This is a genomic window from Lelliottia wanjuensis (assembly GCF_030238365.1).
GTDB classification, from domain to species: domain Bacteria; phylum Pseudomonadota; class Gammaproteobacteria; order Enterobacterales; family Enterobacteriaceae; genus Enterobacter; species Enterobacter wanjuensis.
On the sequence record NZ_JASSOT010000048.1, the window covers coordinates 1 to 57,671 of the forward strand.

Annotated in this window: 40 protein-coding genes and 1 rRNA gene (1 of these 41 running past the window's edge); 28 read left to right on the forward strand and 13 right to left on the reverse strand. The window is 57.7% G+C overall.

Annotated elements, in window-relative coordinates; translation table 11 throughout:
- From rrf to QQF33_RS04275, 10 genes are all read left to right on the forward strand, one after another.
- Nucleotides 1-102, forward strand: a 5S ribosomal RNA gene (gene rrf / locus QQF33_RS04230); the annotation flags it as partial.
- 146 nt (nt 103-248) lie between these two features.
- The gene (gene murB / locus QQF33_RS04235; RefSeq protein WP_285157423.1) at nt 249-1,277 is read left to right on the forward strand and encodes a UDP-N-acetylmuramate dehydrogenase; all 1,029 of its coding nucleotides are present in this window, start codon (nt 249-251) and stop codon (nt 1,275-1,277) included.
- Nucleotides 1,274-2,236, forward strand: a complete 963-nt coding sequence (birA, locus tag QQF33_RS04240) for a bifunctional biotin--[acetyl-CoA-carboxylase] ligase/biotin operon repressor BirA (RefSeq protein WP_282492830.1) — start codon at nt 1,274-1,276, stop codon at nt 2,234-2,236. Before murB ends, birA begins: the two co-directional genes overlap by 4 nt.
- A gap of 529 nt (nt 2,237-2,765) precedes the next feature.
- Nucleotides 2,766-3,269 carry a cellulose biosynthesis protein BcsO gene (gene bcsO, locus QQF33_RS04245; protein WP_285157424.1) on the forward strand — a complete coding sequence of 168 codons (504 nt, stop codon included), beginning with the start codon at nt 2,766-2,768 and terminating at the stop codon, nt 3,267-3,269.
- Nucleotides 3,260-4,063 carry a cellulose biosynthesis protein BcsQ gene (bcsQ, locus tag QQF33_RS04250; RefSeq protein WP_285157425.1) on the forward strand — a complete coding sequence of 268 codons (804 nt, stop codon included), beginning with the start codon at nt 3,260-3,262 and terminating at the stop codon, nt 4,061-4,063. The genes bcsO and bcsQ (QQF33_RS04250) overlap by 10 nt, the downstream gene beginning before the upstream one ends.
- 18 nt (nt 4,064-4,081) lie before the next feature.
- A complete protein-coding gene (bcsA, locus tag QQF33_RS04255; protein WP_285150161.1) occupies nt 4,082-6,181 on the forward strand; it encodes a UDP-forming cellulose synthase catalytic subunit in 2,100 nt (699 codons plus the stop codon).
- Complete coding sequence (bcsB, locus tag QQF33_RS04260) at nt 6,178-8,460, forward strand: cellulose biosynthesis cyclic di-GMP-binding regulatory protein BcsB (protein WP_285157426.1); 2,283 nt, start codon at nt 6,178-6,180, stop codon at nt 8,458-8,460. The genes bcsA (QQF33_RS04255) and bcsB (QQF33_RS04260) overlap by 4 nt, the downstream gene beginning before the upstream one ends.
- A complete protein-coding gene (locus QQF33_RS04265) occupies nt 8,457-12,482 on the forward strand; it encodes a cellulose biosynthesis protein BcsC (RefSeq protein WP_285157427.1) in 4,026 nt (1,341 codons plus the stop codon). Before bcsB (QQF33_RS04260) ends, QQF33_RS04265 begins: the two co-directional genes overlap by 4 nt.
- Entirely contained in the window at nt 12,482-12,961 is a 480-nt protein-coding gene (gene bcsD / locus QQF33_RS04270) for a cellulose biosynthesis protein BcsD (RefSeq protein WP_285146069.1), read from the forward strand. Before QQF33_RS04265 ends, bcsD begins: the two co-directional genes overlap by 1 nt.
- A gap of 7 nt (nt 12,962-12,968) precedes the next feature.
- Nucleotides 12,969-13,961 carry a glycosyl hydrolase family 8 gene (locus tag QQF33_RS04275; RefSeq protein ID WP_285157428.1) on the forward strand — a complete coding sequence of 331 codons (993 nt, stop codon included), beginning with the start codon at nt 12,969-12,971 and terminating at the stop codon, nt 13,959-13,961.
- Nucleotides 13,962-14,073: 112 nt separating this feature from the next.
- On the opposite strand, the gene bcsG is transcribed toward QQF33_RS04275, so the two are convergent.
- Genes bcsG through bcsE form a run of 3 tightly spaced genes read right to left on the reverse strand, consistent with a single transcriptional unit; the run spans nt 14,074 to nt 17,499 of the window.
- Entirely contained in the window at nt 14,074-15,753 is a 1,680-nt protein-coding gene (bcsG, locus tag QQF33_RS04280; RefSeq protein WP_285157429.1) for a cellulose biosynthesis protein BcsG, read from the reverse strand.
- Nucleotides 15,746-15,940, reverse strand: a complete 195-nt coding sequence (bcsF, locus tag QQF33_RS04285; protein ID WP_282492839.1) for a cellulose biosynthesis protein BcsF — start codon at nt 15,938-15,940, stop codon at nt 15,746-15,748. Before bcsF ends, bcsG begins: the two co-directional genes overlap by 8 nt.
- On the reverse strand, nt 15,937-17,499 hold the full coding sequence (gene bcsE / locus QQF33_RS04290) for a cellulose biosynthesis c-di-GMP-binding protein BcsE (protein WP_285157430.1): 1,563 nt from the start codon (nt 17,497-17,499) through the stop codon (nt 15,937-15,939). Before bcsE ends, bcsF begins: the two co-directional genes overlap by 4 nt.
- Nucleotides 17,500-17,674: 175 nt before the next feature.
- On the opposite strand from bcsE, the gene bcsR reads away from it, so the two are divergent.
- From bcsR to QQF33_RS04335, 9 genes are all read left to right on the forward strand, one after another.
- Nucleotides 17,675-17,863 carry a cellulose biosynthesis protein BcsR gene (gene bcsR / locus QQF33_RS04295; RefSeq protein ID WP_282492841.1) on the forward strand — a complete coding sequence of 63 codons (189 nt, stop codon included), beginning with the start codon at nt 17,675-17,677 and terminating at the stop codon, nt 17,861-17,863.
- Nucleotides 17,864-17,874: 11 nt separating this feature from the next.
- Nucleotides 17,875-18,627 carry a cellulose biosynthesis protein BcsQ gene (gene bcsQ / locus QQF33_RS04300; RefSeq protein WP_282492842.1) on the forward strand — a complete coding sequence of 251 codons (753 nt, stop codon included), beginning with the start codon at nt 17,875-17,877 and terminating at the stop codon, nt 18,625-18,627.
- Nucleotides 18,624-21,242 (forward strand): UDP-forming cellulose synthase catalytic subunit, encoded by a 2,619-nt coding sequence (bcsA, locus tag QQF33_RS04305; RefSeq protein ID WP_285154084.1) that lies wholly within the window; start codon nt 18,624-18,626, stop codon nt 21,240-21,242. Before bcsQ (QQF33_RS04300) ends, bcsA (QQF33_RS04305) begins: the two co-directional genes overlap by 4 nt.
- 10 nt (nt 21,243-21,252) lie before the next feature.
- The gene (bcsB, locus tag QQF33_RS04310) at nt 21,253-23,664 is read left to right on the forward strand and encodes a cellulose biosynthesis cyclic di-GMP-binding regulatory protein BcsB (protein WP_285157431.1); all 2,412 of its coding nucleotides are present in this window, start codon (nt 21,253-21,255) and stop codon (nt 23,662-23,664) included.
- Nucleotides 23,665-23,670: 6 nt separating this feature from the next.
- Complete coding sequence (gene bcsZ / locus QQF33_RS04315) at nt 23,671-24,777, forward strand: cellulose synthase complex periplasmic endoglucanase BcsZ (protein ID WP_285157467.1); 1,107 nt, start codon at nt 23,671-23,673, stop codon at nt 24,775-24,777.
- A complete protein-coding gene (bcsC, locus tag QQF33_RS04320) occupies nt 24,759-28,247 on the forward strand; it encodes a cellulose synthase complex outer membrane protein BcsC (RefSeq protein WP_285157432.1) in 3,489 nt (1,162 codons plus the stop codon). The genes bcsZ and bcsC overlap by 19 nt, the downstream gene beginning before the upstream one ends.
- Nucleotides 28,248-28,366: 119 nt before the next feature.
- Nucleotides 28,367-30,373 (forward strand): biofilm formation regulator HmsP, encoded by a 2,007-nt coding sequence (gene hmsP, locus QQF33_RS04325; RefSeq protein WP_285157433.1) that lies wholly within the window; start codon nt 28,367-28,369, stop codon nt 30,371-30,373.
- A 159-nt stretch (nt 30,374-30,532) separates the two neighbouring features.
- Nucleotides 30,533-31,819, forward strand: coding sequence for a C4-dicarboxylate transporter DctC (gene dctA / locus QQF33_RS04330; protein ID WP_282492847.1), 1,287 nt, complete (start codon nt 30,533-30,535; stop codon nt 31,817-31,819).
- A gap of 224 nt (nt 31,820-32,043) precedes the next feature.
- Complete coding sequence (locus tag QQF33_RS04335; RefSeq protein WP_285146079.1) at nt 32,044-33,534, forward strand: M16 family metallopeptidase; 1,491 nt, start codon at nt 32,044-32,046, stop codon at nt 33,532-33,534.
- 768 nt (nt 33,535-34,302) lie between these two features.
- On the opposite strand, the gene kdgK is transcribed toward QQF33_RS04335, so the two are convergent.
- A complete protein-coding gene (kdgK, locus tag QQF33_RS04340; RefSeq protein WP_285157434.1) occupies nt 34,303-35,232 on the reverse strand; it encodes a 2-dehydro-3-deoxygluconokinase in 930 nt (309 codons plus the stop codon).
- Nucleotides 35,233-35,464: 232 nt separating this feature from the next.
- Between kdgK and pdeH the strand changes: the two genes are divergently transcribed.
- Entirely contained in the window at nt 35,465-36,238 is a 774-nt protein-coding gene (gene pdeH, locus QQF33_RS04345) for a cyclic-guanylate-specific phosphodiesterase (protein WP_285157435.1), read from the forward strand.
- A gap of 66 nt (nt 36,239-36,304) precedes the next feature.
- Nucleotides 36,305-38,368, forward strand: coding sequence for an AsmA family protein (locus QQF33_RS04350; RefSeq protein WP_285157436.1), 2,064 nt, complete (start codon nt 36,305-36,307; stop codon nt 38,366-38,368).
- Between the two features lie 98 nt (nt 38,369-38,466).
- Here QQF33_RS04350 and QQF33_RS04355 read toward each other — a convergent pair whose 3' ends face one another.
- From QQF33_RS04355 to QQF33_RS04365, 3 genes are all read right to left on the reverse strand, one after another.
- Nucleotides 38,467-39,789 (reverse strand): MFS transporter, encoded by a 1,323-nt coding sequence (locus tag QQF33_RS04355; protein ID WP_285146083.1) that lies wholly within the window; start codon nt 39,787-39,789, stop codon nt 38,467-38,469.
- 274 nt (nt 39,790-40,063) lie between these two features.
- Nucleotides 40,064-41,089: an inner membrane protein YhjD gene (yhjD, locus tag QQF33_RS04360; RefSeq protein ID WP_282492853.1), complete on the reverse strand. Its 1,026-nt coding sequence runs from the start codon at nt 41,087-41,089 to the stop codon at nt 40,064-40,066.
- A gap of 52 nt (nt 41,090-41,141) precedes the next feature.
- Nucleotides 41,142-42,041, reverse strand: a complete 900-nt coding sequence (locus QQF33_RS04365) for a LysR family transcriptional regulator (protein ID WP_285157437.1) — start codon at nt 42,039-42,041, stop codon at nt 41,142-41,144.
- A 119-nt stretch (nt 42,042-42,160) separates the two neighbouring features.
- On the opposite strand from QQF33_RS04365, the gene QQF33_RS04370 reads away from it, so the two are divergent.
- Entirely contained in the window at nt 42,161-42,919 is a 759-nt protein-coding gene (locus QQF33_RS04370; protein ID WP_285146085.1) for an SDR family NAD(P)-dependent oxidoreductase, read from the forward strand.
- Nucleotides 42,920-42,923: 4 nt separating this feature from the next.
- On the opposite strand, the gene QQF33_RS04375 is transcribed toward QQF33_RS04370, so the two are convergent.
- The gene (locus tag QQF33_RS04375) at nt 42,924-43,463 is read right to left on the reverse strand and encodes a GNAT family N-acetyltransferase (RefSeq protein ID WP_285157438.1); all 540 of its coding nucleotides are present in this window, start codon (nt 43,461-43,463) and stop codon (nt 42,924-42,926) included.
- A 147-nt stretch (nt 43,464-43,610) separates the two neighbouring features.
- Here QQF33_RS04375 and QQF33_RS04380 point away from each other — a divergent pair, with 147 nt between their 5' ends.
- Entirely contained in the window at nt 43,611-45,206 is a 1,596-nt protein-coding gene (locus QQF33_RS04380; RefSeq protein ID WP_285157439.1) for an STY4199 family HEPN domain-containing protein, read from the forward strand.
- Nucleotides 45,207-45,385: 179 nt separating this feature from the next.
- Here the strand turns inward: QQF33_RS04380 and QQF33_RS04385 are convergent, their stop codons facing one another.
- The 3 genes from QQF33_RS04385 to QQF33_RS04395 all read right to left on the reverse strand — a co-directional run bounded on the left by QQF33_RS04385 (nt 45,386) and on the right by QQF33_RS04395 (nt 49,579).
- Complete coding sequence (locus QQF33_RS04385) at nt 45,386-47,035, reverse strand: alpha,alpha-trehalase (protein ID WP_282492858.1); 1,650 nt, start codon at nt 47,033-47,035, stop codon at nt 45,386-45,388.
- Between the two features lie 278 nt (nt 47,036-47,313).
- Complete coding sequence (gene gorA / locus QQF33_RS04390; RefSeq protein WP_282492860.1) at nt 47,314-48,666, reverse strand: glutathione-disulfide reductase; 1,353 nt, start codon at nt 48,664-48,666, stop codon at nt 47,314-47,316.
- A gap of 70 nt (nt 48,667-48,736) precedes the next feature.
- The gene (locus QQF33_RS04395) at nt 48,737-49,579 is read right to left on the reverse strand and encodes a 23S rRNA (adenine(2030)-N(6))-methyltransferase RlmJ (protein WP_202675053.1); all 843 of its coding nucleotides are present in this window, start codon (nt 49,577-49,579) and stop codon (nt 48,737-48,739) included.
- A gap of 214 nt (nt 49,580-49,793) precedes the next feature.
- On the opposite strand from QQF33_RS04395, the gene prlC reads away from it, so the two are divergent.
- Entirely contained in the window at nt 49,794-51,836 is a 2,043-nt protein-coding gene (gene prlC / locus QQF33_RS04400; protein WP_285157440.1) for an oligopeptidase A, read from the forward strand.
- Between the two features lie 8 nt (nt 51,837-51,844).
- Nucleotides 51,845-52,597: a 16S rRNA (guanine(1516)-N(2))-methyltransferase RsmJ gene (gene rsmJ / locus QQF33_RS04405; RefSeq protein WP_285149912.1), complete on the forward strand. Its 753-nt coding sequence runs from the start codon at nt 51,845-51,847 to the stop codon at nt 52,595-52,597.
- Nucleotides 52,598-52,683: 86 nt separating this feature from the next.
- Here the strand turns inward: rsmJ and uspA are convergent, their stop codons facing one another.
- The gene (uspA, locus tag QQF33_RS04410; protein ID WP_003861223.1) at nt 52,684-53,121 is read right to left on the reverse strand and encodes a universal stress protein UspA; all 438 of its coding nucleotides are present in this window, start codon (nt 53,119-53,121) and stop codon (nt 52,684-52,686) included.
- A 282-nt stretch (nt 53,122-53,403) separates the two neighbouring features.
- Between uspA and uspB the strand changes: the two genes are divergently transcribed.
- Nucleotides 53,404-53,739, forward strand: a complete 336-nt coding sequence (uspB, locus tag QQF33_RS04415) for a universal stress protein UspB (protein ID WP_282492864.1) — start codon at nt 53,404-53,406, stop codon at nt 53,737-53,739.
- Nucleotides 53,740-53,793: 54 nt separating this feature from the next.
- Here the strand turns inward: uspB and pitA are convergent, their stop codons facing one another.
- Complete coding sequence (pitA, locus tag QQF33_RS04420) at nt 53,794-55,293, reverse strand: inorganic phosphate transporter PitA (RefSeq protein ID WP_282492865.1); 1,500 nt, start codon at nt 55,291-55,293, stop codon at nt 53,794-53,796.
- Between the two features lie 230 nt (nt 55,294-55,523).
- Here pitA and QQF33_RS04425 point away from each other — a divergent pair, with 230 nt between their 5' ends.
- Both QQF33_RS04425 and QQF33_RS04430 read left to right on the forward strand, forming a co-directional pair.
- Nucleotides 55,524-56,717 (forward strand): BaiN/RdsA family NAD(P)/FAD-dependent oxidoreductase, encoded by a 1,194-nt coding sequence (locus tag QQF33_RS04425; protein WP_285146092.1) that lies wholly within the window; start codon nt 55,524-55,526, stop codon nt 56,715-56,717.
- Between the two features lie 391 nt (nt 56,718-57,108).
- Nucleotides 57,109-57,671, forward strand: the 5' portion of a protein-coding gene (locus QQF33_RS04430; protein ID WP_285157441.1) for a fimbrial biogenesis chaperone. The gene runs 145 nt beyond the window's last position; only the first 563 of its 708 coding nucleotides appear in the window; the start codon lies at nt 57,109-57,111; the stop codon falls past the right edge of the window.

Sequence of the window (57,671 nt, forward strand, 5' to 3'; positions counted from 1 at the left end):
CGCGGTGGTCCCACCTGACCCCATGCCGAACTCAGAAGTGAAACGCCGTAGCGCCGATGGTAGTGTGGGGTCTCCCCATGTGAGAGTAGGGAACTGCCAGGCATCAATTAAGTGAAGAGGCCATCCGAAAGGATGGCCTTTTTGCGTTTTTATCGAACATCAGATCCCCTTCACGACGCAGCAAACTAATCCCCCATCCCCGCACATATACGGTAAACTATCCCTGATTTTGCATCAGGATAGCATCTATGAATCACTCCCTTAAGCCCTGGAATACCTTTGGCATTCAACGTAATGCCAACAATATCGTGCGCGCCGAAAACGCTCAGCAACTGCTCGACGCGTGGAAAACCGCCACTGAAAATCACCAACCTGTCCTGATCCTCGGCGAGGGGAGTAACGTTCTCTTTCTTGATGATTTCGCCGGTACGGTCATTGTGAACCGCATTTCAGGTATTGATGTCACCGAGACAGAAGACAGCTGGCATTTGCACATCGGGGCAGGTGAAAACTGGCACAAGCTGGTGCAATTCACCCTCGAGCATGGGATGGCTGGCCTGGAAAATCTGGCGCTCATTCCCGGATGTGCAGGATCGTCCCCCATTCAAAATATCGGTGCCTACGGCATCGAGCTGAAACATGTTTGCGAGTATGTCGACTGCATCGAGCTGGCAACGGGCAAAGCCAGCCGACTGACGGCCGAGCAATGCCGTTTTGGCTACCGCGACAGCATCTTCAAACATGAATACCAGGATCGCTATGTCATTGTTTCTGTTGGCCTGCGTCTGGCAAAACAGTGGCAGCCGGTCTTAACCTACGGTGATTTGACGCGCCTTGATCCGCAAACCGTAACGCCTCGCGATGTGTTTGATGCCGTCTGCCACATGCGCATGACCAAACTGCCCGACCCGAAGGTGAATGGTAACGCCGGTAGCTTCTTCAAAAACCCGGTGATCGGTAGCGAAACGGCACAAGCCCTGCTCGCACAATGGCCCAATGCGCCACATTATCCGCAGGCAGATGGCAGCGTAAAACTGGCCGCGGGCTGGCTAATCGATCAATGTCAGCTCAAAGGCGCGGTCGAGGGTGGCGCAGCGGTGCATCGCCAGCAGGCACTGGTGCTCATCAATGAGAATAACGCGACCAGTGAAGATGTCGTGCGCCTGGCCCATCACGTTCGCCAGTGCGTGGGCGATAAATTCAACGTCTGGCTTGAGCCGGAAGTCCGCTTTATTGGTCGTACTGGTGAAGTGAACGCCGTGGAGACAATTGCGTGAAAGATAACACCGTCCCGTTAACACTGATTAGCATCCTGGCTGACGGTGAGTTTCACTCTGGCGAGCAGCTGGGTGAACGCCTCGGCATGAGCCGCGCGGCAATCAACAAGCACATTCAAACCCTGCGCGACTGGGGCGTGGATGTCTTCACCGTTCCGGGAAAAGGCTACAGCCTGCCCGAACCCATCCAGTTACTGGATGAAGAGGTGATTTGTCGTCAGCTTGACCAGGGGAAAGTGACGGTCTTACCGGTTATCGATTCAACCAACCAGTATTTACTCGACCGCATCAGCAGCCTCAACTCGGGTGACTGCTGCGTTGCCGAATATCAGCAGGCTGGTCGCGGTCGCCGCGGCCGCAAGTGGTTCTCGCCTTTTGGCGCCAACCTCTATCTGTCGATGTTCTGGCGTCTTGAGCAAGGTCCCGCCGCCGCCATTGGCTTAAGTCTGGTGATTGGCATCGTGATGGCCGAAGTGCTGCACGATCTGGGCGCAGACAAAGTCCGCGTAAAATGGCCAAACGATCTCTATCTGAACGATCGTAAACTGGCCGGTATTTTAGTCGAACTGACAGGCAAAACCGGAGATGCCGCGCAGATCGTGATCGGCGCGGGTCTTAACATGGTGATGCGCCAGGTGCAGTCTGACATCGTCAATCAGGGCTGGATCACGCTGCAGGAAGCGGGCATCACCATCGACCGCAACACCCTCGCCGTTCGTCTGATTAAAGATCTGCGCGACGCGTTGACGCTCTTTGAGCAGGACGGGCTGGCACCGTTCCTCTCCCGCTGGGAGAAGCTCGACAACTTTATTCATCGCCCGGTGAAGCTGATCATTGGCGACAAAGAGATCTTCGGTGTTTCCCGCGGTATCGATGCCCAGGGGGCGCTCTTGCTTGAGCAAGATGGTGTTCTTAAGCCGTGGGTTGGCGGTGAAATCTCACTAAGAAGTGCGGAATAACCTGAGGGAGCCTGTGGCTCCCTTTTTTATCACTTTCTTCGCCTCCCCCCTAAAATGGTAGGGATATAAATAATATTAACCAGAATAAGGGGTTAACGATTTCCATAAAATAATAACGGCGAAAATGTATTTCAAAATATTTCACAGAGTAACGTTTTATTAAAGTAAGAATCATCCTGGTCAGTCTTTAGTTCTTTGTAATTCAATTTTATCCATACAGAGCACTGCTTTTAAAGTCAAAACTGAATGTTAATCCCCTTAGTTCCGCTTAACTAAAACCAAAAACACTTCGGTATTTTTCTGGGTTAAAAACAGTTAGCATGTGTCGAGTAGATGATTATGCATATGCTGTAAATAAGTCTTTCAGTAATAAAACCATAATTTAAACATGCCAAAAATAAGCGTACGGGTAAAACCGTAACGTGACTGTACACCTACACCTGAATAAAACACGTCTGTTGATCGTCAATGGCCACTAATGACAAACCGTGGTGTGTACATTATTTATTTGTAAATCATGAGTATAACTATGAATCATTATGATGATTTGCAGCGATTTAAGGATAAAACGCGCAATCAAGCGCTCGATTTCAAAGACTTTTCTGTTCAAAACCAGGCGAGCGATCAGGGGAGTTGGGCCATTCTCAACCAGCTGACGCCTCAGACGGAAACCCAGGCGTTTGCGCAAGGCGGGCACGTTTCCGTCGCCGCACCGCAGCCCGTGAGCGCCGAAACTTTCACGCTGGCCGAAGCCGCCCCAGTGGCAGAAATCGTCACTGCCGACGTGGTTCCCGCTCATGCCCCGTCGATTTTCCAGGGCGTCGCTGAACAGCTGGCTACCCAACCAGAGACTCCATCCGCACCCATACCAGCACCGGCCCCGATCCGCGCCGCTGCGCCAGTACCGGTTCAGGCTCCGACGGATGTGAATTTCTCACGCCTGTTTGCGCCCGTCGCAAGCACGCCAAAACCCGCCGCTGAAAAGAATCAGCCCCTGAATTCCCTGCTGGAAAGGATCGCCACATGCCGTTAATTTGCGTTTGCTCGCCAAAAGGCGGCGTGGGGAAAACGACCATGACCGCCAACCTGGCTTACGCCCTGGCGCGCTCGGGAAGCAAAGTGCTGGCGCTGGATTTCGATGTGCAAAACGCGCTGCGTCTGCACTTCGGCGTTCCCCTTTCCGACAGCCGCGGATACGTGGCCAAAGTCGCGGAATCCTCCGACTGGAGCCAGTTTGTCCTCACCGCCGGCGGAAACCTGTTCGTGCTGCCGTACGGCGATGCCAGCGAAGAGCAGCGCATGGCGTTTGAGGAGCGACTCACCAATGATGAGCACTTTCTCACGCGCGGGCTGAGCACGCTGCTCAACTATCCGGGCCTGATTATCGTCGCCGATTTTCCTCCTGGCCCATCACCGGCGTTAAAAGCCATGTCGCGCCTGGCCGATCTGCATTTGATTACTCTCCTTGCCGACACCGCGTCCCTCTCTCTGCTGCCGCAAATTGAGAATCAGCGCCTGACGGGCGGGGTGCTCAACCACAAAGCCGGGCACTATTTCGTTCTCAACCAAAGCGACAACCGCCGTCAGATCAGCCGGGATGTCACCACCTTCGTCGAGAATAAACTCGGCGATAAGCTACTGGGTGTGGTTCACCGCGACGAAAGTGTCGGGGAAGCCAACGCCTCTCAACAGTCCGTCTTCGACTTTAGCCCAGCCTCAGCCGCAGCCTTCGACATTGAGCTTATCGCCAAAAAAGTCGCCGGCATTCTGGGCGTCAAAGTGGGTGACGGCACTGTTCACACCCTTCCGCGTAAGTCAGGGTTCTAAATTCACCCAGGGCGACCTATGAAAAAGTTTCTTTTTATTTTGCTGACGTTAGCAATGATCCCCATTGCGCTGCTGATCGTCATTACGCCGATGGACAGCCAGAAACAATATATCTTTGGCTTTATCAGCATTGGCCTGCTGTTTTTAATGGGCTTCAGCAAAAGACGCAGTATTTCCGTGATTATGGTGGTGATGTCATTATTGATGTCGACCCGCTATATGTATTTCCGCCTGACGCAAACCCTGCATTTTAATTCCGAGATTGAGACGATTCTCGGGATGGGTTTATTCCTCGCCGAGGTCTACGTCTGGGTCCTGCTCCTGCTGAACTACCTGCAAACCATCTGGCCGCTCAAGCGCGAGATTGTTCCGCTGCCGGACGACATGTCGCTCTGGCCGACGGTCGACGTCTATATCCCGACCTATAACGAATCGCTGGACGTGGTACGCGACACGGTGCTGGCCGCACAGTGCATCGACTACCCGCGCGACAAAATGAAAATCTACCTGCTCGATGACGGTAAGCGCCGCGAGTTCGCCGTCTTTGCGGCGGACGTCGGCGTGGGATACATCACGCGCAACGACAACTCCCACGCGAAAGCGGGCAACCTCAACCACGCGATGAAACTCACCCAGGGCGAGCTGATCACCGTCTTCGACTGCGACCACGTCGCCACGCGTATTTTCCTGCAGGCGACGGTGGGCGGGTTCCTGAAAGATCCGAAACTGGCGCTGGTGCAAACGCCGCACTACTTCTACTCGCCCGACCCGTTCGAGCGTAACCTCTCCGTCGGGCGCAATATCCCGAACGAAGGAACACTGTTCTACGGCCCGATTCAGCAGGGCAACGATAACTGGAACGCGACCTTCTTTTGCGGCTCCTGTGCGGTGATCCGCCGCAGCGCGCTGGAAGAGATCGGTGGCTTCGCCGTGGAAACGGTGACGGAAGATGCCCACACCGCGCTGAAGATGCAGCGCCTCGGCTGGAAATCCGCGTTCCTCGATATTCCGCTAGCAGCCGGTCTTGCCACCGAGCGTCTGGTCCTGCACGTGATTCAGCGTACCCGCTGGGCGCGCGGGATGACGCAGATTTTCCGTCTGGATAACCCGCTCTTTGGCCGCGGCCTGACCATTCAGCAGCGCCTGTGCTACCTCAGCGCCATGCTCTATTACCAGTTTGCTCTGCCGCGCATCGCCTTCCTGACCGCGCCGCTGGCCTATCTGCTGTTTAACCTCAACATCATCCACTCGTCGGCGGGCCTGGTCTTTGCCTACGCGTTGCCGCATCTGTTCCTGGCGATTTACCTGAACTCGCGCATGAACGGCCGCTATCGCTACAGCTTCTGGGGTGAAATTTACGACTTAGTGCTGGCGTTCCACCTGGTGCTGCCGACCGTCGTCACCATGGTGTTCCCGAAACGCGGCAAGTTCAACGTGACGGACAAAGGGGCGCTGCTCAACGTCGGTTACTTCGATTTCCGCGTCGTGCGCCCGCATCTGGTGATTGCGATCCTGTTAGGTATTGGCGTCATCGCCGGCATTGTCCGCGCCTGCGCCCATGACTACTACGGCGTGGACCCGAGCGTGATCGCCCTGAACGTTGGCTGGGGACTCTACAGCCTGATCTTCCTGCTGGCGGCGATCGCCGTCGCCCGTGAAACGCGCCAGACGCGCAAAACCATCCGCATCGACGTCAAAATCCCGGTGCTGATCCACTACGCCAGCGGTATCTCTTCCCGCAGCCAGACCGCCGATCTGTCGATGGGCGGCTGCCGCGTGGAGCTCCCGGACGAGCGCCATCTGACGGACGACATCGAAGAGGTCGAGCTATTACTTCAATCCGGCGCGATCAGCATTCCGGTCAAAGTGGTCGCCACGGACGAACAGTTTATTCGCCTGATGTTTGAAGATATCCCCCTGGCGCGCCGCCGTGAGCTGGTGCGCGTGGTGCTGGCCCGTGCCGATGCGTGGATCCAGCCGCCAAAACCGCAGGACAACCCGTTCCGTTCGCTGCTGACCATCGTGCGCTGCGTGTTTGATCTCTTCTGGCTGACGTGGAAAACGCGCCGGGAGAACCGCCGCGCGCAGGCGCAGGTCCAGGAGGACGGCAACGCATGAAACAGCTGACAAAACTCACTTTGCTTGCGGCATCGCTGTTTGCGCTGCCGCTGCACAGCGAAGAAACCACCGTCGAATCGCTGCTGCCGGTCGACATGCCCGCGCCCGCCCCGGCGGCGCTCCCGACCTTTGTCCCTTCTACGGTGAACAGCATCAGCGTGGCGCAGATGGGCCAGCCGCAGGGGCTGGTGCTGAGCGGCGGCCAGCTGCAGGGCGGGATGAACTTCACCCTGCCGGTCGACCAGGTGATCACCAACGCCCAGCTTTCGCTGAATGTGAAAGTCTCGCCCGCGATGGCGACGCGCAACGCCACTATGCAGCTGATGCTCAACGGCCAGCCGCTGGGCACCGTGCCGCTGGGCGCGGCGGACAGCGACATCTCCCGCTTCCAGCTGGATATCCCGGCGGCGCTGCTGGTCTCCAGCAACAATCTGAGCCTGAAAATCAACGACGGGGACGCGATGCAATGCCAGCGCGATCTGTCGGATAAATATCGCGTCACCATCCTGCCGGATTCGCGTTTCGAGCTGGAAGGGCAGCAGCTGGATATCGGCTCCGACCTGAGCCATTTCCCGCGCCCGTTCTTCGACAGTATGCAGATGACCCCTGCGGCGATCGCCTTTGCTTTTGGCCCGACGCTCAGCAGCGATGCCCTCAGCGCCGCGGCGTTGATCTCCTCCTGGCTCGGTATTCAGGCCGATTATCGCGGCGTCTCCTTCGCGGCGCTGCACGACCGGCTGCCGGAGAAAAACGGCATTCTGATCGGCCATCCGGGCGATAAAATCGGCGGCCTGACGCTGCCGCAATCCACCCAGCCGATGCTACAGGTGATCGATAACCCGGCGAACCCGGTGTACAAACTGCTGCTGGTTGTCGGGAACGACGAAGCGGCGCTGCGCACGGCGGCATGGCGACTGACGCGCGGCAACTTTGCCCTGCAAACCGCCAGCACCACGATCCCCGCGCAGACGATCCCGGCGAGCAAACCTTACGACGCCCCGCGCTGGATCCCAACGGATCGTCCGGTGAAGCTCTCAGAGCTGATCCGCAAGGATCAAAGCCTGACCGTCACCGGGATCTGGCATGCGCCTCTGCGCGTGGCGTTCCGCGCCGCGCCGGATCTGTTCCTGTGGGACGGCGAAACCATTCCGCTGCACATCGGCTACCGCTTCCCGACGGAGAGCTGGATTGACGAAAATCGCTCCTGGCTCAGCATGACCATGAACGACACTTTCCTGCACAACCTGCCGGTCAACAAACAGGGCGCGCTGGAAACCTTGTGGCACAAAGTGGGTGGCGACGCGCGGCAGGAGAAGTTCGATATGCCGCTGGAGCCGTACATGATCTACGGTGATAACCAGCTATCGCTCTATTTCAACATCACCGCGAAAGAGAACGCGCCGTGCAGCGTGCTGCTGAACAACAACATCAAGAGCCGCATCGACGAAGATTCGTGGATCGATCTGAGCCACACGCGTCACTTCTCGCTCCTGCCGAATCTGTCGTACTTCGTCGGCGCATCCTTCCCGTTCACCCGTCTGGCGGACTACTCCCAGACGGTGCTGCTCCTGCCTGAGCAGCCGACGGAAACCCAGATCGCCACGCTGCTGGATATGGCCGCACGATCCGGTAACGCCACCGGCACCGCGCTTTACAACAACCGCGTGGTGCTCGGCGTGCCAACGGCGGGCGGCAACCTGGAGCTACTGCGCACCCGCGACGTACTGGCGGTGAGCGGCATGGCGCAGCACGATTTCAACCAGGCCCTGCTGAACGAATCGCCGTTTACCTCTCACGACAACACCCTGGGCGTGCGCACGCCAACCACCTGGCAAAAACTGCAGCGCTGGCTGGCGGGCGACTGGACCTCCGACGGCGTTGAAGCCGACCGTTACTTCTCCTCCAACGAAGCGTGGCGCGGGTTTGTCAGCTTCCGCTCCCCGTGGAGCAGCGACCGCCTGGTAGTGATGGCGCTCGGCAGCAACGACGACCAGCTCTCTCGCCTGCATGACGATTTAACTTCCGCGCGCATCAACGCCGGGATCCGCGGCGACGCGGCAATCATCACCAACGAAAACGGCGTGCGCAGTTTCCGCGTTGGATCGCAGTTCCCGAGCGGTGAAATGCCGACCCAAATGATGATTGTCTGGTACGCCAACCAGCACTCGGCCCTGCTGGCGATCCTGGGTCTGATCATGAGTTCGCTGACCGGTCTGGGCCTGTACGCCTGGCTGAAAAAGCGTGCGCGTAAGCGCCTGAATCCGGAGAGCGGAAAGTGAAAAAAATAACCTTAAAATCGGCGATCTGTCTTTCCGGCGTGCTGGCGTTTGGCGGCGCGGCGCAGGCCGCACAAAACGAGGCGGCGCTGAAAGCGCTGTTTGACCAGGCCAATTACTGGCACGAAAAGTCTCACGACGATCTGGCAAGCGAGTCGCTGAAAAAGGTGCTGATGGTCGATGCCAACAACACCCAGGCGCTCTATCTGATGGCCCTGTGGGCGCAGCAAAACGGCGATTTGCAGGCAGCGGCGCAGTGGCGCGCGCGGCTGGCAAAAGTCTCGCCGAATGATGGCGGTTTGCAGGCGCTGGATAACGCCAAACAGATGACGCAGGTTCCGCAGGGCACGCTCACTCTGGCGCGTCAGCAGGCGCGCAGCGGCAACATTCCGGCGGCCCTTGAGACCTGGAAAACCCTGTTCAACGGTGATACGCCGCCCGCGAGCCTCGCGCCGGAGTATTACCAGACGATGGGAAGCGATAAATCGCTCTATCCACAAGCGCTGGCCGAACTGCAGCGTTTTGCGGCGCAGAATCCGCAGGACAACGCCGCGCGTGTGGCGCTGGGTAAAATGCTCACCTGGCAGGAGAGCACGCGCCGCGACGGGATTATCCAGCTCCAGCAGATGGCGAGCGGCAGCAAAGACGCGGACGCCGGTTTGCGCCAGGCCCTGCTGTGGTTAGGCCCAAAAGCGGGCGATGAACAGTTCTACGACACCTGGCTGCAACGCCATCCGCAGGACAGCGAAGTCCAGGCCTACTACCGCAAAAACGTCGGCGGTGCGGCGAAAGGCGAAGGCTATACCGCGCTCAACAGCGGGAATACGGACGCGGCGAAGCGCCAGTTTGAACAAGTGCTGCAAACCAACCCGCAGGACGCTGATGCACTCGCCGGGATGGGCTACATCGCTCAGCGCAGCGGGGATTATCAGGCCGCCGCGCAATATCTGGGACGTGCCGCCAGTCAGGGCGGCGATGCCTCTACGGAACGCCAGCAGCAGGCCGATGACGCCGCCTTTTACGGTCAGCTCGCCCAGGCGCAGCAGGCGCTGAAAGAGGGCAACGTGAGCCAGGCGCTGGCGCTCTCGGCCCCGCTGGTGCAGCAGAGCGGCGAACGCGGCACGGCGGCGAAGCTGTTCCGCGCCGATGTCCTGCGCCACAACAAAGATTATCCGCAGGCCGAACAGACCCTGCGCGAGCTGGTGAACCAGCAGCCGAACAACGGTGCTGCACGGGAAAACCTCTATTACGTCCTGAAAGAGCAGAACAAAACTGAAGAAGCCCAGGCGATGCTCCGCACGCTTCCGGCCAGCTTGCAGGCGAAACTCCAGCCGCGCGTGGTGTCCGGTTTGCCGGGCGATCCGATTCGCCGTCAGGCGCAGCAGGCCGCCGCCAATGGCAACACGCAGCAGGCGATTGCGATTCTGCGCGAGGGGATTTCCCGACTGCCGGACGATCCCTGGTTGCGTCTCGATCTGGCGCGTTTGCTGCAAAAATCCGGTGCCGACGGCGAAGCCGCCTCGGTGATGCAGCCTGCGTTCCGTCAGGGAGCAGGCGCCAGCTCACTCTACGCGGCGGCGCTGTTCGCCAGCGAAAACGGGGCGTGGCAGCAGTCGCAAACCATTCTGTCGCGCATCTCTCCGGCCAGCCAGACGCCGCAGATGCGCGAGCTGGCCCAGCGGGTGAACTACAACCTGCAGATGGCGACAGCAGAACGTTATCTGGCGCAGGGCAATTCCGTCGCGGCGGCCAATACCCTGAAAACCCTCTCCACGCGTCCCCCGGAAAACCCGGCTGATGCGGGCAAACTCGCCAGAATGCTGGCGCAGAGCGGCGATCTGACCGGCGCGGTGGCCGTCGTGCGCAGCAACATGCGTGAGGGCGTGCAGGGTAACGCGGGCGATTATGCCGATCAGGTTTCCGTCCTCAACCAGGCCGGGCTGAGCGGCGAAGCTCAGAGCTTCCTCTCGAACCCGGAACTGCTGTCACGCAGCACGCCGACACAGCTGGCGGGCGTGCGGAACGGATACGTCATCAACGAAGCGGACCAGCTGCGCGAGCAGGGTAACTATGCGGCGGCGTACGACAAGCTGATCCGCGCCCTGCAAAGCGACCCGCAGAATACCGACCTGATGTTCGCGATGGCGCGTCTGTATCAGACCGGCAAAATGAACAAAGAGGCGGGCGTGGTTTACGACTACCTGATGACGCGCGACACGCCGGATCAGGATGCGCGCGCCGGGGCTATCGACGTGGCGCTGGCCGAAGACAACGTGACGAAGGCGAAACAGCTCGCCAACGGTCTGCAAACCAATAACTCTCCTGAGCGTCTGGTCTTGCTGGCGCGTCTGGAAGAGGCGCAGGGCAACCATCAGCAGGCGATGACCTATCTGCGCAGCGCGCGCGGCAAACTGCTGGGGCTGCAATCCACCAACAGTTCGGCCACGCCGACGATGGGCGGTTTGCTGCTGGCGGATAACCCGTTCACCACCACCAGCCGCACCGCGCAGGCGGTGGGCGCCACGGCCTCCAGCGACAGCGGGCTGCCGTGGCAGCTGGCACAGACGGCACGCGAGCCGGGTTCGACGCTGCCGGGCACCACGCGCCCCGATCTGCCACAGGAGACGGCCCAGAGCCGCACTCTGCGTCAGGTCGACGACATGATGCAGCAGATGAACGAACAGACCGGCATGTGGCTGCAGGGCGAGGTCGACGTGCGCGGGCGCGATGGCGAATCGGGCACCAGCAAGCTGACCGAAGCCAAAGCGCCGCTCACCTGGTCCAGCTCACCGTTTGGCGAATCGCGCTTTGAATTCACCGCCACGCCGATCACCCTCAGCGCAGGCAGCGCCAGCGGTGACGCATGGCGTCGCTTCGGCTCCAACCCGCTGGCGAACGCCGCATCGAACATGGTTTCCACGGCGACCAACGAGCAGAAAGCCATTGCGGCAATGAACGCCACGGAGCGCGCGACTTATCTCGCCGCGCATCCGGGGGCCGCCGCGCTGGTGGATTTAGGCACGCTGGACAGCAACGACTTCAACCTCACCAGTTCCGACGGTCAGCTGAACCTGGCGAAGCTCGGGGCTTACGACAGCGGTCGGGTCGGGGAGTACCTTGAAGCCTCAAACCTGAAAGCGAACGTCAATCAGCCGGGTGATGTCTCGACGGACTCGCAAAAAGCGAACGGCGTGGAGCTGAACATGGCGCTGAGCGGGAAGGATTATCGTCTGGATATCGGCAGTACGCCGCTCGGGCAAGATCTCAGCACGCTGGTGGGCGGCGTGAAATGGTCGCCGAAACTCACCAATTATCTATCGCTGATCATGACCGGAGAGCGCCGCGCGGTCACGGACAGCCTGCTTTCCTACGTCGGGCTTGAGGACAAATACTCTGGCAAACGCTGGGGGCGCGTCACCAAAAACGGCGGCAGCCTGCAACTGAGCTATGACGATGGCGACGCCGGTTTCTACGCGGGCGGTGGCGGTTACAGCTATCTCGGCGAAAACGTGGCAAGCAACACCAGCATCAATGCCAACGCCGGGGTTTATCTGCGTCCGTATCACGACGATTTCCGCGAGGTGAAAACCGGGCTCAGCATGAGCTGGATGGATTTCTCGAAAAACCTCAGTCAGTTCACCTTTGGTCAGGGCGGCTATTTCAGCCCGCAAAACTACGTCAGCGTCTCGCTGCCTGTCGACTACTCGCAAAAAATCGACAACTGGAAGCTGAAACTGGGCGGCTCCGTGGGCTACCAGTCTTACAGCCAGGACAGCAGCGATTACTTCCCGACTAACGACAGCTGGCAGCAGCTGCTGGAAGGGGCCGTGGAGAGCGGGTTTGCCAAAGAGGCCCGCTACAAAGGCACCTCCGAAAACGGGATCGGCTACACGATGCGCGCCGGGGTGGATTACACCGTCAACAAAGACATGACCATCGGCGGCAAAGTGGGTTACGACACCTTTGGCAGCTATAACGAAAGTACGGCGGGACTCTATTTCCGCTACATGCTGGGAGATAAATAATGACAACGACGATGGATAATCCCGCGGTGCTGAGCTGGTTTCGCGCGCAGCAAACGCCGGAAGGCTGGTTCGATCTGCTGGCGCTGATGGTAGACGGCATGGTGCGCAACGTCGGCGAACTCGAAAGCCAGCCGTTCCTGCATCAGATGGGCGTGGCGCTGGCTGAACAGTTCCCGCTTCCGCCGTCGGAAACCGTCGGCGAGCTGGAAGCGAACATCAACGCCCAACTGGCGCGTTTTGGCTGGGGCTGCGTGGAGTTAGACACCCGCGAGACCGATTTGACCCTGCGCCATCAGGCGCTGCCCGTCAGCCGCAACGAGGATCGGCAAACCCGCTGGTGTCACGCCTTCTGTGCAATACTGGAAGGGCTCTATGTCCGCTGGATGCAAGGGCAGGGCGGGAAAGCGCATGTGACGGTCAGTCGCGAGCGCATTTTTTCGATTTCGGACGTGCAGTTCCGTTACCACAACCCACAGTGAGTGAATGATGAGAAAGCCCGCATGCGCCGCACTGGCGGTCATGATGAGTCTCTGTTTTTCGTCGTTTTCCGAGGCCGGTCAGGCCTGGGAGAGCTACAAGGCGCGCTTTTTAATGCCGGATGGTCGCATTGTCGATACCGGCAACGGCAACGTCTCCCACACGGAAGGGCAAGGTTTTGCCATGCTGATGGCGGTGGTGAGCGACGACAAAGCGGCGTTTGATAAGCTCTGGCAGTGGACTGACACGACGCTCAAGAACAAAGATAACGGTCTGTTTTACTGGCGCTATAACCCCGTCGAACCAGACCCGATTACTGACAAAAACGATGCCACCGATGGCGATACGATGATCGCCTGGGCGCTGTTAAAAGCCGACGCCCGCTGGCATGACCCACGTTACAGCGCCGCCTCGGATGCCATCACCAAAGCGCTGGTCTCCCACACGGTGATCCGCTACGCCGGTCAACGCGTGATGCTGCCAGGCGCGAACGGGTTTAACCTCAACAGCGAAGTGATCCTCAATCCGTCGTACTTTATCTTCCCCGCCTGGCAGGCCTTTGCCGATCGCACCCATCTGCAGGTGTGGCGCGAGTTGATCAAAGACGGGCAAACGCTGCTCGGCAAGATGGGCTCCGGCACGGCCAATCTGCCGACCGACTGGGTTTCGCTCGCGGCAGGCGGCAAACTCACGCCCGCCAAAGCCTGGCCGCCGCGCATGAGCTACGATGCGATCCGCATTCCGCTGTATCTGCACTGGTATAACCCGCAAAGCCCGCAGCTCACGCCGTGGCGTAGCTGGTTTGGGCAGTTCAGCCGCGAGAAAACCCCGGCGTGGGTGAATGTCACGACCAACGAGTATGCGCCTTACATGATGGAAGGCGGTCTGCTGGCGGTGCGTGATTTAACGATGGGGCAGGCGATGAGCGAACCGGAGATTACGGCGAAGGATGACTATTATTCGGCGAGTCTGAAGATGCTGGTGTGGGTGTCGGGGCGGTAACTGTAGTACGGTCTGGTGCCCTCACCCCGGCTCTCTCCCACAGGGAGAGGGAGAAAAGAAAGTCCCCTCTCCCTTTGGGAGAGGGTTAGGGTGAGGGGAAAACCACTGCACCCTACTGCGGATACGGCACCCAATCCCCACCATTCAACCGCACATACGGTTTATTCTGGTACTGAATCACCACCGCATTCGCGTTCTCAGACACTTCCGCCGTCTGCGGCAGACCGCTGGTGAGCTGATTCCAGTTCACGCTCTCTTCCACAAACAACTTCCCGTCTACCGCACGCGCCACCAGTTCGGAAATCGCCAGATAGCTGACGGGCTGAGTGATTTCGATTGGCGCGCCCTGATGCGGCGCTTTCATGCCGAAGAACTTAATCCCGGCCGGGACGTTGGTGATCGACGGGCTTGGGATGTCGCGCAGACCGGACACCTGCATTCTGTCGCCTTTCAGCGCGCCGCCGTGCTCCGGCACGACCACCACCATCACCCGACGACCGGATTTCTCCAGCTCGGTAAAGAACGCATCCAGCTCATCGAAGAACTTCTGCGCACGAACCTTGTAATCCGCCGTTTTGCTCACACCCGGATAGTGGTTCCCGTCGTGCAGTGGCAGGGTGTTGTAGAAGGTCGCGCTACGGGCGTTATCTTCTTTGCCGACCGTTTGCAGCCAGCGTTGCAGCGTGGCGGTGTCGTCATAAACCGGCGAACCGTCAAAGCCCAGCAGCGGAACCGGCAGGCCGGTCTGGTCCATCAGCGGGGCATGCATCCCGCCGTTTTCGCGCACTTCTTTCAGGAAGTCACCGAATACGCCGTTGTGACCGAGCATCAGGTGCTGCGAGAAGCCCAGTTTTTCGAGGTTATCGAACAGGTAGCACTGGTTGCCCGCGGGCTGATAGAGGTTTTTGTGCGACGGCTGACCGCAGCTGGCGCGCAGCAGACGAATCGCCGCCGGGCCGCTGTAGGAGGTCGCCGAGTTGAAATCTTTGAACTGAATGTCGAAGTGCTTCCACAGCGGATGCGACGCCAGACCGGCCGCATCCACGTCTGCCCACGACAGGGAGCAGATGTTAATCACCAGCAGTTCAAACGGCTGCGCATCGGCAGGCAGTGACGCCGGGAAGTTGGTCTGACGCTTATCTTCCGCGTTATAGAAGCTGGAAAGCCAGGTGTTGAGATTGGCGCTGGTCGGCGGCGCGGTCTGCGCCGGAATATCGCCAATCACTGCCGTCTCACCGGCCGTCGCGACCGTCGGTGCCGCACTGCCGCCCGTCGTGGTCACGGTATTCGTCGGTTGACCGGCTGGCCACAGGGAGAAGCTCGGGCCCGCCAGCGTCAGGACGTTCAGCCAGATCATAATCGCCACTACAAACACCGTGACGCGGATCCACTGAGAGAGGAACAGCCACGCAATCAGCAGCACGAAAATAGCGCCAATCATCTGCCAGTTAATAAAACGTTCCGTCAGATCGAGCAGGTAATCGCTGCTAAAGCCCGCGACCTGCGAGCCCTGGCTCATGATGCTTTCCGGGCCAGGCAGCCAGGTGTCATGCCAGAACAGCCCGAAGCCGATCGGGATCGCCACCCAGTGACGCAGACGGTGCAGCTTCAGGTTTGGAATCGGCATCAGTAAAAATGCCATAAACACCAGGTTCAGCAGCGGATGGAAATTGAGATAGCCCGCCCAGAGCAGGCCAAATTTCACCAGAAAGTAGAAGTTCCAGCCGGAAAGGCCGCGCCAGTATTGCCAAAGCGGCGAAGGTGCCGAAGCGGTATAGGTAGAATTAGTCATGTTTTCGGTTTGCCTTGACGTGTGAAGCCCGTTTCAGTGTTCCGGCTGATTTAACATAGCGAGGTTTTGCAAACAGCAATCTCACCGTATCGCGGGTACGGCGTAACGAATGGCGCGCGTAGTAGCCAAGCGGGAAGAAGATGATCGCGCAGAGGATCACCAGCTGAATAATGTCGGTGTTGTTCATGATGAGGCTCTCTCCTCGGCATCACTCAGCAGACGCAGCGGCTCAGGCACCCTGCGCCAGACGTGTCCATCGTGGGTGGCATTCAGCACCGGCTTGGTATCGCTCGCCACCAGCAGCGGTTTGCCCCACTGTTCCGGTGCCAGCTGTTTCATCTGCACAATTTCGGCGCTGATCAGATTGTCTTCGAACCAGATCATCCGGTTAGAGAAGATATCCCCGGTTGGCAGCGGGAAGATGTGGTTGAGGGCGGTATCGAGATCGTTGATGCGGCAGAAGGATAAAAACAGCACCAGACGATTATCGCCGATGGTCATGATATCCCCGGTGCGGTTCGGACGGCATAAGGTCAGCGCCTGCTCGATGCGAATCCCTGGCACCGGACGCAGCGCGACCATCACCCCTTTGCCGTCTGCCGGTAACAACGTGTTGCTCATCATGTTGCTTACCGCGTCGCAGAAGGTGTCCCATTTCTGGTAGCCGCGCAGCTTCATCGGCTGGGTCATGGAGAGCAGCGTCGTGATATCTTCCGGCACGTGACGGTTAAACTGCTGGCCCTGAATACTTTCCAGCAGCGTCAGGCAGCGGGAGAGCGGGGCGTTCCACGGGATCACCATATTCGCGCCGCAGCCGAGCAGCAGACGTTCGTCCGTAGCGCGCAGGCTGGTGGTGTTTTCACGCACCACGATTTTCAGCACGCTGCCGCGCTGGCGGCGCAGGGTATGGATTTGACGGGCAATTGACTCTATTTGGTTATTTTGCGTCAGCGAAAAGACGATGGTGGCGGCCTGAGTGTTACGCGCTTCATTGAACAGCGCTTCGTTGGTATCGAACAAAGACCAGTGTTCGGAGAGGGCTGGCGCACCTTCTAATACCGCGACGTGGCTCAGGATGCGTTTTTCATCGTTACGCGGCTGGACAACAGTCTCTTCCTGCTGGGCTAAATGCCACTCATCATCAATATGTTTCAGTGACAGCTGTTGTCGGGCGCTGACGCCTTTTTCATTGCACCAGAACGCAATATCGTAAAGATGGCTATCGGCCTGATGGCGGATACTCGCCAGGCCAAACAGAGAACGATATTCACTCATTAAAAATGAGAACTGCTTATCATTATTACTGCCGGGACTGACCACCAGCAGCGTGCAATTTTGATCTCGCACCCATTTATTGATCTTTTCCAGCCAGAGTCGCAATTTTTCTGTGGATATATTTTGCCAGGCGTTATTCGCGCATTTAAGCACCACTAAATAATGATGCGGGTCAATGCTACATTGAATATCGCGGGGCAAAAAGTATAGACCATCCTGCCCATCCGGCATGGAAAATAAACGGACTTTGTCCGGCCCGCATTCATCATTGAGGCTAAAGATTTTCTTCGGGTTTTCACCCATCGCGATCGCCGCGACTTTCGCGTCGCGCTCTTGCGCCGCAATTGTTTGATTTACCAGACTTATAGCATCTTCATTGCGATCCGTACTGATCCACCAGACTCCGCCGGCTGGCATGTGGCGCAATTCGTCCCATAATGACTGGATACCAACTGAAAATATGGGGTTCACGATGTCCCTCTTTGCGACTAATTTACCTGTATCTCAGTTTACTAGCGAAAGCAGAGAAATAAACCTAACATTGAAATTAAAGACCATCAGATTTAGCATATGAATGAATTTTCGCGGGCAGGAAGCCGTGCTACGTCTGTTGTTCGTTTAGATTTAATAAAGGAATGAAACTAAAATGCATAATAACGAACCAGCGACGCCGGTTGATTCTGGCCTTGGGTACACATTCCAAAACGATTTTTTGGCGTTGAGCCAGGCTTTCTCATTGCCTGAAATAGACTACACCGATATTTCACAGCGAGAACAGTTGGCAGCGGCTATTAAACGCTGGCCATTATTAGCTGAATTTGCCCGTCAACAATAAGGGAGCCATTGATGGCCATACTCGGATTACAGGGCATTCGTGGCGGTGTTGGTACAACATCTATAACAGCAGCGCTAGGATGGGCATTACAGATTTTAGGTGAATCGGTACTGGTCATTGATGCCTGTCCCGATAATTTGCTTCGCATGTCTTTTAACGTCGATTACGACACTTCTGACGGCTGGGCGCGCGCACTGCTCGATGGCCGCGACTGGCGTGATACCGCACAACGTTACACTTCACAGCTCGATATCCTGCCGTTCGGTCAGCTGACCGCCAGCGAAAAAGAGTCGATGTATACCCGCTATGGCACGCTGGGCTATTTTGCCGATGCGCTGCAGCTGTTGCAGGAAAAAAGCCATTACAAGTGGATCTTGCTCGATCTCCCGAGCGGATTCTCCCCGCTGACTCGCCAGTTAATCGAACACTGCGACCACACGCTGACCGTGGTCAACGCGGACGCCAACTGCCATATTCGCCTGCACCAGCAGGTGCTGCCGAACGGGGCGCATATTCTGATCAACGACTTACGTCTGAGCAGCCAGATTCAGGACGATCTCTATCAGGTGTGGCTGCAAAGCCAGCGCCGCCTGCTGCCAATGGTTGTCCATCGCGATGAAGCGATCGCCGAATGCCTGGCCTCCAAACAGCCGCTGGGCGAATACCGTAGCGATTCCCTGGCCGCAGAAGAGATCCTCACCCTGGCGAACTGGTGCTTACTGCACTATACCGGACGTCCGGAGCCCGCTGGAGGGCATCTATGAGTCGGCTATCCAGCTGGTTACTCATCCCGCCCGTCAGCGCGCGTTTAGGCGAGCGCTACCGGAACTATCGCCGTCACGGTGCGTCAGCCTTCAGCGCCGCGATGGGCTGTTTCTGGATCATTCTGGCATGGATGTTTATCCCCCTCGAACACCCGCGCTGGCAGCACATTCGCGCGCGCCATCGCGAGCTCTATCCGCATCTCGACCCCGATCGCCCGCGCCCGCTGGACCCCGCGCGATACGCCCTGCAGGCGTTATGGCTGATTGCGACCCAGGCGAAACAGCAAAGAACCGAGCCGCGCTGGCGCAGCGTGAGTCGCTTAAAAAATCTGCGTGGTCGTTACCATCAGTGGCTGGAAACGCTGCCTGAGCGCGTCAGCGACCAGACCAGCCATCTGGATAAGCAAAAAGAGCTGGGGCATCTGCACCCCGGCTTGCGGCGTTTTATTCTGGGCGTGATCGTCGTGTTCTCGCTCATTCTGGCGCTGGTCTGTATCACCCAGCCGTTTAACCCGCTGGCGCAGTTTATCTTCCTGATGCTGCTGTGGGGCGTGGCGCTGCTGGTGCGGCGTATTCCGGGGCGCTTCTCGGCAATGATGCTGATTGTGCTCTCGCTCACCGTCTCCTGCCGCTACATCTGGTGGCGCTATACCTCGACCCTGAACTGGGATGACCCGGTCAGCCTGACCTGCGGTTTGATTCTGCTGTTCGCCGAAACCTACGCATGGATCGTCCTGGTACTCGGCTATTTCCAGGTGGTCTGGCCGCTCAACCGCCAGCCGGTTCCGCTGCCAAAAGACACCGAACAGTGGCCGACGGTGGATATTTTCGTTCCGACCTACAACGAAGATCTGAGCGTGGTGAAAAACACCATCTACGCCTCTCTCGGCATCGACTGGCCGAAAGATAAGCTCAATATCTGGATTCTGGACGACGGCGGCCGCGAAGAGTTTCGTCAGTTCGCCGACAGCGTCGGGGTGAAATACGTCGCCCGTACCACCCACGAACACGCGAAAGCCGGGAACATCAACAACGCGCTGCAATACGCCACCGGCGAATTCGTCTCGATTTTCGACTGCGACCACGTGCCGACGCGCTCGTTCCTGCAGATGACCATGGGCTGGTTCCTGAAAGAGAAAGAGCTGGCGATGATGCAGACGCCGCACCACTTCTTCTCGCCGGACCCGTTTGAGCGCAACCTCGGGCGTTTTCGCAAGACGCCAAACGAAGGCACGCTGTTCTACGGTCTGGTGCAGGACGGGAACGACATGTGGGATGCGACCTTCTTCTGCGGCTCCTGTGCGGTCATTCGCCGTAAACCGCTGGATGAAATCGGCGGTATCGCCGTCGAAACTGTCACCGAAGATGCGCACACCTCTCTGCGCCTGCACCGTCGCGGCTACACCTCGGCGTACATGCGTATTCCGCAGGCGGCAGGGCTGGCGACCGAATCCCTGTCCGCGCACATCGGCCAGCGTATCCGCTGGGCGCGCGGGATGGTGCAGATTTTCCGTCTCGATAACCCGCTGACGGGTAAAGGGCTGAAGCTCGCGCAGCGCCTGTGCTACGTCAACGCCATGTTCCACTTCCTGTCCGGTATCCCGCGGCTGATCTTCCTCACCGCGCCGCTGGCGTTCCTGCTGCTGCACGCGTACATCATCTTTGCCCCGGCGCTGATGATTGCCCTGTTCGTGCTCCCGCACATGATCCACGCCAGCCTGACCAACTCGAAGATTCAGGGGAAATACCGCCACTCGTTCTGGAGTGAAATCTACGAAACGGTGCTGGCCTGGTATATCGCGCCGCCGACGCTGGTGGCACTGATTAACCCGCACAAAGGGAAATTCAACGTCACCGCCAAAGGTGGCCTGGTGGAAGAGGAGTATGTCGACTGGGTGATCTCCCGACCGTACATCTTCCTCGTGCTGCTGAATATCTTCGGCGTGCTGGTGGGGATCTGGCGCTACTTCTACGGCCCGGAAAACGAAGTGCTGACCGTGTTCGTCAGCCTCGCGTGGGTCTTCTATAACCTGATTATCCTCGGCGGCGCGGTGGCGGTATCGGTGGAGAGCAAGCAGGTTCGCCGCTCCCATCGCGTCGAAATCTCCATGCCCGCAGCCATTGCCCGTGAAGACGGCCATCTCTTCTCCTGTACCGTTCAGGACTTCTCCGACGGCGGCTTAGGCATCAAGATCAACGGCCAGGCAAAAGTGCTTGAAGGGCAGAAGGTCAAACTGCTGCTCAAGCGTGGCCAACAGGAGTACGTATTCCCGACGCAGGTCATGCGTGTGGCGGGCAATGAAGTGGGGCTGCAGCTGATGCCGCTCACCAAAAAGCAACATATCGATTTTGTACAGTGCACGTTCGCCCGCGCGGATACGTGGGCGCTCTGGCAGGACAGCTTCCCGGAAGATAAACCACTGGAAAGTCTGCTGGATATTCTGAAGTTGGGGTTCCGTGGTTATCGCCACCTTGCAGAATTTGCTCCGCCGTCAGTGAAAATAATTTTCCGGTCACTTACCTCGCTGGTTTCCTGGGTGGTGTCGTTTATCCCTCGTCGTCCTGAGCGGGATGAGGCGAAACAGCAACCGGACCCGGTTATGGCTCAACAATGATGATAACGCGATGAAAAGAAAACTTTCCTGGATATGTGCTGTGGCGGCGCTGCCCGCAATGATGGCTCAGGCGGCGCCTGAAAATACGCCTGCACCGACCGTACCTGTCGTCGCGCAAGCGACCGATCCGGTGGTCACCGCTGCGCCTTCGCAGACCGAAAACGTGGTACCGAATCAGCCAACGGAAGGCAACACCCTTCCGGGCACGCCAACAGGCGCTCAGGCGGTCGGCCAGGTGATGCCGGGTGTGAACGGTGCCAACGCGCCTATCGTTGCGGATAACATTCCGTCGCGTGACGTGAAGCTGACCTTTGCGCAGATTGCGCCGCCTCCGGGCAGCATGGTCCTGCGCGGGATCAACCCGAACGGCGGCGTTGAGTTTGGCATGCGCAGCGATGAAGTGGTCTCCAGCGCGCTGCTGAATCTGGAATACACGCCATCGCCGTCCCTGCTGCCGGTGCAGTCGCAGCTTAAGGTCTATCTCAACGATGAGCTGATGGGCGTGCTGCCGGTCACCAAAGAGCAGCTGGGCAAGAAAACCCTGGCTCAGGTGCCGATCAACCCGCTGTTTATCACCGACTTTAACCGAGTGCGTCTTGAGTTTGTCGGCCACTACCGCGACGTCTGCGAAAACCCGGCCAGCAGCACGCTGTGGATGGACGTGGGTCGTAACTCGTCCCTGAACATGACCTACCAGACGCTGGCGGTGAAAAACGACCTCTCCGCCTTCCCGGTGCCGTTCTTTGACCCGCGCGACAACCGCGAGCTGAACCTGCCGATCGTCTTTGCCGGTTCGCCGGATATCGCCCAGCAGCAGGCGGCGACCATCGTCTCCTCCTGGTTTGGTTCCCGCTCCGGCTGGCGCGGACAGAGCTTCCCGGTGCTGTTCGACAAGCTGCCGGACAGAAACGCCATTGTGTTTGCCACCAACGACAAACGCCCGTCCTTCCTGCGCGACCATCCGGAAGTGAAAGGTCCGACCGTCGAAATGATGAGTCATCCGGATAAGCCGTATGTGAAGCTGTTAGTGGTCTTCGGTCGTGATGACAAAGATCTGGTTCAGGCCGCGAAGGGCATTGCCCAGGGTAACGTCCTGTTCCGCGGCAACAGCGTCGACATTGGCGAAGTGAAACCGCTGCTGACGCGTAAGCCGTATGACGCGCCAAACTGGATCCGCACCGATCGCGCGGTCACCTTCGGCGAGCTGAAAACCTATGAAGAGCAGCTCCAGTCAACGGGTCTTGAACCGTCCGCGATCAACGTCTCTCTGAATCTGCCACCGGATCTTTATCTGCTGCGCAGCAACGGGATCGATATCGATCTGAACTACCGCTACACCGCGCCGCCGACCAAAGACAGCTCGCGGATGGATATCAGCCTGAACAACCAGTTCCTGCAATCCTTCCCGCTGACCAGCAGTCAGGACACCAACAAACTGCTGCTGCGTCTGCCGGTGCTTCAGGGTCTGCTGGACGGTAAAACGGACGTCTCCATTCCGGCGCTGAAACTCGGGGCGATGAACCAGTTACGCTTTGATTTCCAGTACATGAACCCGATGCCGGGCGGTTCGGTGGATAACTGCATCACCTTCCAGCCGGTGGCGAACCACGTGGTGATCGGTGACGACTCCACCATCGACTTCTCGAAGTATTACCACTTCATCGCCCTGCCGGATCTGCGTGCCTTTGCCAACGCCAGCTTCCCGTTCAGCCGCATGGCCGACCTGTCTGAAACCATCGTGGTGATGCCAAAAGCGCCAAACGAAGGTCAGGTCACGACCCTGCTCGACGCCATGGCCTCCGTGGGGGCGCAAACCGGCTTACCGGCGATTAACGTCACGCTGACGGATGATGGCAGCCAGATTCAGGGCAAAGACGCCGATATCATGCTCATCGGGAACATCCCGGATAAGCTGAAAGACGATAAACGTATCGACCTGCTGGTCCATGCGACCGAGTCCTGGGTCAACACGCCGCTGCGCCAGACCGCCTTCCCAAGCATCATGCCGGATAAAGCCGACCGCGAAGCGAGCGTACAGACGAACGTCAATTCGCAAGGCCCGATGGCGGCGATTGTCGGCTTCCAGTCTCCGTACAACGATCAGCGCAGCGTCATCGCCCTGCTGGCAGACAGCCCGCGTGGCTACGAGCTGCTGAACACGGCGATGAACGACAGCGGCAAGCGGGCGGCAATGTTTGGTTCGGTGGCGGTGATCCGTGAATCGGGCGTTAACAGTCTGCGCGTCGGCGACGTCTATTACGTTGGCCATCTGCCGTGGTTCGAGCGTCTGTGGTATGCCCTGGCGAACCACCCGGTGCTGTTAGCGGTATTCGCGGCGATCAGCGTCGTGCTGCTGGCGTGGGTGATGTGGCGTCTGCTGCGTATCATCAGCCGTCGTCGTCTGCATTCGGATCGTGAGTAACCGGTGATGAAAGGGTTTCGCTGGTGCGTAATGGCGATGGTGGTAATGGCGGCGGCGAACGTTCGCGCCGCCTGCACCTGGCCTGCCTGGGATCAGTTTAAAAAGGACTACATCAGCGAGGGCGGGCGCGTCATTGACCCCAGTGACGCGCGCAAAATCAGCACCTCCGAGGGGCAAAGCTACGCGCTGTTCTTTGCCCTCGCGGCGAACGACCGTAAGACCTTTGATCTGCTGCTCGACTGGACGCGCGACAACCTCGCGCAGGGCGATCTGAGCCAGCATCTCCCCGCCTGGCTGTGGGGGCAGAAAGAGAAAGACGCCTGGGCGGTGATCGACAGCAATTCCGCGTCGGATGCCGATATCTGGATCGCCTGGTCGCTGCTGGAAGCGGGGCGTTTATGGAACGCGCCGGACTACACCGCGACCGGGAAAGCGCTGCTCAAACGCATTGCCCGCGAAGAGGTGGTCAAAGTGCCGGGTCTGGGGCTGATGCTGCTGCCCGGTAAAATCGGCTTTGCCGAAGAGACCTCCTGGCGCTTCAACCCGAGCTATCTCCCGCCCCAGCTGGCGAACTATTTCACCCGCTATGGCGCACCCTGGACCACGCTTCGCGAAACCAATTTGCGACTGCTGCTGGAAACCGCGCCAAAGGGCTTTTCACCCGACTGGGTGCAGTATCAAAAAAATAAGGGCTGGCAGCTGAAGCCAGAAAAAACGTTTATCGGCAGCTACGATGCGATTCGCGTCTATCTCTGGGCGGGCATGTTGCACGACCGGGATCCGCAGAAAACGCGGCTGCTGGCACGTTTTAAACCCATGACGACGATGACAACAAAAAAAGGCGTTCCGCCGGAGAAGGTCGATGTCGCCAGCGGTAAAACCACGGGCGATGGCCCGGTCGGTTTCTCCGCCTCACTGCTGCCGTTTTTACAAGACCGCGACGCACAAGCGGTGCAACGCCAGCGTGTTGCCGACCATTTTCCCGGTAATGACGCCTATTACAGCTACGTACTGACCCTGTTTGGACAAGGATGGGATCAGCATCGTTTTCGTTTCACCGCAAAGGGTGAGTTACACCCTGACTGGGGCCAGGAATGCGCAAGTTCTCATTAAGTTTACTCAGTTTATCGCTCGGCTTAACGCTGATGCCGCTGGCGCAGGCCGCCAACTCCCCGCAGCAACAACAGCTGCTGGAGCAGGTGCGTCTGGGCGAATCGACCCACCGCGAAGATCTGGTTCGCCAGTCGCTGTATCGCCTTGAGTTGATCGACCCCAATAACCCGGACGTCATCGCCGCGCGTTTCCGCTACCTGCTGCGACAGGGCGATAACGCCGGAGCGCAGAAAGAGTTAGACCGGCTGAAAGGACTTGCCCCGACCTCCGGCGCCTATAAATCATCGCGCAACGCCATGACGCTCTCCACGCCGGAAGGGCGTCAGGAGCTGCAGCAGGCGCGTCTGCTGGCGACCACCGGCCATACCCAGGAGGCGATTGACGCCTACGACAAACTGTTCGCCGGGAATCCTCCCGACGCCACTCTCGCGACAGAATACTGGTCCGTGGTGGCGAAAAGCCCGGCTCGCCGCAACGAAGCCATTGACCATCTCAGACGCATCAACGCCACTAACCCTGGCAATACGGATCTGCAGAACACGCTGGCGCAGCTGCTGTTCCAGAGCGGACGCCGCGACGAAGGCTTTGCCGTGCTTGAGCAGATGGCGAAATCCAACGCCGGACGCGATGCTGCTTCCAGTCTCTGGTATCAGCAAATCAAAGACCTGCCGGTCAGTTCCGGCAGCGTAAAAGCGCTTCAGGACTATCTGCAGGTGTTCAGCGCGGGCGATAACGTCACCGCTGCACGCTCCCAGCTTGAAGCCCAGCAAAAACAGCTGGCCGATCCAGCTTTCCGTGCCAAAGCCGAAGGGCTGGCCGCCGTAGAGGCGGGACAGGGCGGAAAAGCGGTGTCGGAACTCCAGCAGGCGGTCAGCGCCAATCACGCCGACAGCGAAGCCGTGGGCGCGCTGGGGCAAGCCTATTCTCAGCGCGGGGATCGTGCCCGCGCCGTTGCCCAGTTTGAAAAAGCGATCGCCCTCGACCCGCAGAGCGACAACCGCGGCAAATGGGACAGCCTGCTGAAAGTGAACCGCTACTGGCTGCTGATCCAGCAGGGGGACGCGGCGCTGAAAGCCAACAACGTCCCGCAGGCGGAACGCTATTATCAGCAGGCGCGGAATATCGACAACACCGACAGCTATGCGGTGCTGGGCCTCGGCGATGCCGCCGTGGCGCGCAAAGATAACACCGCCGCCGAGCGCTTCTATCGTCAGGCTCTGCGGATGGACAGCGGGAACAGCAATGCGGTGCGCGGGCTGGCGAATATCTACCGCGCCGAATCGCCGGAAAAAGCCGATCAGTTCATCCGCTCGCTCTCCAACAGCCAGCGTCGCAGCATCGATGATATCGAACGCAGCCTGACCAACGACCGGCTCTCAGCCCAGGCGGAACAGCTGGAAAACGAGGGCAAATTTGCCCAGGCGGCAGAGATTCAGCGCCGCCGTCTGGCGCTTTCGCCGGGCGATGTGTGGATCACCTACCGCCTGTCGCGGGATCTCTACAGCGCCGGACAGCGCAGCCAGGCAGACACCCTGATGCGCCAGCTGGCCAGCCAAAAACCGAACGATCCGGAGCAGGTATACGCCTACGGGTTATACCTCTCTGGTAATAATCAGGACCGCGCCGCGCTCGCCCATCTGAACACCCTCCCGCGCGAGAAGTGGAGCGGCAACATTCAGGAGCTGGCCGACCGTCTGCAAAGCGATCAGGTGCTGGAAACCGCCAACCGCCTGCGCGACAGCGGCCAGGAGCGCGAGGCGGAAACCCTGCTGCGTCAGCAGCCGCCTTCCACGCGCATCGAATTAACGCTGGCCGACTGGGCGCAGCAGCGCGGGGATAACGCCTCGGCCAAAGCGGCGTACAACAGCGTGCTGCAACGCGAAGCGCAAAACGAAGACGCGCTGCTGGGCCTCGCGGAAGTGTATATCGCGGAAGGCAACAAGGACGCGGCCCGCGCTGAACTGGCGAAACTGCCCGCCGGGCAGAACGGCGAAGCGCCGTCGATCAACATGCAGCGCCGCGTGGCGCGAGTGCAGTCCGATCTCGGCGATACGGCTGCCGCGCAGCAGACCTTCAACAAAATCATTCCGCAGGCCAAATCTCAGCCACCGTCGATGGAAAGTGCGCTGGTCCTGCGCGATGCGGCCAACTTCCAGGCCCAGAGCGGCCAGCCGAAGCAGGCGCTGGAAACCTACAAAGATGCAATGGTCGCCTCTGGCGTCACCACCACGCGCCCTGAAGATAACGACAGCTTTACCCGTCTGACGCGCAATGACGAAAAAGACGACTGGCTGAAACGCGGCGTGCGCAGCGACGCGGCGGATCTGTATAAACAGCAGGACGTGAACGTCACCCTGCAGCATGATTACTGGGGCTCCAGCGGCACGGGCGGTTACTCCGACCTGAAAGCGCACACCACCATGCTGCACGTGGACGCACCGCTGTCGGACGGACGGATGTTCTTCCGTACCGACATGGTGAATATGGATGTTGGGACCTTTAGCCAAAAAAGCGACGGTACCTATTCCCCGCATTTCGGGACTTGCTATGACGTTCCATGCGTGGGCGGCGATCGCAGTCAATCTGATAGCGGCGCAAGCGTCGCGGTGGGTTGGGAAAATGACACCTGGGCGATGGATATTGGCACAACGCCAATGGGCTTTGACGTCGTCGATGTTGTCGGCGGGTTAAGCTACAGCAATGATTTGGGGCCCATCGGTTATACGCTGAATGTGCATCGTCGGCCGATCTCAAGTTCCTTACTGGCTTTCGGTGGGCAAAAAGATCCTAACAGCAACACGGGCGAAACCTGGGGCGGCGTCAGAGCTAATGGTGGGGTAGTCAGCGCGAGTTACGATAAAGGTGAAGCCAACGGCGTTTGGGCGAGTCTGGGGGCGGATACGCTGGAAGGCAAAAATGTTGAGGATAACTGGCGCGTGCGCTGGATGACGGGCTATTACTACAAGCTTATCAATGAAAATAACCGACGGGTGACGGTCGGCCTCAACAACATGATTTGGCACTACGACAAGGACTTGAGCAACTACACCCTTGGACAGGGCGGTTACTACAGCCCTCAGGAATATCTCTCGTTCTCCGTACCTGTTTTGTGGCGTCAGCGCACTGAGAACTGGTCGTGGGAACTGGGGGGCTCGGTGTCGTGGTCACATTCCCGTACCAAAACTATGCCACGCTACCCGCTGCTGAACCTTATCCCTGCGGATTACCGCGAGAAGGCGAGTGAGCAGACGGAGTCAGGGAGCAGCAGCCAGGGCACCGGTTACACCGCTCGTGCCATCATCGAACGTCGCGTCACCTCAAACTGGTTTGTCGGTATGGGCGTCGATATTCAGCAGGCGAAAGATTACACCCCGAGCCATGCGCTGCTTTACGTGCGCTACTCGGCAGAGGGCTGGCAGGGCGATATGGACTTGCCTCCGCAGCCGTTAACCCCTTACGCGGACTGGTAACCGGATTTATCTTTAATCCACTTCTTAGTCTCTCTTAAAATCGTCGCAATCGGGTATACTCCTCCGGGAATAGGGTAACGTTTTGTTACCCTATGCTTCGGGTTTTGTGGAGAGTCAATTTGCGTGTCAGCCGTTCTTTAACTATCAAACAAATGGCGATGGTTTCTGCCGTCACTATGGTGTTTGTATTCGTCTTTTGCGTCATTTTGCTGTTTCATTCCGTACAGCAGAATCGCTACAACACGGCTTCGCAACTGGAAAGTATTGCCCGATCGGTCCGTGAACCGCTCTCTGCGGCCATTCTCAAAGGGGATATCCCCGACGCAGAAACCATCATCAAGCGCATTCAGCCTGCGGGGATAGTCAGCCGCGCGGACGTGGTGTTACCGAATCAATTCCAGGCGTTGCGGATGAGCTTTATTCCCGAACGTCCGGTGCCGATGATGATCATGCGCCTGTTTGAACTGCCGGTGCAGATCTCGCTCCCGCTTTACTCCCTCGAACGCCCGGCCAACCCGCAGCCGCTGGCCTATCTGGTGCTGCAGGCCGACGCCTATCGCATGCACAAGTTTGTTATGAGCTGGATCTCAACGTTAGTAACTACTTACTTACTTTTGACGCTGATCCTCACCGTGGCCCTGACCTGGTGTATCAACCGCTTGATTGTCCATCCGCTGCGTAAAATCGCCCGCGAGCTGGACAGCCTTGCCCCGCAGGACCAGGTCGGGCACCAGCTGGCACTCCCGCGTCTGCACCACGATGATGAGATCGGCATGCTGGTGCGCAGCTACAACATCAATCAGCAGCGCCTGCTGCGTCAGCATGATGAGCTGAACAGCAATGCGACCCGCTTCCCGGTCTCGGACCTGCCGAACAAAGCCTTCCTGATGGCGCTGCTGGAGCAGACCGTCGCGCGCCAGCAGACCACCGCGCTGATGGCCGTCGCCTGTGAAACCCTGCAGGACACGGCGGGCGTGCTGAAAGAGAGTCAGCGCGAGATGCTGCTCTTAACGCTGGTGGAGAAGATTAAATCGGTGCTGGCGCCGCGCATGATCCTCACCCAGGTAAGCGGCTACGACTTTGTTATTCTGGCTCACGGCGTGAAAGAGCCGTGGCACGCCATCACATTAGGTCAGCAAGTACTCACTGTCATTAATGAGCGGTTGCCGATTCAGGGCATCCAGCTGCGCCCGAGCGCCAGTATCGGTCTGGCGATGTATTACGGCGATCTGACGGCGGAGCAACTCTATCGCCGCGCCTTCTCGGCGGCGTTCACCGCCCGCCGCAAAGGCAAAAACCAGATCCAGTTCTTCGAGCCGGAGCAGATGGAAAAGGCGCAGCAGCGCCTGACGGAAGAGAGCGATATTCTCACCGCGCTGGATAACGACCACTTTGCGATCTGGCTCCAGCCGCAGGTCAACCTTGCGACGGGCGAAGTGACCAGCGCGGAAGCGCTGCTGCGCGTCAAGCAGGCGGACGGTACCTGGGAGCTGCCTGAGGGGCTTATCGAGCGCATTGAGTCCTGCGGCCTGATGGTGACCGTTGGCTACTGGGTGCTGGAAGAGTCGTGCCGCCAGCTGTCGGCCTGGCAGGAGCGCGGGATCAACATGCCGCTGTCGGTGAATCTCTCGGCGCTACAGCTGATGCACCCGACGATGGTTTCGGAGATGCTGGAACTGATCAACCGCTACCGTATCAAGCCGGACACCCTGATTCTGGAAGTCACCGAGAGCCGTCGCATCGACGACCCGAACGAGGCGGTGGCGATCCTCAAACCGCTGCGTAACGCCGGGATCCGCATCGCGCTGGATGATTTCGGCATGGGTTACGCCGGTCTGCGTCAGCTCCAGCACATGAAAACGCTGCCGGTGGACGTGCTGAAAATCGACAAGACCTTTGTCGACGGGCTGCCGGATGACAGCAGCATGGTGGAAGCCATTATCCAGATGGCGCGCAGCCTGAATCTGCACGTGATTGCCGAAGGCGTCGAGACCGAAGCCCAGCGCGACTGGCTGGCGAAAGCGGGCGTCGAAAGCGGTCAGGGATTCCTGTTTGCCAAAGCCGTTCCGGCGGAAGAGTTCGAAAAACGTTACTTCAGTGACGACAATCCCCCCGCAAAAGTCTAACTTTGTTGCTGGCTTGTACGAGTCAGCACACAGTTTTTAACATTCATGTTTCATATTTGATCTAAGTTCATTTCTGTCATGTTTTACGGGTGTTATTTTAAAGCCGCAGGTAAGTCTTACCCATAAAAATCCTGTGGTTTTTCTTCCCAAGGACACCCTATGAAAACCTCTCTCTTTAAAAGCCTTTACTTTCAGGTCCTGACAGCGATTGCCATCGGTATTCTGCTTGGCCATTTCTACCCTGAACTGGGCGCTCAAATGAAACCGCTTGGCGATGCCTTCGTTAAGCTCATCAAAATGATCATCGCGCCCGTTATCTTCTGTACCGTGGTGACCGGTATCGCTGGCATGGAAAGCATGAAGGCGGTAGGCCGGACTGGTGCGGTGGCGCTGCTGTACTTTGAAGTGGTCAGTACCCTTGCGCTGATTATCGGCCTGATTATCGTGAACGTGGTGCAGCCGGGCGCGGGGATGAACGTCGATCCTTCCACGCTGGATGCGAAAGCCGTCGCCGTTTACGCCGAACAGGCAAAAGACCAGGGCATCGTCGCCTTCCTGCTGGATGTCATTCCCGGCAGCGTGATTGGCGCCTTCGCCAGCGGGAATATCCTGCAGGTGCTGCTCTTCGCCGTGCTGTTTGGCTTTGCCCTGCATCGTCTGGGCAGCAAAGGGCAGCTGATTTTCAACGTCATTGAGAGCTTCTCGCAGGTGATTTTCGGCATCATCAATATGATCATGCGCCTGGCACCCATCGGTGCGTTCGGGGCGATGGCCTTTACCATCGGTAAATATGGCGTCGGCACCCTGGTGCAGCTCGGCCAGCTGATCATCTGCTTCTATATCACCTGTATTCTGTTTGTGGTCGTGGTGCTGGGCAGTATTGCGCGCGCGACGGGCTTCAGCATTTTCAAATTCATTCGCTACATACGCGAAGAGCTGCTGATTGTGCTGGGGACCTCGTCCTCCGAATCGGCGCTGCCGCGCATGCTCGATAAGATGGAAAAGCTGGGCTGCCGTAAATCGGTGGTGGGGCTGGTCATTCCGACCGGGTACTCGTTTAACCTCGACGGGACGTCGATCTACCTGACGATGGCCGCGGTGTTTATCGCTCAGGCGACCAACAGCCACATGGATATCTTCCATCAGATAACCTTGCTGGTGGTGCTCCTGCTCTCCTCGAAAGGGGCGGCGGGCGTAACAGGTAGCGGGTTCATCGTGCTGGCGGCGACCATTTCCGCAGTTGGGCATCTGCCGGTGGCGGGCCTGGCGTTGATCCTCGGTATTGACCGCTTTATGTCCGAAGCCCGCGCCCTGACTAACCTGATCGGTAACGGTGTGGCGACGGTTGTGGTGGCGAAATGGGTCAAAGAGCTCGACCACAAAAAACTCGACGACACGCTCAATAATCGCGTCACCGAGAGCAAATCCCACGGTTTATCCTCTTAAATTCGATACTTATGCCCGCTCACCCTTGTCGGGGAGCGGGCTCCTGCGCATAATAACTGCTCATACCTGTCATACTTCGACAAGATTTTTTTCGGGTATATTTCACTTCACGCCGTGACGTTTAGCCGAACACGCGGTCTAATCGAAGTGTTTGAACGTTATCTTCAGAGTGCTCAATGTAGTGAGACACTCTTTTTAACCAGGAATGTTGATCAGGGGTTTACATGCAGGGCACAAAAATTCGACTCTTAACCGGCGGTTTGCTGATGATGGCAGCAGCCAGTTATGTGCAGGCAGATACACTCCAGCCCGACCCAGCCTGGCAGCAGGGCACACTGGCGAATGGGTTTCAGTGGCAGGTGTTAGCCACGCCGCAACGTCCCAGCGATCGCATTGAGATCCGCCTGTCGGTGAATACCGGTTCACTGACCGAAAACACGCAGCAGAGCGGGCTTAGCCATTTTATTCCTCGACTGGCGCTGACCCAAAGCGGCAGTTTGCAAGCAGTACAGGTGCGTTCACTGTGGCAGCAGGGCATCGACCCGAAACGTCCACTTCCACCTGCGGTCGTCTCCTACGACTACACCATGTTTAACCTCAGCCTGCCAAACAATCGTAACGACCTCCTGAAAGAAGCCCTCACGTGGCTGGGCGATACCGCCGGTAAAGTGGCGATCACCCCAGATACGGTCAACTATGCGCTGAGCAACAGCGACATGGTGGCGACCTGGCCTGCTGATACCAAAGACGGCTGGTGGCGCTATCGCCTGAAAGGGTCATCTTTGCTGGGGCACGATCCGGCAGAGCCTATCAAACAGCCGGTCGACATTGAGCAGGTCAAATCCTTCTATCAAAAATGGTACACCCCGGATGCAATGACGCTGATTGTGGTCGGCAACGTCGATAGCCGCGCGGTGATCGAGCAGATTGGCAAAACCTTCGGCGAGCTGAAAGGCAAACGCGAAGTGCCAGCGCCTGTTTCAACACTCGCACCGCTGCGTGCGGAGCCGGTCAGCATCATGACCGACACCGTGCGTCAGGATCGCCTGGCCCTGATGTGGGACACTCCATGGCAACCGATTCGCGAGTCCGCGGCGCTGCTGCGCTACTGGCGTGCAGATCTCGCGCGTGAAGCGCTGTTCTGGCACGTTCAGCAAACGCTCAGCAAAAATAATGCGAAGGATATCGGCATTGGTTTCGACTGCCGCGTGCTGTTCCAGCGCGCCCAGTGCGCCATCAACGTGGAATCGCCGAACGATAAGCTGAACGCCAATCTCGGCGTGGTCGCTAAAGAGCTGGCGAAAGTGCGTAAAGAGGGTCTGGGCGAAGAAGAGTTCAACGCCCTGGTCGCGCAGAAGAATCTGGAGCTGCAAAAACTGTTCGCGACTTACGCCCGCACTGACACGGATATCCTGATCAGCCAGCGCATTCGCTCCCTGCAAAATCAGGTGGTGGATATCGCGCCGGAGCAGTACCAGAAGCTGCGTCAGGACTTCCTGAACAGCCTGACCGTCGAGATGATTAATCAGGACCTGCGCCAGCAGCTGTCGCAGGATATGGCTCTGGTGCTGCTGCAGCCGAAAGGCGAGCCGGAATACAACGTGAAAGATCTGCAGGCGACCTGGGACAGCATCATGACGCAGGAAGAGCGCACCGCGCAGCCAGCGGCGGATGATTTACACCCGGACGCGACGGATATTCCGCAGGCGCAGTAATGTCAGTGTGTGCGGGCTGATGCCCTCACCCCGACCCTCTCCCACGGGAGAGGGAGAAAACATTAAAAAGGGCGACCGATGGTCTAATGCCAGTCAGTTAAGCAAAATAATGAATTTAAATTCATTATTTTGCTTGCCCAAGACCTTTATGGCATCAGTGGAATCGTTCCGTTCACTTTCGTTCCTCTGCTTCCGGTCCATCACTCTGCGGTGAACGTGCCAGGGTGGCTCAATCGCCACCACCCTGGCAACCCCGGCTCCCGGCAAAGAAAATCGCCGCTTCGCGGTGCCCTCAGCTTATTCCTTGCGGCTTTCGGGTCGGGCGCGATCCTGCATCCATGCAGGTCGCACCCTCTCGGCGCTTCCCTGCGCCTCGACCCGGCCTCCAGGAAACGCTTCGGCGATTTTCAGCCGGACTCACGATCCCTCAACCTTCACAGCCGTCTGAATGTGGCACCGGTGTTGGCCCCCGCAGAAATCGGCGAACCGGAGACCAGATGACAAGGGCTGGACGCCATGGATGGCGGCCAGAGGCGAAACGAGACAGGGATGTCGAGTCGAGCCGACCGCAGGCAGATGGTCGGGAGGTGAGCGCAGTGCGAAGCACCGATTTCATGGCGGGGCGCGGGGATTGACAAGGGGGCCGCGCAGCCCCCTTGTCACGTTCACAGGTTGTGACGCGATTATATTCTGCTGAACATAAGGTGAACGGAACAACCTCAGATGCTTAACTGACCAGCATTAGACCGATGGTCGCCCTTTTGCATTTTATTCCGGCATCGCCTCGCGCGGAATAATCGCCCCGCGGTACTGAATCACCGTACTCGCCGTCAGATGCCCGCGTTTTGCGGCCTCGGCGGCCGTACCGCCCGTCAGGCGCACCGCCAGATACCCGGCGCTGAACGAATCGCCCGCCGCCGTGGTATCCACCACTTTTTCTTTCGCCAGTTTCACCGCCGGGACGTCCACCACGGCTTCACCCGCAACTGAAACCAGGCAGGAGTCTGCTCCGCGCTTGATCACCACTTCAGACACACCGGCCTGATGCGTGCGGGCGATCACCTCGTCGACCGGTTTCTCGCCCCACAGGGCATCTTCGTCATCCAGCGTTAAGAACGCGATATCGGTGCAGCTCAGCATCTGCTGATAAACCTGCTGCGTCTCTTCGCGGCTCGCCCACAGGCGCGGACGGTAGTTGTTGTCGAAAATCACTTTCCCGCCGTTGGCGCGGCATTCGTGCAGCAGGGAGAGCAGTTTTTCGCGGCTTGACGGGCTTAAGATCGCAAGGCTAATCCCGCTCAGGTAGAGATAATCAAAGGTCGCCAGCTCTTCGCAGATCGCCGCAGAGTCGTCGCTCTCCAGCCAGAATTTCGCCGCCGCTTCGTTACGCCAGTAGTAGAACGTGCGCTCACCGGTGCTGTCGGTTTCGATGTAATACAGCCCCGGCAGACGGTTTTCCATACGCTGAATCAGCGACGTCCCGACGTTTTCACTCTGCCAGGCTTCCAGCATCTGCTGGCTAAAGCTGTCGGTACCCAGCGCGGTCACATAGTTAACCGTCAGCGCGTCTGGCGCGACCTGGCGGGCAATGTACACCGAAGTATTCAACGTATCGCCACCAAAACCGCGGCTAACGTCCGCCCCTTTTTGTGACAGCTCAATCATGCATTCGCCAATCACGGCAATTTTTTTAGACATAGTCGTGAACCTGAACAGATAAATTAAAGTAAGTGTGCGCTGTGGGGATTTTATGGTCAACTATATTAAAACGACGTTCCAAATTTTTTTTTGAGCCAGCGCGCGTTCCGGACAGATTCTGTCATCTTAATTTCATTTTCCCCGCCAACTGAACATAAAGTTCTCACTTCCCGGGCCGATAACCCTTTGACGAGTCCAGACACGTCATCTTTTTCTCAACAGGACATCTGAAATGAAGTCAGAGCAGGTTATCCAGCGGCTAAGCACCACTCCGGAAGCAAGTATTGAAAGCTTGCAGGAGCATCGCTATTGGCTGCAATGTGAGCGTGCTTATACTTATCAGCCCATTTACCGTACTGACGGCAGGCTGATGGCGATTGAGATTTTGACCGTCGTGACCCATCCGTCGAATCCCACGCAGCGTATCGCACCGGACCGTTACTTTGCCGAAGTGAGCGTGCGCCAGCGTCTGGATGTGCTGGAAGAGCAGCTCGAAATGCTAGGCACAAAGCAGGACTTTTTCGCTCGCCACGACATTCTGGCGTCGGTGAACGTCGACGGCCCTACGCTTATCGCCCTGCGCCAGAACCCGAAGCTGCAAAAACTGGTCGCCTCGCTGCCGTGGATGCGCTTTGAGCTGGTGGAGCACGTGCGCCTGCCGCAGGACTCTTCGTTCGCCTCGATGTGCGAGTTTGGCCCGCTGTGGCTGGATGATTTTGGCACTGGCATGGCGAACTTCTCCGCGCTCAGCGAAGTGCGTTACGACTACATCAAGGTGGCGCGTGACCTGTTCATCATGCTGCGCCAGACGTCGGAAGGCCGTAACCTGTTCACGCTGCTGCTCCAGCTGATGAATCGCTACTGCCAGGGCGTGATCGTCGAAGGTGTCGAAACCCTCGAAGAGTGGCGCGATGTGCAAAACTCACCGGCGGCGGCGGCACAGGGCTATTTCCTCTCCCGTCCGGTGCCAATGGACACGCTCGATAAGGTCATTATCACGCTGTAACCCCTGCTGTTTGCCGCTGCCTGAACTATATTCATGAAAGGCAAGGTAATAAAAAAGGGGATAACAATGACCAAAACCACCAGGATCGTTGCCTGGGTAGCAGGGATCTTCTTGTTGTTGATTGTGGTCGCGATCATCATCATTGCGACGTTCGACTGGAACCGCCTCAAACCGACCATCAACCAGAAAGTCTCCACCGAACTGAACCGGCCCTTCGCCATTCGCGGCGATCTCGGCGTGGTCTGGGAGCGTCAGAAAGACGAAACCGGCTGGCGCAGCTGGGTGCCCTGGCCGCACGTGCATGCCAACGATATTATTCTCGGCAACCCCCCTGATATTCCTGATGTGACGATGGTCCATCTCCCGCGCGTGGAAGCGACGCTGGCCCCGCTCGCGCTGCTGACCAAAACCGTCTATCTCCCGTGGCTCAAACTGCAACAGCCCGATGCGCGGCTGATTCGCCTGTCAGAGAAGAACAATAACTGGACCTTTAATCTCGCCAGCAGCGGTGAAGAGAAAGATCCCAACGCGCCGCCGTCGGCCTGGTCCTTCCGTCTGGATAATATTCTCTTTGATCGCGGGCGGATCGCCATCGACGACAAAGTCAGCAAAGCGGATATCGAGATCCTGGTCGATCCGCTCGGCAAACCGCTGCCGTTCAGCGAAGTCACCGGCACCAAAGGAAAAGACGATAAAACCCGCGTCGGCGATTACGTTTTTGGCCTGAAGGCGAAAGGGCGTTACAACGATCAGCCGTTGACCGGGACAGGCAAAATCGGCGGCGTGCTGGCGTTGCGCAGCGAAGGCACGCCGTTCCCGGTGCAGGCGGATTTCCGCTCGGGTAACACCCGCGTGGCCTTTGTCGGCACGGTGAACGATCCGATGAAAATGGGCGGCGTGGATCTGCAGCTCAAATTCTCCGGCGATTCGCTGGGCGAGCTGTATGACTTAACCGGCGTGCTGCTCCCGGATACGCCGCCGTTTGAGACGGACGGGCATCTGGTCGCCAAAATCGATACCGAAAAATCGTCGGTCTTTGATTACCGTAATTTCAATGGCCGCATCGGCGATAGCGATATTCACGGCTCGCTCGCCTACACCACCGGCAAGCCGCGTCCGAAGCTGGAAGGGGATGTGGAATCTCGCCAGCTGCGCCTCGCCGATCTCGGCCCGCTGATTGGCGTCGATTCGGGGAAAGGTGCGCAGCAGTCCAAACGTTCCGAACAGAAGAAAGGCGAGAAAGACATTCAGCCGTCGGACAAAGTGCTGCCGTACGATCGCTTTGAAACCGACAAGTGGGACGTGATGGACGCCGACGTGCGCTTCAAGGGGCGTAAAATCGAGCACGGCAGCACCTTGCCGATCAGCGACCTCTCGACTCATATCATCCTGAAAAACGCCGACCTGCGCCTGCAGCCGCTGAAATTTGGCCTGGCGGGCGGGACGATTTCCTCCAACATTCACCTCGAAGGCGATAAAAAGCCGATGCAGGGGCGGGCCGATATTCAGGCGCGCAGGCTGAAGCTGAAAGAGCTGATGCCGAACGTCGAACTGATGCAGAAAACCCTCGGTGAGATGAACGGCGACGCGGATATTCGCGGGGTCGGGAACTCGGTGGCGGCGCTGCTCGGCAGCAGCAACGGGAATCTCAAACTGCTGATGAACGACGGGCTGGTGAGTCGCAACCTGATGGAAATTCTCGGGCTGAACGTCGGTAACTTCATCATCGGGCAGATTTTTGGTGATGACGAAGTGCGGGTGAACTGCGCGGCGGCGAACCTCGACCTGGTCAACGGCGTGGCGCGTCCGCAGATTTTTGCCTTCGATACGGAGAATGCGGTGATTAACGTGACGGGGACGGCGAGCATGGCCTCGGAGCAGCTGGATTTGACCATCGATCCGGAGAGTAAGGGGTTCCGCATTATCACCCTGCGCTCACCGCTGTATGTACGCGGCTCGTTCAAGAATCCGCAGGCGGGTGTGAAAGCGGGGCCGTTGATTGCGCGCGGCGCCGTGGCCGCCGCGCTGGCAACGCTGGTGACGCCAGCGGCAGCCTTGTTGGCATTGATTTCACCGTCGGAAGGGGATGCGAATCAGTGCCGGACGATTTTGTCGCAGATGAAGAAGTAATTGTTGTGCGGTTTGCTGCCCGGTGGCGCTTCGCTTACAGGGCCTACGATCAGGTTTTGTAGGCCGGGTAAGGCGTAGCCGCCACCCGGCAAAACCCATCACAACGACTGATGCTTCGTCTCATGCGTCAACAACAACGCAATCAGCGTCAACCCTGCCATCGCTGCCAGATACACGCCCACATAGAACAGACCATAATTCGCCTGTAACCAGGTGGCGATATACGGCGCCACAGACGCACCCAGAATCGACGACACGTTATAGGAGAACGACGCCCCGGTATAACGCACTTCCGTCGGGAACAGCTCCGGCAGCAGCGCCCCCATCGGGCCAAAGGTCAGGCCCATCAGGCTTAAACCAATCAACAGGTACGCCATCACCAGCGCCGGACTGCCGGAACCCAGCAGCGGCGGGAAGACGAACAGCGCGAACAGAATAATCAGCGACGTAATCACGATCATGCTTGAGCGACGGCCAAATCGGTCGGCCAGCAGCCCGGCAATCGGCACCATCACGCCAAACCCAATCACCGCCATCATCAGCATCCACAGCACTTCGTTACGCGGCAGACCCAAACCCACAGGCGCGGCGGCGGTGCTGAAGGTCATGGAGTAGACCGTCATAATATAAAACAGCGTGTAGGTCGCCAGCATGATGAAGGTGCCGAGCACGGTCACGCGAAGATGTTTGGTCAGCAGCGTGCCGAGTGGGATTTTCACCTGCTTCTTCGCCGCCGCCACTTTGGCGAACACCGGGGTTTCATGCAGGGAAACGCGGACATACAGGCCGATCAGCACCAGCACTGCCGAGAAGATAAACGGAATACGCCAGCCCCAGCTCATGAACTGCTCGTCGGTCAGGAGCCAGGAGAGCAGCAGGAAGGTGCCGTTGGCGAAGAAGAAGCCAATCGGCGCGCCCAGCTGCGGGAAAGAGCCGTACAGCGCGCGTTTACGCGGTGGCGCATTCTCTGTCGCCAGCAGCGCCGCGCCGCCCCATTCACCGCCAAGGCCCAGGCCCTGACCAAAACGCGCCAGCGCCAGCAGCACCGGCGCCAGAATACCGATGGTTTCGTAGGTCGGCAGCAGGCCGATCGCCACGGTGGAAATCCCCATCGTCAGCAGCGACGCCACCAGAGTGACTTTGCGCCCGACGCGATCGCCAAAGTGACCGAACACCGCTGAACCAATCGGACGGGCAATAAAGGCGATGGCGAAGGTGGCCAGCGACTGAAGCGTTGCCGCCGTCGGGTCGCCCTGCGGGAAGAAGATATGCGGAAAGACGATGACCGCGGCGGTGGCGTAAATGTAGAAATCGAAGAATTCGATGGCGGTGCCAATCAGTGAGGCAACGACGACTTTATTACGCGAGTTGACCGGCGTGCTTTCCGGTTCTGAATCGAGAGTTGTGGCGGTGGCTTGCATAAAATTTTCTTATTGTTTGGTCTGACGAAAGGCCATATTACGCATAGCAAAAGCGACATTTCAATCTGTAACAGGGGCGTGAAGCGGCGAGAAAAGCAGCAAAAAGCGGATAATCTTCAGCCTGACGAAAACCCTTCCATGAAATGCTTCACAGAATTTAAATATCAGTCGATAAAACTGGTTTTTGGTTAAATAAAAGTTACAGGCTGGATTTATATGCTGAAATGCTGAATCGGGCTGAAATTTTGCATTCTTATTCAGCCCGATAAGGGGTTTAACGGTGGGTTTTGCCCGGCATGCGCGGGTCGTCTTTGTACTCGGCGGTGGCGATCCAGGCGGCGCAGAACAGCGTCAGGCGGGCGAAGAAGTAGAAGAACGCCATCAGGCCCAGCACCGAGCCGAACGCCGCGCCGGACGGGGATTTCACCAGCGACGGCAGGGTGTAGGTCATCACGATCTTAATCACTTCAAAGCCGATGGCGGCGATAAAGGTCCCGCGGATCAGCGCTTTCTTGCGCGGGCGGTGGCGCGGTAAACGCCAGAAAATCCAGAAGAACAGCAGGTAGTTGGCGAAGATTGAAATCGCCAGACCAATCAGCCGCCAGGCGGGTTTCAGCCACTCGATGTAATCCAGATACAGCGCCGAGATGATCATCTGCTGCGCAGAGCCGGCCACGGACGTGATCGACAGCGTTACCACCAGGGCGACCAGCAGGCCAATCAGCGACACGAAGTCGCGGAAATACTTAATCCAGATCTTCTCCTGGTCCTGCGGCGTGCGCTCCCAGACGTCGCGCGACTGGGCGCGAATCGCCTCGCGCAGGTTCCCCATCCAGTTAATCCCGGAGTAGAGGGCAATCAACAGCCCGACAATCCCTACGGTGGTACGCTGCTGCACGGCGGTGTTGATGGTGCTTTTGAGCGTGGCGGCCAGCGTCGGGTCGCTGACGTTAATCAGGATCTTGTTGAAAATGTCCTGTAACAGCGTCGGGTGCGAGGCGAGGACAAAACCCGCCGCGGCAAAGGACACCATCATAATCGGGATCATCGACAGGAAGGAGAAGTAGGTGATGGCCGCTCCAAACTGGTTGCCCATACGGTCGTTAAAGCGTTCTGCGGCGCGGATCAGGTGCGCAATCATCGGGCGGCGCTGAATCTTCTGCGCCGTTCCGGTGACGGTTTCCAGCGCTTTGGTGGCCTTGCTGGATGAGGGATTTTTTTCCGGCTCTGCTTCCATCTTCTTGATGGGGTCGTACTCCAGTTCCTGAGTGGGTCGTTGCGGGTTGTTTTCCGGCGTCACGCGCATTTTCCTTTTTTCGTTTGGCGGGAATTTACTGAATTATAGACTGCGACTAGTCAACGTAGGCTTTCATTATCGTCGTTAGCCACTCCATGAACAGATGAACGCGGCGCGAAAGGTTGCGCCGATGCGGGTAAATCAGGGAAACCGGCATCGGTTCGGCGCGGTATTGCGGCAGGATCTCGACCATTTTTTTGGCCTTGATCGCCTCACGCACGCCCACGCGCGGAACCTGAATAATCCCAAGCCCAGCCAGGCACGCCGCGTGATAGGTTTCGGTGCTGTTGACCGTCAAAATGCCGCCGGTTTTCACCCACTGGGTGGTATCGCCGTTATAAAACTCGAACCCCTGCGGACGCGTGCCCAGATTCAGGGCGTAGTGAATCACCGCGTGAGAGGCCAGATCGTCCAGATTCTCCGGGTAGCCAAAACGCGCCAGATAATCAGGGCTGACGCAGTTGATGATCGACAGTTTGCCGAGCGAGCGGGCGATTAACCCCGAATCCTTCAGCGTGCCGACGCGCACCACGCAGTCGAACCCTTCGCGTATCACATCGACCATCCGGTCGCTGCTGCTCAGTTCCAGCTCAATGCCGGGGTACTGCTGCAAAAAGGTGGGCAGTTTCGGGATGACTAAATTTCGCGCAACGCCAACGGGCATGTCGACGCGCAATCGTCCGCTGATGCTGGTGGGATCGTGCTGGAAAAGACCGTCCAGTTCGTCGAGGTTGGCCAGCAGATCTTTTGCCCGCTCGTAGTAGACCATCCCGTCCTGCGTGAGGCTGACGCGGCGCGTCGTGCGGTGTAACAGCTGGGTGCCGAGCAGGTTTTCCAGCGCCTGAATCTGGCGCGATACGCTACCTTTAGGAAGTCCTGACGTGTCCGCGGCGCGAGAAAAACTCTCCATTTCCGCCACGCGGATGAAGAGCTGCATTGCGTGAATTTTATCCATAGGCTGCGCTCATTATTGTTGTCAGTGAAACAGTGAAGCGTTTTCTGCCATCTTTATTGATTTTCTATCACCTAATAAGCTCTTACTCAATCGCCATATCAAACGAAACGAGGTTTATCATGAGTGAACGTATTGCATTAGTGACAGGTGGCAGCCGCGGCTTAGGTAAAAACGCAGCGCTGAAGCTGGCGGCGAAGGGAACCCACATCATCCTGACCTACAACAGCAGCCAGAAAGAAGCGCAGGAAGTGGTGCGCGAAATTGAATTAAAAGGGGTGAAAGCGGTGGCATTGCAGCTGAACGTCGGGGATACCTCAGCCTTCGAACGTTTTGCCGCTGAAGTGCTCTCCCAGCTTAAGCATGTCTGGCAGCGTGACACCTTCGATTATTTATTGAACAACGCTGGTACGGGTTTATACGCGCCCTTTGCGGAGACCAGCGAAGCGCAGTTTGACGACGCGATGAACGTCCATTTCAAAGGCCCGTTCTTCCTGACCCAACGCCTGTTGCCGCTGATCAAAGACGGCGGGCGCATCCTCAACGTCTCCAGCGGACTGGCGCGTTTTGCTCAGCCGGGCTCCAGTACCTACGCGGCGATGAAAGGGGCGATGGAAGTGCTGACCCGCTATCAGGCCAAAGAGTTAGGCGCGCGTAAAATCACCGCCAATATCATCGCGCCGGGCGCGATTGAGACCGATTTTGGCGGCGGACGGGTGCGCGATAATGCGCAGATTAATCAGATGGTGGCGTCGAATACGGCCCTTGGGCGCGTCGGACTGCCGGATGACATCGGTGACGCCATCGCGGCCCTGCTGAGCGACGAACTGGGCTGGATGAATGCCCAGCGCATCGAAGTGTCCGGCGGGATGTTCCTGTAAGTTCTTAACGGCTTTCAGGCTGATATTCATGCTTTAACAGGCTGAAAATCCAGTCGTTATGCCAGCTATCCGCCAGCCAGTAGTTTTCCCGCAACTCGCCTTCCAGCACAAAGCCTGCTTTCTCCAGCAGGCCGCGGGAGGCGGCGTTGCCCACCGTCACCGTGGCGGTCAGACGGCGAATTCCCCCCTCGTTAAACGCGTAATCACACACGGCGCGTAACGACTCATATCCGTAGCCTTTCCCCTGAGATTCCGCCGCGAAAATAAAGCCCACTTCCGCGCAGTCATTTTCTCTGTGAATATAACCGGTAGCCCCCAGCGGGGTCTGGGTGGCAGTGTCACGCACAATCAGACACAGCCAATGTGCGCTGCCAGGTTCCCACGGTTGTAGACGAGGTTCGAATGCCTCCCGAATGACGGCAATTGGCCGCTTATCGGCGATAAATCGCATCACATCGGGGTGTTGTTGCAGCGACAGGTAAAACGGCCAGTCCTGTTCCTGTACAGGCGAGCAGGTCAGGCGTGAAGTAGTGAGTACCGGCATTCGTTTTCTCCCATAACTATTTTCAATGATTATAGAGCTGTCACTTTATTTCTCCATAATCTCAGTTATGGTTTAACAGCACAGAAATAAAAGAAAAAATTGCCTTTAAGGCCAGCTTAATCAGCTTTGTAGTACTTAAGGAAAATGATGACATCGGGTACATCGCACCATATCGGCGAGCAGTTTGAACATTGTATTGGCATTATTCGTCATGCATCCGTGGAGATCTTACTGCTCCTGGATGTGCACGTCTCTGAGGGGAAAGACCCGCGCTGGTTCCTCGACCAGCTCGATACGGCCCGACTGGCGCTGGGCGGATGGGGACCGGTGGCGAAACGGCTGAATCTGAATGACGCCGAAATGTCCGACTTCACGCTGCAATTACGCCTGTTGCAGCAGCGCGTGCCGAAATATGAAAGCGGCCAGGATGTCAGCCAAAACCAGCTCATCGCTGCGGTGCGTTTCGTCACGGCGCTGGAACATCTTCGTCTGCAGCAGCCCTTGCTGGGCTACAACACCGACCTCGCGCCGGGCAACGAATCCCTGCAACTTCAGGCGCATAAGCAGGTACGCGCGCTCGAACTGATGATTAAATCCTTGATCATGCAGGCGTGGCCCGATCCGGTGCGGCTTAATAATCACCTCAAAACTCTCTTCAACGCCGACCGCGTCCGCCGCTGGCTGAAGAACAGCGAGCGCAACGATGTGCTGAGCGGCATGATGTTCAGCGAAATGGCGCAGATGCTGGTGGATAAGAAAGAGTTCAGCCGCTACTACTCGTCGCTGTTTAATGACCGCTCGAATTTAACGCTGCTGGTGGAGCCGCGTAAAACCCTGCAAACCTTCCTCGATGACATCCGCCAGATCCGCAATATGCTCACCGTGCAGCAGGCGCTGAGCTCGGCGCAAATCCTGCTGCTGGATAACTACTACGCTCAGATTGCCGGGCCGATCCAGCGGGCGTTTGAAGAAGGGCGCACGCGCATCAACCCGACCGGGCTGATGGCGGTCGACGCCGGCGAGCTGCATAACTTCTGGGAAAATGCGCAGAAGATGGACCGTCAGACCGGCGGCGATCTGTTTGAAATTCGCGACAGCATTGAAAAACCGACTCAGCGCGCACCGCGCACCCCCGAGCAGCGCGACCAGCTGATCTCCGGTGCACTGTGGGGTGCGGTGGGGGTGATGGTGCTGGCGATCGTTGCGGGCGGAGTCTGGCTGGTGTTCGGCAGCAGCCCGCCGTCAGCGGCCGCCGCGCCCAACCCCGAGCCGCCGCAGGTGGCGCAAGAGATGCGTGAAGCCCCGTCCTCGCGGGAAAAACTGACGCGTATGGGAGTGACCTGGGATGAGAACAACTTCCGCTCGGCCATCGATCGCAATGATACTCGCGCGACGCTGCTGTTTTTAAAGGGCGGAATGGACTGGAAGATGTCCTGGACCGAGCAGGCGATGTCAGCCGGATACGATGACGTGCTGGAAGTGTTGATGCGCTACCGCCTGCAAATGGTCGAGCAGAAACCCTGTCGTCGCTTTATTGCAACCGTGAGCCATGCGATGGCGAACGGCGAACAGCTGACCTCCATACGCAAGCAATATCTGAAGGCGTTCTGTACGGTACCCGCGGTGGTGCAGCGGCAGAAAAACGAAGCCGATCAGGCGAAGCGCCGAGCCCTGGCGCAGCCGGATGCGAGCACGAAAAAATGGCAATCAATCCAGACCGATATTTATGATGTGATTCGCTAATCTCCACCACCTTGTAGGCCGGGTAAGGCGAAGCCGCCACCCGGCTTTTTTATGCACCGAAGCCAGAAATTGCCCGATGGCGCTGCGCTTATCGGGCCTACGGGTTAGGGCTCAGCCTTTGTAGGCCGGGTAAGGCGCAGCCGCCACCCGGCTTATTTCAGCACCGAAGCCAGAAACCGCTAAGGTTCTCCGTACAGCCCAATCAGCCGTCGCACGACGCCGTTGGTCCAGCCAAAACCATCCTGCAACGGATACTCGCCACCGCCGCCTTCGCGCGGCGTGCCGCTGGCGATATGGTACTTCTCAATCAGCTTGTGGTGCGTTTTGTAGAAGTGGTTCACCGTCTGCAGCCAGCTCCAGGCGATCTCATCTCCCAGCGAGTCATTGCCGTACTGTTTGAACCCCTGAATCGCCATCCACTGTAGCGGCGCCCAGCCGTTCGGTTTGTCCCACTGTTCGCCCGTTTCGTGCTCGGTAGCGAGAATGCCGCCCGGCGTCAGCAGACGGGCTTTCACCGTATCGGCCAGACGGTCGGCCTGTTCGTGAGTCGACATCCCGACGTACAGCGGCACGATGCTGGCAGCAGAGAACAGTCCCATCTCTTCACGACGCCAGTCGTAATCGCGGTAACAGCCGTTTTCGTCGTCCCACAGGAAGCGATTCACGGCGGCGCGGCGGTCGTTGGCTTTCTGGCGGAAGGTGGTTTCGGTCTCTTTATCGCCTTTTGCGCCGGAGATATTGGCGATAGCGCTTTCCAGCTTGAACAGGAACGCGTTCAAATCGATCGGGATAAACTGGGTGGTGCGAATGCTGGCGAGACGCCCGGCATCGCGCAGCCAGCGGGAGGAGTAATCCCAGCCCGACGCCGCGCCCGCGCGCAGATCCCGATAAACTTCATTCGGCGGACGGCCCGAGTGCTTTGCGGTTTCCACATCTTCAATCCACGACTCGTCGCGCGGTGTGTCGCGGTCGTCCCAGTAGCGGTTGAGCAGCGAGCCGTCCGGCATGCGTACCACGTGGCGATAGGCCTGATTCAGCACCAGCGACTCGGCACCGTCCATCCAGAAAGCGTACTCCATCAGCAGGTGGTCGAGATAACGCTTCGCCCCGCGCACGCCGTCCTCTTCAAACAACTCAACCATCAGGGCAAAGACCGGCGGCTGCGAGCGGCTGAGGTAATAGGTACGGTTCCCGTTCGGGATGTGCCCGTAGCGCTCGATCATCCACGCAAAATTGTCGGCCATGCACTTGAGCAGATCGTTGCGCCCGCTCTCCGCCAGCCCCAGCATGGTGAAATAGGAGTCCCAGTAGTAAGTCTCGCTGAAACGCCCGCCGGGCACGATATAGGCCTGCGGCAGCGCCAGCAGGGACGACCACGGAATATGATCCTGCGGCTCGCGCGTCAGCACCGGCCACAGATTATCGATGTGCTCTTTGAGGGACTGGCTCGGGTCGGAGACGTATTCGGTGGTCAACGATTCCGGCATCCAGAAGTGGTTTTCGACAAAGCGCTTCAGGTCGAAATCGCGGTGGCGTCGCACCTTGCGATAGCGAATGAGGATGTCGAGCGGGTCCATCTTCGGCGCACAGTCGGGGAAGGTTTTGCTGTCGGCAAACAGGCGCGTCGACTGGACGTGCTCGAAGAGTTCAAGATAGCGATCGGCCGGGGTGAGCGCGTCAGACGCGGGCAGCCCCTCAATCATTTCGGGTTCCGGTTCCGCCTCGATCATCTCATCCAGTTTCAACTCGCAGGGATCGGTTTCGTAGCGCAGCTCTTCTGCAATCTCGAACTCGACGATATCTGCAGCGTGTAATTTCTGGTTGAACATGGTGGTTAGGACCTCCGGTTTGCGTTGTCACACATACGGGTGTTTCCCGGGCATCTACTAAGCTTAGACACTCGCTTCGGTGTGTGAAGGACGAAGTGTGCGGTAGATCACGTTTTGTGGTTTGGCCTGGTTTGAGCGAACGGGTGGTATCTGCTTGATTCTGCGTTTTTTATTCGACCGGGTAAACGAGAGAGGCGCTGGAGAAATTCGGAGCATTCGTTTTGCAACGATTTATGAATGGTCAAACAAAATGCCCCTCGGGAGAGGGGCATTGGGAATTAACGCATCGTCACAAACTCTTCTGCCGCCGTCGGGTGGATCGCCACGGTATTGTCGAAGTCTTTCTTGGTCGCACCCATTTTCAGCGCTACCGCAAAGCCCTGCAGGATTTCATCCATGCCGAAGCCGATGCCGTGGATCCCGACGATTTTCTCTTCCGGGCCGACGCAAACCAGCTTCATGCGGCACGGCTGGCGATGAGATGTTACCGCGGTGTACATCGCCGTGAAGGACGATTTGTACACTTTCACCTGATCGTCGCCATGCAGCTCGCGCGCCTGCGGTTCGGTTAAACCGACGGTGCCGATTGGCGGGTGGCTGAAGACTACGGTCGGGATGTTGCTGTAATCCAGATGCTCGTCCGGCTTGTTGTTGAACAGACGCTCAGACAGACGACGGCCTGCGGCAACGGCAACTGGCGTCAGCTCAACCGCACCGGTGTTATCACCGACCGCATAAATTCCTGGAACACTGGTGTTCTGGAACTTATCGACTTCGATGTAGCCTTTCGCATTGGTTTTCACGCCGGTGACGGCGAGATTGAAGTTGTCGTTAGCCGGTTCGCGGCCAATCGCCCAGATCAGGCAATCGACGGTCTGGCTGCGGCCATCTTCCAGCTCCAGAGTCAGGCTGCCGTCGGCGTTTTTCACCACCGCTTTTGGTACCGCGTTGGTGTGCAGTTTTGGCCCTTCGGCGTTCATCACTTCGACCAGCGTCTCAACGATCAGCGGATCAAAGCTGCGCAGCGGCGCGTGTTTACGCACGAACAGGTGCGCATCCGCGCCCAGGCCGTTAATCACACCTGCCAGCTCGACAGCGATATAACCCGCACCGACTACCGCCACGCGTTTTGGCAGGGCAGGCAGTTCGAAGAAACCGTCGGAGTCGATACCGTATTCCACGCCCGGAATGTCCGGGTGGCTCGGACGACCGCCGGTGGCGATCAGGATATGATCGGCGGTGATCGTCTCGCCGTTCACTTCGATCGTTTTCGCATCGACGAAGCGCGCAAAGCCGCGGATCACATCGACGTTATTTTTGCCCAGCACGTTGTCATACGAAGTATGGATGCGGTCAATGTAGGCGGTACGGCTGGCAATCAGCTTGTCCCAGTCGAAGTGATTGATGGTGGTGTCGAAGCCGTAATCCGGGCCGTACATATGGATGGCCTCACGGATTTGCGCGGCGTGCCACATCACTTTTTTCGGTACACAACCGACGTTCACGCAGGTGCCGCCCAGCTCTTTGGCTTCGATCAGCGCACATTTCTGGCCGTACATGGCTGCACGGTTAATCGAGGCGATACCGCCGCTGCCGCCGCCAATGGCGATGTAGTCATAATGCTTAGTCATAACTTCTTCCTTAATCGTTGATTGCCGCGATTGTATACCTGGAATCCATAGGTTCCACCGATGACTGCGATTACTCTGGCACGATCCAGCTGACGGTCGCGTGGCCATGACCACTTGGCACCAGGGTTTTGTGCAGCCACGGCAGGACGTTGTTCATCTGCGCTTCGAGTTTCCACGGCGGGTTGATGACGATCATCCCGGAGGCAGTCATGCCGCGCTGATCGCTGTCCGGACGCACCGCCAGCTCGATCTGCATAATTTTGCGGATGCCGGTCGCTTCCAGCTCTTTGATCATGCGCTTGATTTGCGCGCGCAGAACCACCGGATACCACAGGGCGTAGGTCCCGGTGGCGAAGCGTTTGTAGCCTTCGTTGATGCCGGTAACCACCGCCTGATAGTCGGTTTTGATTTCGTACGGCGGGTCGATCAGCACCAGGCCGCGGCGGGAGACCGGCGGCAGTTTGGATTTCAGCTGCTGATAGCCGTCGGCTTTTTCCACGCGTGCGCGGTCATCTTTCTGGAACTCAGAGCGCAGCAGCGGGAAATCGCTCGGGTGCAGTTCGGTCAGCTGAAGGCTGTCCTGCTCGCGCAGCAGCTGGCGTGCAATCAGCGGCGAGCCAGGGTAGTAGCGCAGCTGGCCGCTGCGGTTGAAATGATTCACCACGCCGATGTACGGCTCCAGCTCAGCCGGAAGATCGTCCTGCTGCCAGATGCGGGCGATACCTTCCAGATATTCACCGGTACGCTCCGCGTGCTGGCTGCTGAGCTGATAGCGGCCCGCGCCCGCGTGGGTGTCCAGATAGAGAAATGGCTTATCTTTCTCTTTCAGAGATTCAATAATCAGACTCTGAACGGTGTGTTTGAGGACATCGGCGTGGTTGCCCGCGTGGAAGCTGTGGCGATAACTGAGCATGGGTAAAGGTGTTCCAGTAGAGAATCGTAGGCCCGATAAGCGAAGCGCCATCGGGCGAAAAAAGAGCGTATTGGCACAGTATACAGAAAAGTCCCCGCCGCCGCGAAAGCGCTGCGCCTGGCATTGAAATTCACTACACTTATCCCCATTACAGAGACAATATGCCCAGCGCCGGATGCGCGCTTCATTCACCTTATTCAACAGGACAGCGCTTATGACCAACCCATTACTCACGCCTTTTTCGTTGCCGCCATTTTCTAAAATCCTCCCTGAGCACGTTGTCCCGGCTGTAACCCAGTCGCTGGATAACTGTCGCGAGGCGGTTGAGCGCGTGGTTGCGCAGGGCGCACCTTACACCTGGGACAATCTGTGCCAGCGTCTGGCGGAAGTGGATGACGTACTGGGCCGTATTTTCTCGCCGGTGAGCCACCTGAACTCGGTGAAAAACAGCCCGGAGCTGCGCGAAGCCTACGAACAAACCCTGCCGCTGCTCTCTGAGTACAGCACCTGGGTCGGTCAGCATGAAGGGCTGTACAACGCGTATCGCGATCTGCGCGACGGCGAAAACTACGCGAAGCTGGATATCGCCCAGAAGAAAGCGGTCGATAACGCCCTGCGTGATTTTGAACTGTCGGGCATCGGCCTGCCGAAAGAGAAACAGCAGCGCTACGGTGAAATCGCCGCGCGTCTGTCCGAGCTTGGCAACCAGTACAGCAACAACGTCCTCGACGCCACCATGGGCTGGTCGAAGCTCATCACCGATGAAGCCGAACTGGCAGGCATGCCAGAAAGCGCGCTGGCTGCGGCCAAAGCGCAGGCCGAAGCGAAAGAGCAGGATGGCTATCTCCTGACGCTGGATATCCCGAGCTATCTGCCGGTGATGACCTACTGCGACAACCAGGCGCTGCGTGAAGAACTCTACCGCGCCTACAGCACCCGCGCCTCTGACCAGGGCCCGAACGCCGGTAAATGGGACAACAGCCCGGTGATGGCGGAAATTCTCGCTCTGCGTCACGAGCTGGCACAACTGCTGGGCTTTGACAGCTACGCCGAAAAATCCCTCGCCACCAAAATGGCGGAAAACCCGCAGCAGGTGCTCGATTTCTTAACTGACCTCGCTAAACGCGCGCGTCCGCAGGGCGAAAAAGAGCTGGCTCAGCTGCGTGCCTTCGCTAAAGCGGAGTGTGGCGTGGAAGATCTGCAGCCGTGGGACATCGCCTACTACAGCGAAAAACAGAAACAGCATCTCTACAGCATCAGCGACGAGCAGCTGCGCCCATACTTCCCGGAAAGCAAAGCCGTTAACGGCCTGTTCGAAGTGGTGAAACGCATCTACGGCATCACCGCCAAAGAGCGTCACGATGTGGAAGTCTGGCACCCGGAAGTGCGTTTCTTCAAGCTGTACGACGAGAAAAACGAGCTGCGCGGCAGCTTCTATCTGGACCTGTACGCGCGTGAGAACAAACGCGGCGGGGCGTGGATGGACGACTGTGTCGGCCAGATGCGTAAAGCCGACGGCTCGCTGCAAAAACCGGTCGCCTACCTGACCTGCAACTTCAACCGTCCAGTCAATGGCAAACCGGCGCTGTTCACGCACGACGAAGTGATCACCCTGTTCCACGAATTCGGCCACGGTCTGCACCATATGCTGACCCGTATCGAAGCGGCGGGTGTGTCTGGCATCAGCGGTGTACCGTGGGATGCCGTCGAGCTGCCGAGTCAGTTTATGGAAAACTGGTGCTGGGAGCCGGATGCGCTGGCGTTTATCTCCGGTCACTATGAAACCGGTGAACCGCTGCCGAAAGAACTGCTGGATAAAATGCTGGCGGCGAAAAACTACCAGGCGGCGATGTTTATCCTGCGCCAGTTGGAGTTCGGCCTGTTCGACTTCCGTCTGCACGCGGAGTTCAGCCCGGAGCAGGGGGCTAAAATCCTCGAAACCCTGGGCGAGATTAAGAAGCAGGTGGCGCTCATTCCTGGGCCATCGTGGGGCCGTTTCCCGCACGCCTTCAGCCATATCTTTGCGGGCGGCTACGCGGCGGGCTACTACAGCTACCTGTGGGCCGACGTGCTGGCAGCGGATGCCTTCTCTCGCTTCGAAGAGGAAGGGATATTCAACCGCGATACCGGTCAGTCGTTCCTGGATAACATCCTGACGCGCGGCGGTTCCGAAGAGCCAATGGAGCTGTTCAAACGCTTCCGTGGCCGCGAGCCGCAGCTGGATGCGATGCTGGAACATTACGGAATCAAAGGCTAATCGCGTTCGTGAAAATTTGTTTGCTGGATGAAACAGGCGCCGGAGACGGCGCCTTATCTGTTCTTGCCGCCCGCTGGGGGCTGGAGCACGATGCTGAAAATCTGATGGCGCTGGTGATGACGCCAGAACATCTGGAACTGCGCAAAAGCGATGAGCCCAAGCTTGGCGGGATTTTTGTCGATTTTGTCGGCGGGGCGATGGCGCACCGTCGCAAATTTGGCGGCGGTCGCGGTGAAGCGGTGGCGAAAGCGGTCGGTGTGAAGGGCAGTTATCTCCCGGACGTGGTAGATGCCACGGCAGGCCTGGGGCGGGATGCTTTTGTGCTGGCATCCGTGGGCTGTCGCGTGCGGATGCTGGAACGTAACCCGGTGGTCGCCGCTCTCCTCGACGACGGTCTGGCGCGCGGGTATGCCGACCCGGAGATTGGCTCGTGGTTGCAGGAGCGGTTACAGCTGATGCACGCCTCCAGCCTGACGGCGCTGACGGATATCACGCCGCGTCCGCAGGTGGTCTATCTCGATCCGATGTTTCCGCACAAGCAGAAGAGTGCGCTGGTGAAGAAAGAGATGCGGGTGTTTCAGTCGCTGGTGGGGCCTGATTTGGATGCGGATGGATTGCTCGAACCGGCCCGCCTGCTGGCGACCAAACGCGTAGTGGTGAAGCGCCCGGACTATGCGCCGCCGCTGGCGGATGTCGCGACCACCAACGCCGTGGTGACGAAAGGGCATCGGTTTGATATTTATTCCGGGACGCCGGAATAACAAAGCCCGGTGGCGCTAACGCTTACCGGGCCTACAAAACCTGATCGTAGGCCGGGCAAGCGCTAGCGCCGCCCGACAATTCACACTTACTCGTCTTCTTCATCACGCAGCGGCACAATCAACATATCCACGTGGACGGTGTTGATCAGCTGGCGCGCGGAAGACATCAGTTTGCTCCAGAAATCCTGGTGATGACCGCAAACGACGAGGTCCATATCGTATTTCTTAATCGCATCGACCAGTACCTGGCCCAGGTCGCCGCTACCGCTTAAGGTTTCAGTAATCGGATAGCCGGCGTTGGTGGAGAGCTCAGACAGCGCGTGGTGCGTCTCTTCGGAGATGCGTTTTTGCATATCGCCAAGGTTAACGTCGATAAGACCGGTGTAGAGATCGGAGTAATTCACATCAACGTGAATCAAAGAAACTTTCGCGTTGTATGGGCGTGCCATGGATACCGCTTTATCAACCAGCACTTTGCTCTCCGGGGAGAGGTCTACCGCGATGAGAATGTGTTTGTAAGCCATAGTGTTACTCCTTCCTTAAGTTATCGATGACTATCAGGTAAGCCGTCGCCTTTCTGCCTTCATTACGGCCCAGTTCAACAAATTTTTCAAGCTTTGGTGTTGATAACGATTAACCTTGTGGCAAAAAAATTAACGGATCTCCTACACTATTTAATGAGCCGTTCGGATATTAAAACGTGAACCCGATCGACTTTCGTCATTCTTTCACTGATCTGTCTGTCAGGGCATTGGGGTGCGGTTGTCCAGAAGTCTCGCTTCGTGGGCGGACGCCGGGGAGGAAGTATGATTAGCACCGTCGCATTGTTTTGGGCGTTATGTGTGGTTTGCATAGTGAATATGGCGCGCTATTTCTCATCGTTACGTGCGCTATTAGTGGTACTTCGAGGTTGCGATCCGTTGCTTTATCAGTATGTGGATGGTGGAGGCTTCTTCACGTCGCATGGACAGCCCAGCAAACAGATGCGTCTGGTGTGGTACATCTACGCCCAGCGCTATCGCGATCACCATGACGACGAGTTTATCCGTCGCTGTGAGCGTCTGCGTCGCCAGTTCATTCTGACCAGCGCCCTGTGCGGGCTGGTGGTGGTGAGCATGGTGGCGTTAGCGCTCTGGCATTGAGCCAAAAAAAAGCGGGTCAGTTTCCTGACCCGCTTTTTCATTGCTTATCCTGCATTAAATCAGTTTCAGCGACAGCCAGTACAGGCCGCCCGAAAGCAGAATCGACGCCGGGAGGGTGAACACCCAGGCCATCAGGATGTTGGTCACGGTTTTACGCTGCAAACCGCCGCCATCAACAATCATCGTACCGGCAACCGAAGATGACAGAACGTGAGTCGTTGAAACCGGCATACCGGTGTAACTCGCCAGACCGATAGAAACGGCAGCGGTCATCTGCGCGGACATACCCTGCGCATAGGTCATGCCTTTCTTACCAATCTTCTCGCCGATGGTGGTCGCCACACGACGCCAGCCAATCATTGTCCCGATACCCAGTGCCAGTGCAACGGCCATGATGATCCAGATTGGCGCGTACTCAATAGTATTGAGCATATCGCCTTTCAGTTTCTTCAGCAGACGCTGGTCATCGTTGTTCACATCTGGCTGCTTCGCGACTTTATCGGTCACATCAGAGATGCACAGCATGATGCGACGCAGCTGACCACGTTGTTCAACGGACAGTTTGTCGTAGCTTTCGATATCGCTCAGCATGCCTTTAGCACGTTCCAGCGCGTTGATCGCGTTTGCCGGGTGGCAGTGGAACTCGCCCGGAGCGGTGGTCGCACCCGGTTCCGGAGAAGGAATCAGCTGATCAACACCGGTCACGCGTTTCAGCAGTTCAGGGTGCTGCTGGAAGTACGTTTCGACGTTGTTTACTGCATCACGGGTACGGGTGATTTCGTATCCGGTGGCGTTCATGTTGACCACGAACCCTGCCGGAGCGACACCAATCAGGACCAGCATGACCAGGCCAATGCCTTTCTGACCGTCGTTTGCGCCGTGAGAGAAGGCGACGCCGATAGCGGAAAGAATCAGAGCGATACGCGTCCAGAACGGAGGCTTTTTCTTGCCATCTTTCTTTTCACGTTCTGCGGGAGTCAGGTGAATACGGGCGCGTTTTTTGGTTCCGCTCCAGTAACGACGCAGGATGAAAATCAATCCACCTGCAACGACCAGGCCCACGATAGGGGAGATAATCAGAGAGCCGAAGATCCCCATCACTTTAGGGATGTTCAGCGCGTCAACGACAGACGTGCCGGTCATCAGGGCGTTGGTTAACCCGATACCGATAATCGCGCCGATCAGCGTGTGAGAACTGGATGCAGGCAGGCCGAAATACCAGGTACCGAGGTTCCAGATAATCGCAGCAAGCAGCATGGAAAATACCATCGCGAGACCGTGCGCTGAACTCATATTCAGAAGCAGGTCTGTAGGCAGCATGTGAACGATGGCATAGGCTACGCTTAGGCCACCAAGTAGAACACCAAAGAAGTTAAAGACAGCCGCCATAACAACCGCAACTTGCGATCGCATTGCGCGAGTGTAGATAACCGTTGCGACTGCGTTCGCAGTGTCGTGGAAGCCATTGATAGCTTCGTAAAACAGCACAAATGCCAGAGCAAGCAATAGTAAAAGCCCGGTATGTAAATCCAGACCAGCAAACAAATGTAGCATAGGACGTTACGCCATTTTGGAGGACATGAACGCGGCGCATTATCCAGGACAAATGCGCAACGGGCAAAGTGAAATATAGCTTTTTTTTGATATACCTTCTGGATTGTTTACGTCTGGTAAAGAAATATATTTTATATTTCAATTATATGACTGACATATCAGTTTTTTGCGCTGGTGTGACCACAGAGGAAACTTTACAATTCGCGCCTGTTAAACATGAGGATTTGGATGTGGAAAGGTTTGATGCCGTCATAATTGGCGCCGGTGCGGCGGGAATGTTCTGTGCGGCGATGGCCGGACAGGCGGGTCGTCGCGTTCTGTTGCTGGATAATGGCAAGAAACCCGGCCGCAAGATCCTGATGTCTGGCGGGGGTCGCTGCAACTTTACTAATTTATATGTCGAACCCGCGGCCTATTTGAGCCAAAACCGTCATTTTTGCAAATCTGCCCTGGCGCGTTACACCCAGTGGGATTTCATCGATCTGGTCGGCAAACACGGCATCGCCTGGCATGAAAAAACCCTCGGCCAGCTCTTCTGTGATGACTCCGCGCAGCAGATTGTCGACATGCTGGTGGCCGAGTGCGAGAAGGGCGGCGTCACCACGCGCCTGCGCACCGAAGTGCTGAGCGTCTCACGCGACGACAGCGGCTACCGGCTTGAGCTGAACGGCGACACGGTCAGCGCCGACAAACTGGTGATCGCCAGCGGCGGGCTGTCGATGCCGGGCCTGGGCGCGACGCCATTCGGCTATAAAATCGCCGAGCAGTTTGGCCTGAAGGTGCTGCCGACCCGCGCCGGTCTGGTGCCGTTCACTCTGCACAAACCGCTGCTGGAGCAGCTCCAGACCCTCTCCGGCGTCTCGGTGTCGTCCACCATTACCGCTGAAGACGGCACCCTGTTCCGCGAAAATCTGCTGTTCACCCATCGCGGTCTCTCTGGCCCCGCCGTGCTGCAAATCTCCAGCTACTGGCAGCCAGGCGAATTCGTCACCGTCAATCTGGTGCCGGACTGCGATCTGGCGGCGTTCCTCGACGAACAGCGCGCCGCGCATCCGAATCAAAGCCTGAAAAACACCCTGGCGATGCAGCTGCCGAAACGTTTGATCGAGTGCCTGCAACTGCTGGGGCAAATTCCTGACGTCACGCTCAAGCAGCTCAATGTGCGCGATCAGCAGGCGCTGGTCGAGACGCTGACCAACTGGCGCGTTCAGCCGAACGGCACCGAAGGCTATCGCACGGCGGAAGTGACCCTCGGCGGCGTGGACACGGATGAACTCTCGTCCCGCACCATGGAAGCGCGCAAGGTTCCGGGGCTCTATTTCATCGGTGAAGTGATGGACGTGACGGGCTGGCTGGGCGGATATAACTTCCAGTGGGCCTGGGCAAGTGCCTGGGCGTGCGCGCAGGCGCTGGCGAGCGACTAAATCGAAGTCTTACAGCCCCGCATTTTTAAAGGCTCTAAGGGAGGAGTTAGAGCCTTTTTGACCTATGGTGATGCAACGCCAAATTAAATAATTTCTAACTGTAAAACCTGGTGAAATATCGATGCAGCGCCGGCTAAATGATATTTTCATTAAACTATTTCTATTTTTAAATGTTGTCCAATACTGGATTCGAACCTAATTGTGATTATTGCAATCGACTATCGGTAGTATCACTATTATCAGCAACTCCAAAGCGTCGCTCGTTGAGGGAGATTATTATTTTGAAGTTTACCTTGAATAAAACAACTGTAGTGTTTAATTAGCTCGTTACTCATCACCCCGCGGCAAGCGAGGTTATCCAGAGCGAGCATTTCTTTTTGGATTAACCCAGATGAATAAGTCCGGCATTGCCGCTTTTTTAGCTTTAATAACATTCTCAGGCACAGCACACAGCGCCCTGACCCTTAACGCCGACCGCCTGATTTACAGTGAAAAAGAGGGCGATGCGACGGTCACTATTCACAGCAATGAAAATCGGGCCTATCTGGTTCAGTCCTGGATTGATGCAGGTGACAGTTCTCAGATTAAAAAATTACCGTTCGTGGTGACGCCGCCGTTGTTCAGGCTGGCCCCGAAAAGCGACAACGTGATTCGTGTCGTCTATTTAGGCAGCGGCCTGCCTGCCGATCGCGAAAGTCTTTTCTGGCTTGACGTGAAAGGCGTGCCCGGCCTGAATGAACAAGAATCAAAAGTTGAAAACCGCATGGTGCTGGCGATCAATAACCGGATTAAATTCTTTTTCCGCCCGGCGGGTTTAAAAGGCGATCCGGGTGAGGCGGTGAAAAACCTGAGCTGGAGCGCATCCGGTAAAACGGTGGTGGTAAAAAATGCCTCCCCGTTCAATCTGGTGTTGAGCAAAATCTCAATCGATAAAGAAACCATTCCGGTTTCGGT

Excerpts from the sequence above, each read along its gene's own strand:
- murB (WP_285157423.1), top strand. The coding sequence starts at position 249 with ATGAATCACTCCCTTAAGCCCTGGAATACCTTTGGCATTCAACGTAAT.
- bcsO (WP_285157424.1), top strand. The coding sequence starts at position 2,766 with ATGAATCATTATGATGATTTGCAGCGATTTAAGGATAAAACGCGCAAT.
- bcsQ (WP_285157425.1), top strand. The coding sequence starts at position 3,260 with ATGCCGTTAATTTGCGTTTGCTCGCCAAAAGGCGGCGTGGGGAAAACG.
- bcsA (WP_285150161.1), top strand. The coding sequence starts at position 4,082 with ATGAAAAAGTTTCTTTTTATTTTGCTGACGTTAGCAATGATCCCCATT.
- bcsB (WP_285157426.1), top strand. The coding sequence starts at position 6,178 with ATGAAACAGCTGACAAAACTCACTTTGCTTGCGGCATCGCTGTTTGCG.
- bcsD (WP_285146069.1), top strand. The coding sequence starts at position 12,482 with ATGACAACGACGATGGATAATCCCGCGGTGCTGAGCTGGTTTCGCGCG.
- QQF33_RS04275 (WP_285157428.1), top strand. The coding sequence starts at position 12,969 with ATGAGAAAGCCCGCATGCGCCGCACTGGCGGTCATGATGAGTCTCTGT.
- bcsG (WP_285157429.1), bottom strand. The coding sequence starts at position 15,753 with ATGACTAATTCTACCTATACCGCTTCGGCACCTTCGCCGCTTTGGCAA.
- bcsF (WP_282492839.1), bottom strand. The coding sequence starts at position 15,940 with ATGAACAACACCGACATTATTCAGCTGGTGATCCTCTGCGCGATCATC.
- bcsR (WP_282492841.1), top strand. The coding sequence starts at position 17,675 with ATGCATAATAACGAACCAGCGACGCCGGTTGATTCTGGCCTTGGGTAC.
- bcsQ (WP_282492842.1), top strand. The coding sequence starts at position 17,875 with ATGGCCATACTCGGATTACAGGGCATTCGTGGCGGTGTTGGTACAACA.
- bcsA (WP_285154084.1), top strand. The coding sequence starts at position 18,624 with ATGAGTCGGCTATCCAGCTGGTTACTCATCCCGCCCGTCAGCGCGCGT.
- bcsB (WP_285157431.1), top strand. The coding sequence starts at position 21,253 with ATGAAAAGAAAACTTTCCTGGATATGTGCTGTGGCGGCGCTGCCCGCA.
- bcsZ (WP_285157467.1), top strand. The coding sequence starts at position 23,671 with ATGAAAGGGTTTCGCTGGTGCGTAATGGCGATGGTGGTAATGGCGGCG.
- bcsC (WP_285157432.1), top strand. The coding sequence starts at position 24,759 with ATGCGCAAGTTCTCATTAAGTTTACTCAGTTTATCGCTCGGCTTAACG.
- dctA (WP_282492847.1), top strand. The coding sequence starts at position 30,533 with ATGAAAACCTCTCTCTTTAAAAGCCTTTACTTTCAGGTCCTGACAGCG.
- QQF33_RS04335 (WP_285146079.1), top strand. The coding sequence starts at position 32,044 with ATGCAGGGCACAAAAATTCGACTCTTAACCGGCGGTTTGCTGATGATG.
- kdgK (WP_285157434.1), bottom strand. The coding sequence starts at position 35,232 with ATGTCTAAAAAAATTGCCGTGATTGGCGAATGCATGATTGAGCTGTCA.
- pdeH (WP_285157435.1), top strand. The coding sequence starts at position 35,465 with ATGAAGTCAGAGCAGGTTATCCAGCGGCTAAGCACCACTCCGGAAGCA.
- QQF33_RS04350 (WP_285157436.1), top strand. The coding sequence starts at position 36,305 with ATGACCAAAACCACCAGGATCGTTGCCTGGGTAGCAGGGATCTTCTTG.
- QQF33_RS04355 (WP_285146083.1), bottom strand. The coding sequence starts at position 39,789 with ATGCAAGCCACCGCCACAACTCTCGATTCAGAACCGGAAAGCACGCCG.
- QQF33_RS04365 (WP_285157437.1), bottom strand. The coding sequence starts at position 42,041 with ATGGATAAAATTCACGCAATGCAGCTCTTCATCCGCGTGGCGGAAATG.
- QQF33_RS04370 (WP_285146085.1), top strand. The coding sequence starts at position 42,161 with ATGAGTGAACGTATTGCATTAGTGACAGGTGGCAGCCGCGGCTTAGGT.
- QQF33_RS04375 (WP_285157438.1), bottom strand. The coding sequence starts at position 43,463 with ATGCCGGTACTCACTACTTCACGCCTGACCTGCTCGCCTGTACAGGAA.
- QQF33_RS04380 (WP_285157439.1), top strand. The coding sequence starts at position 43,611 with ATGACATCGGGTACATCGCACCATATCGGCGAGCAGTTTGAACATTGT.
- QQF33_RS04385 (WP_282492858.1), bottom strand. The coding sequence starts at position 47,035 with ATGTTCAACCAGAAATTACACGCTGCAGATATCGTCGAGTTCGAGATT.
- gorA (WP_282492860.1), bottom strand. The coding sequence starts at position 48,666 with ATGACTAAGCATTATGACTACATCGCCATTGGCGGCGGCAGCGGCGGT.
- QQF33_RS04395 (WP_202675053.1), bottom strand. The coding sequence starts at position 49,579 with ATGCTCAGTTATCGCCACAGCTTCCACGCGGGCAACCACGCCGATGTC.
- prlC (WP_285157440.1), top strand. The coding sequence starts at position 49,794 with ATGACCAACCCATTACTCACGCCTTTTTCGTTGCCGCCATTTTCTAAA.
- uspA (WP_003861223.1), bottom strand. The coding sequence starts at position 53,121 with ATGGCTTACAAACACATTCTCATCGCGGTAGACCTCTCCCCGGAGAGC.
- uspB (WP_282492864.1), top strand. The coding sequence starts at position 53,404 with ATGATTAGCACCGTCGCATTGTTTTGGGCGTTATGTGTGGTTTGCATA.
- pitA (WP_282492865.1), bottom strand. The coding sequence starts at position 55,293 with ATGCTACATTTGTTTGCTGGTCTGGATTTACATACCGGGCTTTTACTA.